General features: G+C 56.5%; 39 protein-coding genes and 4 tRNA genes (2 of these 43 running past the window's edge). 15 read left to right on the forward strand and 28 right to left on the reverse strand.

Annotation, left to right across the window (positions count from 1 at the left end):
* On the forward strand, positions 1-465 hold the 3' portion of the coding sequence (locus tag B5M42_RS20205; RefSeq protein WP_134753524.1) for a glycosyltransferase. 726 nt of this gene lie to the left of the window's left edge; the window shows 465 of its 1,191 coding nt (coding positions 727-1,191); the start codon falls outside the window, past its left edge; it ends in the stop codon at positions 463-465.
* A 77-nt stretch (positions 466-542) separates the two neighbouring features.
* On the forward strand, positions 543-2,018 hold the full coding sequence (locus B5M42_RS20210) for a phosphodiester glycosidase family protein (RefSeq protein WP_167689960.1): 1,476 nt from the start codon (positions 543-545) through the stop codon (positions 2,016-2,018).
* A 64-nt stretch (positions 2,019-2,082) separates the two neighbouring features.
* Here the strand turns inward: B5M42_RS20210 and B5M42_RS20215 are convergent, their stop codons facing one another.
* The 6 genes from B5M42_RS20215 to B5M42_RS20240 form a co-directional block, all read right to left on the reverse strand.
* A complete protein-coding gene (locus tag B5M42_RS20215) occupies positions 2,083-2,721 on the reverse strand; it encodes a hypothetical protein (RefSeq protein WP_134753528.1) in 639 nt (212 codons plus the stop codon).
* Between the two features lie 366 nt (positions 2,722-3,087).
* Positions 3,088-3,158 (reverse strand) — tRNA-Gly (locus tag B5M42_RS20220).
* Positions 3,159-3,177: 19 nt separating this feature from the next.
* Positions 3,178-3,251, reverse strand: a tRNA-Pro gene (locus B5M42_RS20225).
* A 19-nt stretch (positions 3,252-3,270) separates the two neighbouring features.
* A tRNA-Arg gene (locus B5M42_RS20230) sits at positions 3,271-3,347 on the reverse strand.
* Between the two features lie 6 nt (positions 3,348-3,353).
* A tRNA-Gly gene (locus B5M42_RS20235) sits at positions 3,354-3,428 on the reverse strand.
* Between the two features lie 545 nt (positions 3,429-3,973).
* A complete protein-coding gene (locus tag B5M42_RS20240; RefSeq protein WP_134753530.1) occupies positions 3,974-4,570 on the reverse strand; it encodes a DedA family protein in 597 nt (198 codons plus the stop codon).
* 220 nt (positions 4,571-4,790) lie between these two features.
* On the opposite strand from B5M42_RS20240, the gene B5M42_RS20245 reads away from it, so the two are divergent.
* The gene (locus B5M42_RS20245) at positions 4,791-5,309 is read left to right on the forward strand and encodes a C40 family peptidase (RefSeq protein WP_230633050.1); all 519 of its coding nucleotides are present in this window, start codon (positions 4,791-4,793) and stop codon (positions 5,307-5,309) included.
* Positions 5,310-5,597: 288 nt separating this feature from the next.
* Here the strand turns inward: B5M42_RS20245 and B5M42_RS20250 are convergent, their stop codons facing one another.
* Positions 5,598-7,376, reverse strand: coding sequence for a hypothetical protein (locus tag B5M42_RS20250; RefSeq protein ID WP_134753532.1), 1,779 nt, complete (start codon positions 7,374-7,376; stop codon positions 5,598-5,600).
* Positions 7,377-7,688: 312 nt separating this feature from the next.
* Between B5M42_RS20250 and B5M42_RS20255 the strand changes: the two genes are divergently transcribed.
* On the forward strand, positions 7,689-11,540 hold the full coding sequence (locus tag B5M42_RS20255) for a glycosyltransferase family 39 protein (RefSeq protein WP_134753534.1): 3,852 nt from the start codon (positions 7,689-7,691) through the stop codon (positions 11,538-11,540).
* A gap of 186 nt (positions 11,541-11,726) precedes the next feature.
* On the opposite strand, the gene B5M42_RS20260 is transcribed toward B5M42_RS20255, so the two are convergent.
* The 4 genes from B5M42_RS20260 to B5M42_RS20275 form a co-directional block, all read right to left on the reverse strand.
* The gene (locus tag B5M42_RS20260; protein ID WP_134753536.1) at positions 11,727-14,282 is read right to left on the reverse strand and encodes a glycoside hydrolase family 9 protein; all 2,556 of its coding nucleotides are present in this window, start codon (positions 14,280-14,282) and stop codon (positions 11,727-11,729) included.
* A gap of 211 nt (positions 14,283-14,493) precedes the next feature.
* Positions 14,494-16,269 (reverse strand): cellulase family glycosylhydrolase, encoded by a 1,776-nt coding sequence (locus tag B5M42_RS20265; protein WP_230633052.1) that lies wholly within the window; start codon positions 16,267-16,269, stop codon positions 14,494-14,496.
* A gap of 28 nt (positions 16,270-16,297) precedes the next feature.
* Positions 16,298-18,358 carry a glycoside hydrolase family 6 protein gene (locus B5M42_RS20270; protein WP_167689966.1) on the reverse strand — a complete coding sequence of 687 codons (2,061 nt, stop codon included), beginning with the start codon at positions 18,356-18,358 and terminating at the stop codon, positions 16,298-16,300.
* 163 nt (positions 18,359-18,521) lie between these two features.
* Positions 18,522-18,710, reverse strand: coding sequence for a hypothetical protein (locus B5M42_RS20275; RefSeq protein WP_134753540.1), 189 nt, complete (start codon positions 18,708-18,710; stop codon positions 18,522-18,524).
* A gap of 78 nt (positions 18,711-18,788) precedes the next feature.
* Here B5M42_RS20275 and B5M42_RS20280 point away from each other — a divergent pair, with 78 nt between their 5' ends.
* The 5 genes from B5M42_RS20280 (at position 18,789) to pdaA (ending at position 23,318) form a co-directional block, all read left to right on the forward strand.
* Positions 18,789-20,420, forward strand: coding sequence for a helix-turn-helix domain-containing protein (locus B5M42_RS20280; RefSeq protein ID WP_167689962.1), 1,632 nt, complete (start codon positions 18,789-18,791; stop codon positions 20,418-20,420).
* Positions 20,421-20,662: 242 nt separating this feature from the next.
* Positions 20,663-21,070 (forward strand): RrF2 family transcriptional regulator, encoded by a 408-nt coding sequence (locus tag B5M42_RS20285; RefSeq protein ID WP_134753544.1) that lies wholly within the window; start codon positions 20,663-20,665, stop codon positions 21,068-21,070.
* Between the two features lie 120 nt (positions 21,071-21,190).
* A complete protein-coding gene (locus B5M42_RS20290; RefSeq protein ID WP_134753546.1) occupies positions 21,191-22,099 on the forward strand; it encodes an NAD(P)/FAD-dependent oxidoreductase in 909 nt (302 codons plus the stop codon).
* A 112-nt stretch (positions 22,100-22,211) separates the two neighbouring features.
* Positions 22,212-22,331 carry a sporulation protein YjcZ gene (locus B5M42_RS20295; RefSeq protein WP_134753548.1) on the forward strand — a complete coding sequence of 40 codons (120 nt, stop codon included), beginning with the start codon at positions 22,212-22,214 and terminating at the stop codon, positions 22,329-22,331.
* A 192-nt stretch (positions 22,332-22,523) separates the two neighbouring features.
* Entirely contained in the window at positions 22,524-23,318 is a 795-nt protein-coding gene (pdaA, locus tag B5M42_RS20300; RefSeq protein ID WP_230633056.1) for a delta-lactam-biosynthetic de-N-acetylase, read from the forward strand.
* Between the two features lie 100 nt (positions 23,319-23,418).
* On the opposite strand, the gene B5M42_RS20305 is transcribed toward pdaA, so the two are convergent.
* From B5M42_RS20305 to B5M42_RS20325, 5 genes are all read right to left on the reverse strand, one after another.
* A complete protein-coding gene (locus tag B5M42_RS20305; RefSeq protein ID WP_134753552.1) occupies positions 23,419-25,800 on the reverse strand; it encodes a glycoside hydrolase family 6 protein in 2,382 nt (793 codons plus the stop codon).
* 314 nt (positions 25,801-26,114) lie between these two features.
* On the reverse strand, positions 26,115-28,748 hold the full coding sequence (locus B5M42_RS20310; protein WP_134753554.1) for an ATP-binding protein: 2,634 nt from the start codon (positions 28,746-28,748) through the stop codon (positions 26,115-26,117).
* A 79-nt stretch (positions 28,749-28,827) separates the two neighbouring features.
* On the reverse strand, positions 28,828-29,673 hold the full coding sequence (locus B5M42_RS20315) for an Rpn family recombination-promoting nuclease/putative transposase (protein ID WP_134753599.1): 846 nt from the start codon (positions 29,671-29,673) through the stop codon (positions 28,828-28,830).
* A gap of 155 nt (positions 29,674-29,828) precedes the next feature.
* Positions 29,829-30,983 (reverse strand): stalk domain-containing protein, encoded by a 1,155-nt coding sequence (locus tag B5M42_RS20320; protein ID WP_134753556.1) that lies wholly within the window; start codon positions 30,981-30,983, stop codon positions 29,829-29,831.
* Between the two features lie 154 nt (positions 30,984-31,137).
* Positions 31,138-32,709 carry a beta-1,3-glucanase family protein gene (locus B5M42_RS20325; protein WP_230633070.1) on the reverse strand — a complete coding sequence of 524 codons (1,572 nt, stop codon included), beginning with the start codon at positions 32,707-32,709 and terminating at the stop codon, positions 31,138-31,140.
* Positions 32,710-33,336: 627 nt separating this feature from the next.
* Between B5M42_RS20325 and B5M42_RS20330 the strand changes: the two genes are divergently transcribed.
* Positions 33,337-33,660: a hypothetical protein gene (locus B5M42_RS20330; protein ID WP_134753558.1), complete on the forward strand. Its 324-nt coding sequence runs from the start codon at positions 33,337-33,339 to the stop codon at positions 33,658-33,660.
* A gap of 89 nt (positions 33,661-33,749) precedes the next feature.
* On the opposite strand, the gene B5M42_RS20335 is transcribed toward B5M42_RS20330, so the two are convergent.
* Together B5M42_RS20335 and B5M42_RS20340 are read right to left on the reverse strand one after the other, a co-directional pair.
* Positions 33,750-34,298 (reverse strand): hypothetical protein, encoded by a 549-nt coding sequence (locus tag B5M42_RS20335; protein WP_134753560.1) that lies wholly within the window; start codon positions 34,296-34,298, stop codon positions 33,750-33,752.
* Between the two features lie 466 nt (positions 34,299-34,764).
* Positions 34,765-35,622: an ABC transporter ATP-binding protein gene (locus B5M42_RS20340; RefSeq protein ID WP_134753561.1), complete on the reverse strand. Its 858-nt coding sequence runs from the start codon at positions 35,620-35,622 to the stop codon at positions 34,765-34,767.
* Between the two features lie 149 nt (positions 35,623-35,771).
* On the opposite strand from B5M42_RS20340, the gene B5M42_RS20345 reads away from it, so the two are divergent.
* Positions 35,772-36,143 (forward strand): winged helix-turn-helix transcriptional regulator, encoded by a 372-nt coding sequence (locus B5M42_RS20345; RefSeq protein WP_134753563.1) that lies wholly within the window; start codon positions 35,772-35,774, stop codon positions 36,141-36,143.
* 217 nt (positions 36,144-36,360) lie between these two features.
* Here the strand turns inward: B5M42_RS20345 and B5M42_RS20350 are convergent, their stop codons facing one another.
* From B5M42_RS20350 to B5M42_RS20360, 3 genes are all read right to left on the reverse strand, one after another.
* A complete protein-coding gene (locus B5M42_RS20350) occupies positions 36,361-37,227 on the reverse strand; it encodes a carbohydrate ABC transporter permease (protein WP_134753565.1) in 867 nt (288 codons plus the stop codon).
* Between the two features lies 1 nt (position 37,228).
* A complete protein-coding gene (locus tag B5M42_RS20355) occupies positions 37,229-38,113 on the reverse strand; it encodes a carbohydrate ABC transporter permease (RefSeq protein ID WP_134753567.1) in 885 nt (294 codons plus the stop codon).
* Between the two features lie 69 nt (positions 38,114-38,182).
* Positions 38,183-39,562, reverse strand: coding sequence for an ABC transporter substrate-binding protein (locus B5M42_RS20360; RefSeq protein WP_134753569.1), 1,380 nt, complete (start codon positions 39,560-39,562; stop codon positions 38,183-38,185).
* A 301-nt stretch (positions 39,563-39,863) separates the two neighbouring features.
* Here B5M42_RS20360 and B5M42_RS20365 point away from each other — a divergent pair, with 301 nt between their 5' ends.
* Together B5M42_RS20365 and B5M42_RS20370 are read left to right on the forward strand one after the other, a co-directional pair.
* Positions 39,864-41,654, forward strand: a complete 1,791-nt coding sequence (locus B5M42_RS20365; RefSeq protein ID WP_134753571.1) for a sensor histidine kinase — start codon at positions 39,864-39,866, stop codon at positions 41,652-41,654.
* 6 nt (positions 41,655-41,660) lie between these two features.
* Positions 41,661-43,298: a response regulator gene (locus B5M42_RS20370; RefSeq protein WP_134753573.1), complete on the forward strand. Its 1,638-nt coding sequence runs from the start codon at positions 41,661-41,663 to the stop codon at positions 43,296-43,298.
* Positions 43,299-43,560: 262 nt separating this feature from the next.
* On the opposite strand, the gene B5M42_RS20375 is transcribed toward B5M42_RS20370, so the two are convergent.
* The 4 genes from B5M42_RS20375 to B5M42_RS20390 all read right to left on the reverse strand — a co-directional run bounded on the left by B5M42_RS20375 (position 43,561) and on the right by B5M42_RS20390 (position 50,123).
* Positions 43,561-45,888 (reverse strand): carbohydrate-binding protein, encoded by a 2,328-nt coding sequence (locus B5M42_RS20375; protein WP_134753575.1) that lies wholly within the window; start codon positions 45,886-45,888, stop codon positions 43,561-43,563.
* 191 nt (positions 45,889-46,079) lie between these two features.
* Positions 46,080-46,877, reverse strand: a complete 798-nt coding sequence (locus B5M42_RS20380; protein ID WP_134753577.1) for a hypothetical protein — start codon at positions 46,875-46,877, stop codon at positions 46,080-46,082.
* A gap of 200 nt (positions 46,878-47,077) precedes the next feature.
* The gene (locus B5M42_RS20385) at positions 47,078-48,652 is read right to left on the reverse strand and encodes an RICIN domain-containing protein (protein ID WP_230633058.1); all 1,575 of its coding nucleotides are present in this window, start codon (positions 48,650-48,652) and stop codon (positions 47,078-47,080) included.
* Between the two features lie 403 nt (positions 48,653-49,055).
* A complete protein-coding gene (locus B5M42_RS20390; RefSeq protein WP_230633060.1) occupies positions 49,056-50,123 on the reverse strand; it encodes a CotH kinase family protein in 1,068 nt (355 codons plus the stop codon).
* 576 nt (positions 50,124-50,699) lie between these two features.
* Between B5M42_RS20390 and B5M42_RS20395 the strand changes: the two genes are divergently transcribed.
* Positions 50,700-51,332: a hypothetical protein gene (locus tag B5M42_RS20395; RefSeq protein WP_134753579.1), complete on the forward strand. Its 633-nt coding sequence runs from the start codon at positions 50,700-50,702 to the stop codon at positions 51,330-51,332.
* 303 nt (positions 51,333-51,635) lie between these two features.
* On the opposite strand, the gene B5M42_RS20400 is transcribed toward B5M42_RS20395, so the two are convergent.
* Positions 51,636-53,138: a DHA2 family efflux MFS transporter permease subunit gene (locus tag B5M42_RS20400; RefSeq protein ID WP_134753581.1), complete on the reverse strand. Its 1,503-nt coding sequence runs from the start codon at positions 53,136-53,138 to the stop codon at positions 51,636-51,638.
* Between the two features lie 194 nt (positions 53,139-53,332).
* Here B5M42_RS20400 and B5M42_RS20405 point away from each other — a divergent pair, with 194 nt between their 5' ends.
* The gene (locus tag B5M42_RS20405; RefSeq protein ID WP_134753583.1) at positions 53,333-53,983 is read left to right on the forward strand and encodes a TetR/AcrR family transcriptional regulator; all 651 of its coding nucleotides are present in this window, start codon (positions 53,333-53,335) and stop codon (positions 53,981-53,983) included.
* Positions 53,984-54,301: 318 nt separating this feature from the next.
* On the opposite strand, the gene B5M42_RS20410 is transcribed toward B5M42_RS20405, so the two are convergent.
* Both B5M42_RS20410 and B5M42_RS20415 read right to left on the reverse strand, forming a co-directional pair.
* Positions 54,302-57,088 (reverse strand): galactose-binding domain-containing protein, encoded by a 2,787-nt coding sequence (locus B5M42_RS20410; RefSeq protein WP_230633062.1) that lies wholly within the window; start codon positions 57,086-57,088, stop codon positions 54,302-54,304.
* A 528-nt stretch (positions 57,089-57,616) separates the two neighbouring features.
* A protein-coding gene (locus tag B5M42_RS20415; RefSeq protein ID WP_230633063.1) for a discoidin domain-containing protein crosses the window boundary here: on the reverse strand, positions 57,617-57,671 show its final stretch. 4,124 nt of this gene lie beyond the right edge of the window; the window shows 55 of its 4,179 coding nt (coding positions 4,125-4,179); the start codon falls outside the window, past its right edge — the gene reads right to left on this strand; it ends in the stop codon at positions 57,617-57,619.

Here is a 57,671-nt window from a genome sequence, read left to right on the forward strand (position 1 = left end):
GATCTGCAGCTCGGCATCGCCGTCAAGCGATCCGGCTTCCGCCAGCGCGTGCTGGCCGGCAAACGCGTGCTGCAGGTGGAATGGTATCCGACGCTGCGCAACGCTGTAAGCGGGCTCGAAAAAAATCTGTTCGCCGGCTTTGGCTACAGTCTGCTGCAGGTGACCGCAGGCGTGCTGGGCCAGCTGCTGTTTTTTGTCTTCCCTTGGCTCGGGCTGCTGCTCACCGGAGGCTGGCGCGCAGCGGCGTTTGCCGTGGCGGTGATCGTCCAGATTATGCTGTACCGCCGAATTACCCGCGTCATGACCGGGCGTGGCGGCGAAGAAGCCTACCTGCTGCCGGTCGGCGCGGCGCTGCTCGTTTTTGTGATCGTTCGCTCGGTCGGTCTTGCGCTGCGGCGCGGGGGCGTGATGTGGCGCGGCACCTTTTATTCGCTCCGGGAGCTGCGCGGCAAGCCTCCGCGCTAGCGCTTCATTTTCCGGTTCAGAAACCCGATATTCGTTTATAAATGATTAAATCTCTTACGAAAGGCAGGTCCGCTCTTATGCACATTCCTTTCGCTTCGTTCCGCTCCCGGCTCACGGCCGGAGCTGCGCTGCTCGGCTGCCTGCTGGCCGCCTACTCCCTGCTGCCTGCAACAGCGGCTGCCCGCGCCAATTCGGTGCAAAATCTGTCGAAATCGATTTCCTACAACGGCAAAACGTATGCCGTCAAATATGTCGCGGTCGATCTGACCGATCCGTATTTGCGGGTCAAGCCGGTAACGGCAGAGGACGGCATCGGCCACGTTGAGGATTTCTCGTCGATGATGGCCCGCAATCACGCAGTTGCCGGCGTGAACGGCGCTTTTTTCGATTCCTATGAAAAAGACGACAGCCGCCGTTACCCGAACGGTCTGCTGGTCAGCTCCGGCGAGCCGGTCCATTCGGGCATCAACTCGTCTTTCCTCGTGCTGCCGGACAAGACGGCTGCGCTGGCTACGCTCAAAACGTCGCAGGACGTCACCGTGCTCCACAGCGGGGCTTCGCCCTACACGTTTACGGCATGGGGAGTCAATAAATATTACGGCGAATCGGTCATCGATCAGGTCGTCTGGTATACCCGCGATTTTGGCACGCGCGTCGATTTCCCCAATACGACCAAGGTCGTCATCCGCGAGCATCGCATTACCGAAATTACGCAAGCCGGCGTGACCATTCCCGAGGACGGCTACGTCTGCATGGTCGGCAACAGCACCAACAATAAGACGTATATCGTACCGAGTCTGCATATCGGCGATACGATCAATATCAAGCCGACGTATACCGATTCCGATACGGGCGTTTCCGGCCCGCTAGGGGCCATTGACGCCGCTGTTGGCGCAGGTCCGCGCCTGCTCAAAGACGGCGCCGTCGATATCGATTTTGCCCGCGACGGGTTCACCGATCCGAAAATTACGACGCAAGCGAACGGCCGCAGCTTTGTCGGCATCGATGCCTCCGGCCGCATGGTCATCGGCACAATGTCGTCGGCGACGATTCGCGATATGGCGCAGGTGCTGCTCAAGCTCGGCTTGACCGATGCGATGAATCTCGACGGCGGAGCCAGCTCGGCGCTGTATGCGAACGGTTCGGTGCTGACGGCTCCCGGCCGCTTGCTGAGCAATGCCTGGATCGTGGAGAAAAGCGATACACCGCAAATTCAAATTGCAGTTAATGGAAGCTTTGTGCACGAATTCCGGGGTTATCTGCAGCATGAGACGACGATGGTGCCGCTGCGGGGGATTTTGGAGCGGATCGGTGCGGAGTTTGCCTGGAATGGCGATACGCGCACGCTGACCGTGGCCTATAACAGCAATCAGCTGACGCTGCACCCTGGCGACAGCACCATGCTGCACAATGGACGCGGCGTGGCGCTGCCGGAAGCGCCGACGATCGTCGACGGCCATATTTATTTGCCGCTGCGCACGGTCACCGAAGCGCTCGGCGCACAGATCGCTTGGGACCCGGAGCTGTACCGGGCTTCGTTGGCCATTCCGTAGCAGGCTGGACCGGCAGGCGCTGATCCCGGCTCGCTTGCTTGTTGCCGGGTGCGCCCGGCAGTTGTCAATGAATCCGGTTGATACGGAAAATCCGGTAATACAATTCGCCGCTGCCTTGCTGCTCGACATCCAGATAACCCTCAACGTTGACATGATCGCCCTGCATCAGCATCGCGGCGTTAGGCACGTCCTGCGTGGTTAAAAACAGCATGGCTGCTTTCTCATCGCCGATCACAAAGCCGAGCTGCTCGCTGACCCGGAACTTGTCCAGCACATGACCGCGGTGCGAACGGGCGATATGGTGAAACTTCCACGTCTCCCGATCCTTGTGAAGCACATACAAGACGCGGTTTCTGTGCCCATTGCCAAACTCGCGCGTAACGCCCAGCACGGCAACGGCGCTGCCGAGCATAAAAAATTCATCGATTTCGTAGCTTTTCAGCTGCAATCGATGTCGGTTGGTCTCGTCGACATACGCCTCCATCTCCTCGATGGTGCGCAGGTCGGCGGGATCTTTTTTCGTTGCGTAAAACACTTCACGGATATACGTATCGGTCTGCAAGCCTCGCGATGCTTTGAAGCTGCTATAATTCTGAAAATATTGATGGACCACTTGAGCTATATCGGATGGAATCGTCGACTCCACGTTGTCGGTCAACGTATCTGAAGCGCGGACGCTTTTCCTGACTCGTCGAATCCACATCTTCCACACTCCCAGATGCATGGCGATGGATGTTCACCCTTTCTCCCGGAAGAACCTGCTGCACAATCGCTTCGAACGATCGTCCGTTTGTACCTTTTCCATTATAGGCCAAAATCCGAAAAAATTCGAGATAAGAACCGGAAATCGGCGTAAAATAGACAGCGTGTTTCCGCTTTGTTCGACACCGGAAGCAGAGAAATATAAAAAATAATTGTTTTTTTGACGAAAAAACACCTCCGCTGCTGCGGACCCGTTTTCCCTTCGTTCGACCTGCGTTCCGAACTCGACGGCCTCCAATGCGTATGAATAGACAAAATAAAAAATCCTTGCGATCCGCAAGGATTTACGTCCCACTATGCAAGTGTAAGCGGGTGATGGGAATCGAACCCACGCTACCAGCTTGGAAGGCTGGAGTTCTACCATTGAACTACACCCGCAAGGTGAGGTGAAACTGTATCGGGACGACACGATTTGAACATGCGACCCCCTGGTCCCAAACCAGGTGCTCTACCAAGCTGAGCTACGTCCCGACGTATAAAAAGTTATGAATGGCGTGCCCAGAGAGATTCGAACTCCCGACCTTTTGATTCGTAGTCAAACGCTCTATCCGGCTGAGCTATGGGCACATCTTATGGAGCGGAAGACGGGATTCGAACCCGCGACCCTCGCCTTGGCAAGGCGATGCTCTACCTCTGAGCCACTTCCGCATGGGGTGATTTCTCCGTCGCTTTCGGGCTTGTTCCTCCGAGGCGACAAGGAATATCTTATCATGTATTTCAGTAACTTGCAAGCTTTTTTTTAAAATCTTTTTTGGGGGCTTGCGTACCCGCCGACGAGCGGCTGCCCGCTCCCGCCCCGCTCTTGCTTGGTCGCTCAACATCGCAAGAGAAGAACGTTTTTTATAATAGCAGAAAATGTTTGAAGATACAACTGGGATTTTTTAACCGATTGGGCGGTATGCAGCGGACGCCGGAAACGGGCCGGATTCAGCCCGAAACTCCAGCCTTCCAAGCGGGTCGTCCCTTCCCCTCCTCGCGCGAAAAAAATGCAGCGAGACGTTCCGGCAGGCCGTCGACAGCCACCGGCGCGCCCAGGATAACGCCAGGCTTGCGGAATCCACACCGCACGCATCTCGCGGAGCGCAGCACTGGCCGTGCGGCGGCTGTCAGCCCCGCTAACGGCACATCCAGGATGACGCCGAACTTGCGTAAGGTGTGGCTTGGCCCCTTTTCCGCGCAAGCATACAGCCAAATTATGAGAAGCGGCGCCAACGCAGCACGATTTTGACCAGCCAGTACCCGGCAAGCAGCGAAAACGCCGCGAGCAGCCACACCGGCTTGTGCAGCTGATTCAGCAAATGGTGCCACTGATGGCCGAATTTATGGCCGAGCATGACCAGAATCATAATCCAAGCCAAAGCGCCGAAGCAGGATAACCCCGCAAACCTCGGCAGCGGCATCCGGCTCGCGCCGGCAATAAAGGGCGATGCGTGCCGCAGCCCCGCTACATAATAACCGAGCATAAGGATCAGCGAGCCGTAGCGGCTGAATACGTCGCTCCATTTGAGCAGCCGCTCCTTGGGCAGATGCACCCAGCGCGTCACGCGGCTGAGCCGTTCCAGGCCGATCGTCCGGCCCAGCGTGTAGTTGACGAGCATGCCGACGCAGGCGCCAACCCAGGCGCAGCAGATCACGCCCGGCAGGCTGAGGTGGGCCTTGAGCGCCAGAGAGCCCGCCCCCAGCAGCATCAGCTCAATCGGAATCGGCAAACCGACGATGCCGACGAGCACGACGACGAAGAGGCCGGCGTAGCCGTAATGCTGAATCAAATGAAGAACTGTATGGCTCATCGTGGTTCACCGCCTTGTGGGAAAGTTAGCGCCGGCGCAGGACGCAGGCTTGTCAAGGGCTTATCTCTCAGTATATTCTCATGAAATTCTCAGAATGATCGCAAAGCGCGCGTTGCACCGGGCTTTTTTTGCCCGCTGGAAACTTTCAGGGGATTTGCGCTGTGCTACAGTAGTGTCAGGTGGCCGACCTCGAACACACAACCCTAAGGAGGAACCAATCATGAACAACAACAACAACATGAAGAAGAACCGCCTGGGCCGCATGTTCCTGGGCATGACACTGAGCGTATCTTTGATCGCTGCATCCAGTCTGACGCTAGGCGCAAGTTCGGCGCACGCCGCTGCAGCGCCGCAAGCAGCCGCTACGAGCACGTCATCGAAGGCCAGCAGCATTATCGCCACCGGTGAGCGCTACATGGGGGTTCGTTATCAATACGGCTCACAAGCCTACAATACAAGATCTTTTGACTGCTCATCGTTCACGCAATACATTTTTGCGAAAAACGGCATTTCGCTGCCGCGCTCGTCGCAGCAGCAATCCAAGGTGGGTCACTACGTATCCCGCAGCCAGCTGCAGCCGGGCGACCTTGTCTTCTTTTACTCGCCGATTCACCATGTGGCCGTCTATATCGGCAACGGCAAAATTTTGCACACGTACGGCTCTCCCGGCGTGACCATTTCCAGCCTGAATTCCGGCTGGTGGTCGACACACTATGCGACAGCTCGCCGCGTGCTATAGTCCGGATGACGGATGTTGTATCCGGTCGCGACGCATGGACGGCAGGCCGGCCGCCTGCTTTTGATCCGACAATGCTAGTGTTGATGAAAAAAGCCAAGCTTATGCAAGGTCCCCGCCGGTGCGGGGATTTTTTGCCGTTCAGGGAAATTCGCTTATACAATATGACGTATTTCCCGGCCAATTCCCTTCATCCAGGCCCCTCTGCGGCGCGCCGCATGAATTCCCGCCATGCAAACAAGCATCCGCATCTTCCACCGGAGTGAAAGCAACGAATGCTTGGCAGGCCGATTATCCCATCGGCATCGGGATGACGGATACGTGATAATCTCGGACATTGCCCGAGTTTGTCGTTCTTGGGGCCATTTGCGCCAACGCTTGCTTGAGCTGCTGCAGATTGCCGCCGCGCATCGTCTGTCCGGCATTGCGCTGCGTGCCGGCCGGGAACGCGTGGCTTCGCTCCGCCTCCGTCTCCGGGTTGTCGTCGGATTCGTACAAGTCGTACGTGTCGCCGCGCTTCATCATCGTCCATTCATGCGATTTGCCTTGACTGATACATTTGAAAAAAACGTTATCGCCGCTTTGCGCCACCCAATCTCCAAGCGCGTCCGTGCTGGTGAACGGGGTTTCGCCGACGTGCTTGGCCCCGGCCATTGGCGCATTCGGGTATTGAACGCCCAAATAGTTGGAGATCGCTTCGGTCACGCTGGTGCAGCCACCCAGCAAATCCCTGTAATCATCTCGGCCCACGCCGGTGCGAATATGCTCTTTCGCCGATCCATGCAGCGCCTGAACGGCATCGGCGTCGTTCATACCGGCCAACGCGCCCGCCCGGGCCAGTGAAGGAACGCCGATCGGCTCCAGCAGCCGCGCCATCGCCGGCAGCGCGCGCGGCTGCTGCACGGGGAGTTGGCGGCGCAGCGCCGGCTGCTGGACCTCTACGTCCGGCGAGTGGCACAGCTGGATCAGGCCGGTCGGCGCCGCGGACAAGGCCCGCTGCACGCGGGGCTCGCCCGCGGTCAGGACGGCGGACAAGGCCGCCAAGGCGCCGCCGCTGTCCGGCGTCGCCTGCGCGGGGGCAGCCGGCACGGCTGCGGGCGGGAGCGCAGCGCCCAGTGCGGCGGCCGGAGCCGCGGCTAAGGCAGCCGGCATAGCGGCGCTCGGCGCTGGCGCAAGCTCCGCTGCTGCTGGCCCCGCGGCCGAAGCAACCGCTGCTGCGGCAGCTTGTCCGGGCGCAGCGGCGGCCGGTAGCGCGGCCGCGATGGCGTCGGCAGCGGCCGCGACTGGCGCGGCCTGCTCGCTCGGCGTTGCCGAACCCGGCCGCTCCTCCAGGTCGCGCGGCAGCTCCTCGGGCACGCCTTCCAGCGAGCCGGACTGGACGTTCATCTGGAACGCCGTCTTGACCTGACGGCCGACCAGCGCCAGACACGCCTGCCAGTCTGCGGCTCCAGCCGTGTCCGGTGCATACCGGCGAATCGACTGTTCGATATGCCGGGCGTCCTTTCCTTCATAGAAGCCAAACCAATGCGGGATGTACGGGCAATGGGCCGAGGTCTGGCCAAGCGGAGCCAGCACCTCGTCGGCGATCCGGACGATCTCTTCGCGCAGCTTGGCCATAAACTCGCTACGCGGCAGCTGCCCTGCTGTGGCGGGCTCGCCGTCTTCGACGATCCAGACGCCGCTGCCGGACTTGGCCGCCGACGCCGGGGCCGGGGCCGTCGCCGGCGCAGGGGCGTCGCCTTCGGCGGCTCGCTGCACGGAGCTTTCGCCGGACAACGCCGCGCTCCCAAGCGCTGTGCGGTCGCGTTGGCCGGGCTCCGGCTCACGCTGCGCTTCTGCAGCCGCGCCGGCCGTTTCGCGCTGCACGCCCGCTGCCGGGCGGCCGGCGGCTCCGGCGCTGCGCCGCGCCTGCATCAGCTGCCCGACCGCGCGATTGCCGACGGCACGCTGCAGGCTGGCGACGCCAGCCTGATGATCCGGAAGCGCAGCAGTTACCGGCGCCGGACGGGCGGCATTGTCCTTGATGGCGGAGCGTCCGGCCGCCGCAGAGGGATGATGGGGGATCAGCATCGATCAAATGGCTCCTTTTTTACCGTACTTTGAAGAAAACGGGTTATCTCTACCATACTGCGAAAACAGCCGATTGGCTACCGTTTCTTGACAGCACCGCGGCACGGACAGCCCCTGCTCCCGCTTGCTGCCGTTCTATAACGTTTTCGTGAAATTGATCACCGCCTAACGCGATATATGACCTTGCCAAAAGCGCCCCTTATCCTTCATATTAGAACAAGGGGGAATATCGTTGTGCGGGTGCGCGAAGGCTATTGAAGCCGCAAGGCGGACAGCGGACGCAAGCGCGACACAAATTCGGAAGGTGGGAATATGAAGAAATTAATCATTTGGACAATCATGACGCTGCTTGTATTGCTGTTTCCTTGGAAAGCGCTTGCAAGCGAGCCGCTGCTTGTGAACGGCGATTTTGAAACGTTGCAGAGCGGCAGCCCGATCGGCTGGTCGCCCGATGCTTATCAGCAAGGCGAGCAGATCAGCAAGCTGACGCTGCAGGAAGGCGAGGCCCATAGCGGTAGCCATTTCGTACGCGTCGACAACCTGCAAGCCAACGATGCGCGCTGGGTGCAGACGGTGCAGGTGCAGCCGTCCACGGTGTACAAGCTTTCCGCTTGGGTGCGGGCGAAAGGAGCCGGCTCCGGGCAAAGCGGCGCAAATTTGTCCGTTATGGGCGTAATGGCGATGTCGCAGGATCTGAAGGACACCAACGGCGAATGGAAGCAACTCGCCCTTTACGGCAAAACGGGCAGCGAACAAACTGAGCTGCTTATCGCTTTGCGCGTCGGCGCTTACGGCGGCTTGAACACCGGCACGGCCGACTTCGACGACGTGCAGCTGGAGCCGGTTGCCGAAGCTCCGGCAGGCCAGACGGTGCAGTCGTTCTCGCCGGGCGAACAGGCGCAAGCCCAGCCGCAATCCCCGGCGGACAAGCCGCATCCCGGCTTCGCCGCTTTTGCCATCATCGCTGCGCTCGCCTATATCGGCTTTTGCGTCTGGGCCTACTCGTCGTTCCATACCGGCGCAGTCGGCAGCGGACCGCTCGCTAACGCCGCTGCTTCCCGGCGTCTGATCTGGATGCTGCTCGGCGGCGGCTTGCTGATCCGGCTGATCGGCGCGCCTATTCTCGAAGGCCATCCGATCGATGCCACCGACTTCAGCATTTGGGCGAGCCATGCCTTCAACGACGGCTTGTCGCATTTTTATACGAAGGACATGTTTGTCGATTACCCGCCAGGGTATATTTTCGTGTTGTATTTCATCGGCATGTTCAAGCAGGTGTTTGGCATGGACAGCCACTCCGGCCTGTTCCTGATCGTGCTGAAAATGCCGGCGATGCTCGCCGATTTACTCGGGGCGCTTGTAATTTACAAGCTGGCGCTCAAGCGCTGGGACGAACGAATGGCCGCGATATTCGCGCTTGCCTGCATCGTCAATCCGGGCGTTTATCTCAACTCGGCGATCTGGGCGCAGATCGATTCGGTCTTTACGCTGGTCGCCCTGCTGATGGTCATCGCCATTGACGACAAAAAGCTGCGCAAAGCAAGCCTCTTGTATGTCGTGGCGTTCCTGATCAAGCCGCAGACCGTGATTTTCACGCCGCTGCTCATCTATGCCTTCTTCACTCAAAAAAGCTGGAAAACGCTGCTCACCAGCGCCGCTTACGGCATCGGGCTGTTCGTGATCGCCATCATCCCGTTTTCCGTGTATCAGTCGTCGCCGCTATGGATCGTCGATCATTACAAGGAAATGTTCCTCAGCTATCCGATGGCTACGCTGAATGCGGCCAACTGGTTTGGCCTCATCGGCTATAACGGCGTTCAAGCAACGGAGCCGTGGCTGTTCATGTCGATGAGCATGTGGGGCAACGTATTCGTCGTGCTGATCGTGGCATTGAGCGCTTTTCTGTATTTCATAAGCAAACGCGACGACCGCGTCTACTACCTGGCGTTCCTGATCAGCTTGCTTGTGTTCGTCTTCCGCACCAGCATGCATGAGCGTTACGGCTACCCGGCCGTCATTCTCGCTCTGGCCGCCTATGCGGTGATCAAGGACCGGCGCATTTTCTATATGTTTGCTGCGCTGAGCCTGACGATGTTTGCCAACGTCGCCTATGTGTTCAAGTTCAGTTTGAACGAGAACTATTGGATGAACAGTGATGACAACTTTTTCCGCTTCATTTCCTTGCTGAACGTGCTTATTTCGCTGTATGCGGTCTATGTCGGCTGGAGCATTTATGTCAAAAATAAAACGCTCGGCTTTGTGCAACGCGCCGTACAGGACGCTGCGCCGCGCGTAACGCAAGCTGCGCGCAAATCGGGCTGGGGCGGGCTCGCCCAGCTGCGCGCGTTTGTTGAAGCCAAAATGACGCGCAAGGACAAGCTGCTGATGAGCGGGTTAACGCTCGTCTACCTGATCGTCGCACTCGTCAATCTCGGCTCGTTCAAAGCGCCGCAGACGTATTGGAAGCCGCTGCAGGCCGGCCAAAGCTTCTATCTGGACTTCGGCCAAAGCGAAACGTTCCAGCGCATCATGTGGTACGGCGGGATCGGTGACGGTTCGTTCCAGATCGAGCAATCCAGCGACACCACGAGCTGGCAGCCGGTCATGGACATGAAGTTCGACGGCAGCACCGTGTTCCAATGGAAGCAATCGGCCGCTTCGTTCACCGCGCAATACGTCAAGGTGACGGCAACAGCGCCGGGCGCGACCTTCTATGAGCTGGCCTTCTTCCGCGAGCCGTCGGGCGGCCAAGCCGTGCCGGTAACGGCCAAGCTCGTGCCGGTTTCCGGGATGGACGCCGCGGCGATTGCCGATGCGCAAAAGCTGTTCGACGAGCCCGGCACCGCGCCGAAAAGTCCGTCGTACCTGAACAGCATGTACTTCGATGAGATTTACCACGGCCGCACCGCCTACGAGCATTTGCACCATATGGAGCCGTATGAAAATACGCATCCGCCGCTTGGCAAGGTGCTGATGTCGTTTGGCGTCGCGCTGTTCGGGATGACGCCGTTCGGCTGGCGGATCGCCGGCACGCTGTTCGGCGTAGCGATGCTGCCGATCATGTATCTGTTCGGCAAAAAGCTGTTCGGCCGCACCGAATACGCCTTTATCTCCAGCTTCCTGATGGCTGTCGATTTCATGCATTTTACACAGTCGCGGATTGCGACGATCGACGTGTACGGCGTATTTTTCATCATTATGATGTATTACTTCATGTACAAATTCTACGTGCTGTTCGTCAGCGGCGGGGCGTGGAAGCAAACGCTGCTCAATCTGAGTCTGGCCGGCCTGTTCTTCGGCATCGGCGCAGCCTCCAAATGGATCGATATTTATGCAGGCGCGGGCCTCGCCGCGATTCTGCTGTTGACGCTGATCGAACGGTACCGCCAGTATCAAGCGGCGAACCGGCCGTTCCAGAAGCAGCCTAAGCATAAAACAAAGGAACGTGAAGAACGCGAATCGGCCGAAGCGCTGGAGCGCGCCTACGCGCTGAAATTCCCGCGGCAGTTCCTGATCGTCATCGGCGTCTGCCTCGTGATGTTCGTTGCCGTACCGGCCGTCATTTACGTGCTGAGCTACATTCCTTTCATGATGGTTCCCGGCCCGGGACACGGTCTGCCCGAGGTCGTCTCGTATCAGAAATTTATGTTTAACTACCACAGCCATCTCGTCGCCACGCATCCGTTCGCTTCAACCTGGTGGCAGTGGCCGATTATGAGCAAGCCGATGTGGTACTACGGCGGGGCTCCGGCTGATCCGTCGCATATTTCCAGCATTGTTGCGCTGGGCAATCCGGCCGTCTGGTGGGTCGGCACGATAGCGGTGTTCATTGCCGCCGCGCTTACCTTCCGCCGCAAGGACCGGATGATGCTCGTCGTACTGATCGGGCTGGCCGCCGAATATTTGCCGTGGGTCGGCGTACCGCGTCTGACGTTCATTTATCACTTCTTTGCCAGCGTACCGTTCCTGATCTTCTGCATCACCTATGTCATCAAGATCGGCATCGAGCAAGGCGCGTTTACCAAAAAAGCGGTTTACACGTATCTTGGCGCGGCGCTGCTGCTGTTCCTGATGTTCTATCCGGTGTTGTCCGGCATGGAGGTCAGCCGCTCCTACGCGAGCCACTTCCTGCGCTGGTTCTCGGGTTGGATTTTCTTCTCCTGACACGAATAAGCTGTAAAAATGGGCTGCCTGACGCCATCGCATGATGGACAACGGCAGCTCTTTGCTTGTTCGGTCGCGGCGTCGCAACGGACATGAGACCTTTTTAGCCTGCAAAAAAGAACCGGACCGCAGAGTTTCCTCTGCAAGCCCGGCTCTGTATGGTAAGCTGACGTTGCGCTTTTTCCGCTATCTTTGAATAAACATCACATTAGATTGTGTAGACGCCCCAGCCGCGTCCACGGCTGTTATGCGCAAATACGAGTAAGTAGGCGTCATGTCGCTTACGGAGTAGGTGTAGCTACCGTCGGGATTGACGATTACCTTGCTTGGCGTAATGGTCGAGCTCACGCTGAACGAAGAACCGTTCGTGGAGCGTTCCATCTGGTATTTGACAGCGCCTGCCACCGGCTTCCAGGTCAAGACGATCGTTTTGGTCGTGCTGCTGGAGAATTTGTAGCCGGCAAACGGGAAGCCGCCGGACATCGACGTGACCACGATGCGGTTCGGAGAAGCCGAGCCGTAATTGTTTGTTGGCAAAATACGGTAATAATACGTCCCGCCAGCGTTAACGGTCGGGTCCGTATACGTCAGCGTCGAGGCTCCGAGCGTAGCGATGGTGACCCAATTGACGTCGTCGGTCGACTTGACAATCAGGTAGCCGAGCGCGCCCGTTGTGGCCGCCCAAGTCAGCTTCACGCTGCCGCTGTCGCGGACCGTGCGCATATCGAAGCTGGTCGTCAGCGGATAATTTTGCGCGTTCAGATAATCTTTATTCATGTTCAGATAGGCGGCCGTCCAAGCGAGCGGCGCGTTCCAGTTGATCGCATTTTCCTTGGAGCAATAAGCTTTATCGGCCGTGCCGGGCGCAGCATACAGCTTTGCTTGGGCAATCGGCGGCCGCGGCGTCAAGCCGTCGTCGGTCTGGTTCGTGCCGTCGGCATACACGCATGCGCCGGTTGGTCCGCCGGATACCCAGCCTGCCGGGAACGGATTGCCAAGCTGCTTGTAGACGTTCCAGGCCCAGCCGTCATGGGTATCGGATTCGTTATAGTCGCCGTAGCCCGTAATGTAGGAAAGCTTCATCGGATTGACGCCTAACAAATAGTTCATGCCTTTGTTCATCGCTTGCAGGTACGCGTTGTCAACGACCGTCGTGCCGGGCGGATTGACGATATCGTTGGCTATGCCCAGCGCCAGCATATCATTCAGCACGCTGGAGTTCGAGCCCCACGGGTAGGTTGCGGCCGAGCCGTCAACTTTTTTGCCGCTGAGCGGCGTTTGGTAGCCTTCGTAGCTCACGTTGGCGACGAGCTTGCTGGCGTAAGCCTTGAAATTGTTTTTCAACGTAGCCAGGTCAGCAGAGGGCAAGTCGTTGGCTACGCTGAGCAGCGAGATTTGACCGAGGGTTTCCACATTCAGCCAGCTGAATTCATTGACGGTTTTATTGGCGTAAAAGCTGTTGGCTGTCACCAGATTGCGGTAAGCCGTTTTGTTGGCGTCACTGCGCTTGTACGCCGTCAGGTACATTTCGACTTCAGCGGCATACTGGTCGTCGGTAATGCGCTTGTCGTCGTAATCGCCTCCGCCCACAGAATCGACGGTTGGCGTGTAGGTGTGATCGGGTTCTTTTTCCGTGATGTAATATTTGACCGGCAACGTCTGAGCGCGGTTGAAGGCGTCCTGCGCTACGGCCCAATAATCGGCGGCTTTCACGGCGTCGTAAGGCTGAACCGCGCGAGCCAGCTGCGCGTAAACGCGGGCAATCGCATACGTTGCCGCTGTGGAAGGCGGCTGAGCGAACCGGCTTTTGGCGGCCGGCGTAGCGGCGTTTTCCTTGGCCATTGTGTTGTTCTCAAAATTGACGAATTGCGCGTTCGGCACGTTGAAATCGTCCTGCCACCACGGCGAGGTGGTGATGTTGATGCCCCATTTGTCGTTGGTGACCTTGTGGGACGCCAGCAGGCTCGTGTTGGCCGGCAGCATGCCCTTGAGATACGTCGAGCCGTACATCACCTCATCGAGCAGATCGGGGATGCCGTTGCCGTTCTCGGGAATCGTCAGCGAGCCGTCGCCGAGCTGCGTCGGATAGCGCTCGAACAGGTTAAGCAGCGTCCAGGCCGCCATCGCGTGGTTAACCGGATAAATGCCGAAGTCGCCGGCGTCGGCCCACGATTTCTGCACATTCAGCACTTCCCCGCCGCACCAGTCGGTTGCGCTGGTTCCCTTGAAGCAGGACACGGCGTTATCGCCGGGATGCAGCGCCGTCCGGTAATACGGCGTGCCGGTCAGCGACGTCAGATCGGTGCCGAGCCGGTGGAAATAAAAGTAGCCCATCGCATCCTTGGCCAAAGTTGGATACAGATCGTTGGTGATCTCAAAAGGCACGCTGACCACCGCTGAGCTGCCGGTGCTGACGCTGAGCGTATACGTTCCGACGCTGCGGTAAGCGGAGAAATCTGCCTTATGCACATAGTCGCCGGAGGCGGTGTCAAGCCCGTAAACGATGGTTTTGCCGCTCGCGACGGCGGTGTTGTCGGAAACACGGATCAGCGACCAGGTCAGCGCTGTTGTCGAGCTGTTGACCACGGTGGCGATTTTGTCAGCGCCGGTCATGTAGCCGATCTGATTGACGCGGACGACGCTCGTGTCGACGCTGGCAGAAGCCTCAATCGCCAAAAGCGGCAGCAGCAGCAGCAGCGCAGATAGCCAGATGCAGATGCCCATACGTAAAATTTGCTTCAAACTGTATCATCTCCCGGAAAAATGTAAGATACGGCGCGTTTTTTGAGAAAACGCTTTCCCGATCTGGCTTCATTATACGAACAGGCTTGTCTGCGAACTAGGGTGATTTATTCTCCCCCGTCTGCTTCGCGCCTCCACGTCCAACAAGCCGCCCCGTGCGCTTGCGCGCCGGAACGGCTTGTTGATGAACCCTATTCGTTTTTATCCGGATTTAAGGCGTTGTCCCCCATTGCAAGGTGCCGGAAACATAACCCGTCACTTTGCTCCAGTCCACAAATGTCGTGGCGGTGGCATTAAAGGAATAATCGTTGGCCTGATTGTAATTGGACCAGTCGGATTTGTTGACGCGGGCTTGCACCTCCAGCGTCGCCCCCGGAGCCAGCGTTCCGGCACTGCTGGCGAAGCCGATCTCCAGGTAGGTGTCCGTGTTGACGCCCGATGCAGATACAAAGCTGCCGGTCACGCTGCCGGAAGGAAGCCCGGTATAGGCATTGGCGGCCCAATCGACCGTAAACGTCTGCGCTTGCGAGCCGTCCTTCGTGTAGTAGTAACGCAGCTTCAGATTGGCCAGATTGATGCCGCTAGATCCCGTATTGACGACGCGGAAGCGCGGGTACAGCTGGTTGGACGTCGCTGCCGTACTGCCGTTCACCAATTGCACCTTGATCGCGCCGCCGGGAGGCGGGGTTGGCGTTGGCGTTACCGTCGGCGTCGGGGTTGGCGTGACGGTTGGCGTTGGTGTCGGTGTGACCGTCGGTGTCGGGGTTGGTGTCGGTGTCACTGTTGGCGTTGGTGTCGGCGTCACTGTTGGCGTTGGTGTAGGAGTAACAGTTGGCGTTGGCGTCGGGCCAGTTTTGATAATCCGGCTCAGCATTGCCTGTTTGGGCTGATTCCACGTTGTCCAGTCGTCCAACAGCAAGCCGCCGGTATCGCCGCTGTTTGGATTCAAGCACCAGTAGGTCCAATACAAGTCGTTGTCCTTGATGTAGTCGACCAGCTTGTTCTGCCATTTGCCTTCGCTCGAGGTTGTATCCACGCCGCGTCCACCGAACTCGCCGACAAGGATCGGCGCAATGTTCGTCTTGCTGATGTAGCCCCAGTAGGCATCCCAGACAGCGGGCAGGTTGTTCGGAAAGCTGGAATCGCTGAACCAGGTCTGCGCCGCTACGCCCGGACCGTAGTCATGCGGCGAATATACAACCTGGTTGGGTACATTCAGCACGACCGGGTAATTTTTGACCCCTTTGAGGTTGCCGCCCCACCAGTAGCCGCTGGATTCGCCTTGGACGTTCTTTTCGACGCCTTCGACGATGATCAGCCAGTTCGGGTTGACGGCAAGAATGGCGTTGCCTGCCCGCTGGGCCGCCAGACGCCAGTCGGTGCTCAGGTCGCCCGTTCCCCAGCTCGCCGGTCCATGCGGCTCATTGTGCAGATCCGCTCCGATCACTGTGTCATTGCCTTTGTAGCGGTTCGCCAGCATCGTCCAATCGCTGATCCAGCGCGTCTCCGGATAGGCGGAGGTATACCACAGCTCGGATTGGGCATTGCCGTCCGGGCGATGCTGGTCGAGGAAGATTTTGAAGCCTTTGGCTCCCGCTTTTTGAACCAGCTTATCCATGACCTGAATCGGGGTTAGCCCTTGCAGATCGGGATTTTTGCTGAAATCAATGCCCGCGATTTGCGAGCTGGCGTCAAACATCTGATTGCAGTAAGGCAGGCGGATCAGGTTATAGCCGTTCGCCTTCATTTGATCCAGCATGCTGTCCATCGACCGCGACCATAGGCCGTGCGGCGCAAAGTTGGTCGTCTCGAAGCCAAACCAGTTAATGCCGTTAAATACGGCCTGATTGCCGCTCGAATCGACGATTTTATTGCCCGATGTATGATAGTAGTTCGGTGCCGCCTGAGCGCCTGCCGCGGCCAGTCCCAGCGAGGACACGGTCAGCGACAGGGCAGCGAGCACTTGTAGCATCCGTTTTTTGAACAAAGCTGCTCAGCTCCTTTTGGCAAAAAAGTTATGGTGCGGTTCCCCACTTCAAGACGCCGGAAACATAGCCGGTCACCTTGGTCCAATCCACAAACGCAGTGGCGGTAGCGTTAAAAGAATAATCATTAGCCTGGTTATAATTCGACCAATCGGACTTGTTCACACGCGTCTGCACCTCCAGTGTCGCTCCCGGGGCCAAGGTCCCCGCGCTGCTGGTGAAGCCAATCTCCAGATACGTATCCGTGTTCGCGCCCGATGCGGAAACGAAGCTGCCGGTGACGCTGCCTGAAGGTAGTCCCGTGTAGACATTGGCCGCCCAGTCAACGTTAAACGTCTGCGCTTGCGTGCCGTCCTTCGTGTAATAATAACGCAGCTTCAGATCGGTGAGATTCAAGCCGCTTGAACCCGTGTTGGTGACGCGGAAGCGCGGGTACAACTGGTTGGACGTCGCTGCCGTGTTGGCATTCATCGCCTGAACCTTGATGGCGCCCGGGCTTGATGTTGGCGTTGGTGTTGGTGTTACCGTTGGTGTCGGTGTCGGTGTCGGTGTCGGTGTCGGTGTTACCGTCGGTGTTGGTGTTGGTGTTGGTGTTGGCGTTACTGTTGGTGTTGGCGTCGGGGTTACTGTCGGCGTCGGCGTCGGCGTCGGTGTTGGTGTTGGCGTTGGCGTTACTGTTGGTGTTGGCGTCGGTGTCGGTGTTGGCGTCGGCGTCGGCGTCGGCGTATTGTTGCCGATCGGCACCTGCGGATACGCATTTTGAATCAACATGACGAATTGGTTATGGAACCAGTGACCGGCCAGCGGAGCATTCGTCATCGCGCCGGTTTTTACGCCCGCGGACGTCGTATAGGTCGGATCGCAGTTCGGGTCCGCTCCTTTGCCCTCGTCGTTGGCAATTTGCGTGCTGGCGCCGTCGGATTCGCCTGGAGGCTTCACCCACACGAAAGCGTCGAGATGCGAATTCGGGTAGCCGGAAGGCGCTGCTTGCGGAGGAACGCCCAATCCGGCGCCATTCACATTGCACCATAAGCCGCGGTGGTCGCGGCGGTCAATCCGGCCGGAGTTGACATATGCGTTCACTTCGGAGCCGCTCGCTCCGCTGGGACGGTTGGCTCCGCCCCAGCCGTTGCGCGATGTATCGATCAAAAAGCCGATGTTCGTCGGCCAGCCGGCGCTGACGAAATGGCTGTACAAGGAAGCCGAAAAATCGGATTCGTCAAAATTCGGATTCCACTGGTAGTAATTGGACGAGCGTATCGGCTGCCCGCCGACGTTCAGGCTGGAATCGGTCAAATAAGGCTCGGCAACCGGCGTATAGTTGGATGTGTTCGAAATAAAGCCGTCTACGCTGGCCAATCCTGCAGTGGTAGCTTGCACCGTGCTGGTGAACAGCTGAACGACGCCTTGCAGGTTGTTGTCCCAACCGAGCCAGCCGGAATGCCCGATATCCATATACGTATACACGTTGGGAATTGCGTGCAGCTTGTTCAGGGCATACTGGATGCCGGAGACGTAAATGCCAGAGGAATTGGCCTGCGCGCAGGCGTTGACACTCAGATTCGTTACCAGATTCGGCAAGCCGTCGGGCTCGACAACCGCGATAATACGGATATTCTGATATTTCGCTTTGGCAAAAATAGCGGCGATGGCATCAATGTAGCTCGTTTTATACGTCTGCAGGCCCGCTTGGGTTAACGGCAGCTCGCCGTTGGATGCTAAAGCGGCGCAATCGCGTCCCGGCAAATCGTAGATGACGAAGGTTGCCGTAATCGGCGTAGAGCCCGTCTGCTGAGCCAGCGCTGCATCCAGATGGCCCTCCAGACCCAGCCGCCCGCTATTCTGGCCGCCCCCGCCAATCGCTGCAATCCGGTCCAGCCAAATGGCCGTCGGATACGTTTTGATCGTTTGCATTCTGGCCTTGAGCGTACTGTCGCTCGTTTGCGCAATGGACGTGTCGATCAGCGCTGCATAATCGTTATTGATGTAGCTGGTCGCGCCGACAAAGGGATTATCGACATGCGAAGCCGCTTGAACAGCGGGCTCCAGCGGCCCGAACGACAACACGCCGCCCAGCGCCAGCAGACCCATCAGAACAACATTCAAACCTTTCCGTGCACGCGCGCGAAAATTCAATGCATTCACAGCTCCTTTTACCATGATAGGTGCTCTCAGTACTTCTTGCCTCCGCGGCCGGAATCCGCGCCGCCGATTGCTGTTTTCACCATTCACCCCCTTTTCTGCGTTACGTTCATCATAAAACGTTTTCAATTGACCAACAACCGTGATTTATTAACCCACCTTTCACATTTTTTACTTTTTTTTCTTGTTTTTTGAGCTTTGTCAGAATTTTTTCTTTACTATTTTGCCGCAAAATTTGTATATTTGTATTAGAAATATGAAATTTGCCGATAGCCGGAACCGCTGAGATCGCCTTGTGCATGCGCAGCGGCTCCTTCACACCATTTTTGTAAAACGTTTTCCGATCATGCAGAGCATGATCGCAGAAGGAGGAACCCGCATGTTTACAGTCATGGTCGTCGATCACGAGCCGCAAAGCCGCAACGAGCTGGCCTCATTCCTGCAGTCGGACGAGTTCCGCGAATTCAGCTGCGTGGCAGCAGCGGACCGCGAAGCGGCGCGGGAGCTGGCGCACGCTTCTGCTCCCGACATCGCTTTGATCCGGCTCAGTCTGCCGGACGCCGGCGGCATGGAGCTCATCCGCGAATGGAGGGCCTCCGGTCTGCCTACCGTATGTATTTTGCTTACCGCCACCGATGAATGGCGTCCTGAAGACGATCCGTTCGCTCAAGGCGCATTTGACTGCCTCAGTCTGCCGCTTTGCTCGCGCGCAGTGAAGCAAAGCGTCATGGAAGCGGCCCAATTGCTTCTAAATCGTTCCCGCCGCCACGGCAGCCTGCAGCAGCTGCAGCGCCACTGGCGCGAGCATCTGCGCAGCGCCAAAGCCGAGACGCTTCGCCGCTGGGTGACCACCGACCGCAGTCCGCTGGAAAACCGGCGCGACTCGCTCGAAGCGCTGCAGCTGGCGCTCACCTTTTCGCGCGCTCACGTCGGCGTCGTCCGGCTCGATTACGGCTCGATCCACGGCGGCCCGCACAAGGAGCAGGATCTGGAGCTGCTGCGCTATGGCGTGATGAACATTGTGCAGGAAACGCTGTCCCCCGTCTATTCCGGCCTGCTGGAAGCGTTCCGCGACGGCGAGCATATCGTCTGGATCGGCAACTACCGCGGTTGGGTGGCGGGAAGGCTGAAGCTCCATCTGCCGCTGCTGCAGATTAACCTGCGCAAGTATTTGCGCCTGACGGCCAGCATCGGCATCGGTATGCCACAAGAGAACATCAACAGCGCCGCCCTGTCCTACCGTCAGGCCCGCGAAGCAGCGGAAGCGCGATTTTACGCCGGCCGAGGCGGCTGCTACTTCTACGAAGAGGAACGCAGCGCAGCGGGCAGCGCAGCTCTCGATGCCGCCCACGCCGAACGTGAGCTGTACGGGCTGGAAATGGGCATCGTCGACGCAGTTCGCACAGGCAGCCAAGCCAAGGCGCTGAACGGTATCGCGCTGTGGCTGGAGCACTGTCGCAGCAAGGCGCAATATTCACGCAGCGAGCTGATTCTGCGGGCGGCAGCCCTGATCGGCGAGCTGCGCCGCCAGCTTTTTCAAAGCGCGGGCAGCCCTTGGCCGGGCGAAGCGCAGCTGGAGGAAGCCGTTGCCAAGCTGGCCCAATGGGAGACATTCGACGAGCTTGCCGCTTCCTTATCCGAGATGGTCGGTGCGTTAGCCGGCCACCTGCAGCGCAGCAAGCCGCTTCATCGCGTCATTCAGGAGGTGCTGGAGCTGATCAGCGGCAAATACGATACCGCGCTCACCCTGGAAAGCGCCGCCAAAAGCGTCTACGTATCTCCGGTCTACCTAAGCCGGCTGTTCAAAAAAGAAATGGGCGTCAATTTCCTCACCTACCTGCATCATTACCGGATCGCCCAGGCCAAAAAGCTGCTTGAGGAGCAGCGCATGAAAATTGTCAGCGTCGCCAAAACGGTCGGCTACCAAAACGAATGCCATTTCAGCATCACCTTCAAAAAATGGACCGGCCTTACGCCCAGCGAATATCAAAAGCAGCACCGGCGCGCATAGCGGTGGGCCGAGGCTGCGCCCCCGAGCTGCCGCTGAACGAACAGCCGAACAACCGCGCCGATCATTCGGCGCGGTTATCTTGACGCGGTTCAGCAGGTCGCAAAATCCGCGCCCGCCGCGCAGAAACATCCTCTAGCCGCCGCATCCTTGACCGCCCGCCAATTGACGAGGGGCGGCATCAATTTTATAATGGACATTGCCGATTCTGTAAGTCTCTTATCGAAACAAAAGGACGTGAATCCTTGAAATATTCCAAAGCAACCAACTACGCGCTGCACGCGATGATGCACCTGATGGCCAGCGCTTCCAGTAAGCCTGTCGGCGTACAGCAGCTTGCGAAAACGTTACACGTTTCCCCGACGTATTTGTCCAAAATTTTAACCAGCCTCGTCAAAGCGCGGATTATCGAGTCCGCTTCCGGCGTCAACGGCGGCTATCGGCTGCTTGCGACCCGCGAGGACGTGTCGTTTTTCGACATCATTCAAGCTATTGAAGGCTCAGGCTCGCTATTCGACTGCAATCTCGGCCATCCGCCGGATACGTGCCTGATTCAACGCGTCATGACCGAGGCCGAGCAAGCGATGGAACAGATGCTCAAGCAAAAAAAACTGATCGACCTGTGTGCCGAATTTTCAAGCGTGCCGATGTAGAGTCGGACGCCAGACGCTGGCACGGTGAAAATCGGCTTGTCCGCTGGCATAAGCTCCCCCGCCTTCGTATATGTATGCGGTAAATCGCTTTGATTTGACCTGTAAGGAGTGGACTCTGCGATGCTGCATGATTGCATCATTATTGGCGGCGGGCCGGCCGGACTGAACGCCGCGCTGCTGCTTGGACGCGCCCGGCGCTCGGTGCTGGTGCTCGACGGAGATGCGCCGCGCAACGCCGTGACGCGCCAATCACACGGCTTTCTCACCCGCGATGGCGTGACGCCCGGACAGTTCCGCGACATCGCGCGGGCCGAGGTCGCCCGCTACCCGTCGGTCGAGCAGCGCAAGGCCGAGGTGACGAACGTGCGACCCACGGGAGCAGCCGGCTTTGTCGTCATCACGGCCGACGGCAGCCGCTTCGAAGCGCGCAAGGTGCTGCTGGCGACCGGGCTGAAGGAAAGCCTGCCGGCGATTCCCGGCCTGCGCGAGCATTACGGCAGCAGTCTGTTCAATTGCCCGTATTGCGACGGCTGGGAGCTGCGCGACCTGCCGCTCGTGATCGTCTCGGCCGGCGAGCAGTTGTTCCATATGGCGAAGCTCGTCTACAACTGGAGCCGCGATCTGCTCGTCTGCGCCAACGGCACGCCCGGCTTGACGGCCGAGCAGCGCAGCGCGCTGGAGCGCAAGGGCATCGCCGTACAGCTCCAGCCGATCCAGGCCTTCGCGGGCGCGGAGGGACAGCTGCAGCGGGTCGTCTTTGCCGACGGCACGCACAGCGAGCGGCGCGGCGGCTTCGTTACCCCGCTGTGGCTGCCCGCTTCGCCCTTCGGCCGCGAGCTTGGCTGCGAGCTTGACGTGATGGGCGGCATCGTCACCGACGGCTTCGGGCGCACGAGTGTGCCGGGCGTCTTCGCAGCCGGCGACGCTTCCGTATTCGCCCCCTCCCAGCTCGTCATTGCCGCTGCCGCAGGTGGCCGCGCCGCGATCGGCATCAACGGGCAGCTGACGGAGGAAAGCTTTTTTGCCTAGCTTTGTGCGCTTTTTTGCAATTCTGTACATTCACCCAATCATTTTGTCCCCTGACGTCATATGCTGTTTTCGTAAGTCCTTAACAAACTTTAAAACTTGGAGGCTGATAAGCATGGGTGTTGTAGGTGCAGGCGTTGGTTGTGGAGTAGGCTACGGTGTAGGTACGAGCGCAGCTGCAATTCTGGTTCTGTTCATTCTGCTGGTTATCATCACTCGCTCGTTCGCCATCTGATCGAACGACATGAAGCGACCGCCCGGGCTGCCGGACGGTCGTTTTTTTTGTGCGGCGTCGGGACGTCGCGCTATAGCCCTTTTCCAGCATTCCCCTTGCCCGCCGTCAGCCGCTGTACACATAAAAGCCCGCCCGGACGTGGAAATTAAGTAGCAGTTTCCCATCATCATGCTGGAAGGAGCTTTACGCCTTATGAACCGACTGCTGCCCGTCTTTGCTTTGGTCCTGACGCTGCTGTGGACGACTACGGCCGCGGCCACGGCTGGGGAATCGGCTGCGCAAGCCGGAGGCCCGTACCATTTTGGCTTTCAAAAAAGCAAAAACGGCTCGCTGCCGTCCATCGATCAGGAAGGCTTCAAGCCGCTGCTGCAAAAATACGGGGCCGTTTTCACCGGCGACACCGCGCAAAAGGAACTGTATCTCACCTTTGATAACGGCTATGAGAACGGGTTCACCGCGCGAATTCTCGACATTCTGAAGGAAAAGCAAGTGCCTGCGATCTTTTTCGTCACCGGCCATTATATTGAAAGCGAGCCGGCGCTGCTGCAGCGCATTGTGAACGAAGGTCATCTGCTGGGCAACCATTCGTGGTCCCACCCTGACGTCAGCCAAATTTCCGCCGACAAGCTGGAAAACGAGCTGAACCGAGTCAAAACCGAAGCGCTAACCCGCACGGGGCAAAAAGAAATGCGCTACCTGCGCACACCGCGCGGCATCTTCAACGAGCGCAGTCTGGCCGTCAGCCGGCAGCTCGGCTACACGAACGTGTTCTGGTCTGTCGCCTACAAGGACTGGGACGTCAAGCATCAAAGAGGCCGGCAATTCGCCTACGACAGCGTGATGGCCCAGCTTCATCCCGGCGCGGTCATTTTGCTGCACAGCGTGTCCAAGGACAACACCGAAGCACTGGCGCAAATCATCGACGATGCCCGCAAGCAAGGCTATACGTTCAAAAGCCTCGACCAGATGACGGTGAAGGGGCCGTAAAGCGTCGACAGCGCTGCCGGACGGCTAACAAATTCGCCCATAAAAAAACCAGCCCGCGGCTTCAGCGAGCTGGTTTTCCCCTATTTTCGTCTCTTATGCTTTACGGGTATTGCAGCAACGTCCATTTTTGAGCTGCGCTGGCATTGGCATCCTGAACGACCATCTGCGTGCCGTCGGCCGTCCCGTTGTTGCTCGCCGTCAGCAGCTTGTTGCTGTTCGGGTTCAGCAGCGATAACGTTCCGTCGCTATTGGGCGTCACCCGCCACACCTGTGAAATTCCGCCGTTAGGCGTCCATAGATGCACAGCCGTACCGTTGGCCGTGCCGGCATACATCACGTCCAGTGTCTTGCCGCTGGATACGTGAACGAGCGTGTAATCGGTGTCGGTGATGCGTTTAAACTGCCATTTCTGGGCATCGGAATTATTTTGCGTCCAGAGCTGAATTTTGGTTCCGTCGGCCGTACCGTTGTTATTCACATCCAGCATCTTCCGGCTGTTCATCTCGCGCAGCAAATAGACGGCCTTGGTGTTCACAACCATTTGTGCAGCCGAGCAGGAATCAGTGAAATTACGATCGGGTCCGGCAGCGCAAACCCTGTAATAATAAATTTTTCCCGGCTCGAAGGTCGTATCGGTAAAGCCGACGGCCGGATCGGCATAGTTATTGGCCGGATTGATCCACGTAGATTTGTCTGTAGAACGCTCTACCACATAATACGAAGCTCCATAGACCGGACTCCACGCAATCATCGGAAAATACGGATAGTTGCCGCCATAGGAAGCCGACATGCGGAAATCCAGCGGCGTGATCGTGGCCCAAGCCGATTTGGAAATAACGGCGCCCGAGCTGTTTTTGACCGTGATCTGAAACTGCGCTTTGGAGATCGTAAATATTTGGGGGATTTCTACGACTGCGCTGGACCCGGTAAGATTCGTTGGCATACCTGGCACCGTCACCGTCGTAGTTAGCAGCTTTGTTTTCGCCGTAATGTCGTACGTATACCCGGTGCCCAGATTGGACCATGTCAGCTCGGCTTTGCTGCCGGGCAACTGGCGTGCCGATAAGCGAGGCGTCGGCGTCACAGCCGGATAAGCATTATTGATCAGCATCTTAAACTGATCATAGAACCAGAGGCCCGCCAGTGGAGCGTTCGGCATCGCCCCGGACAAAATCGCCGGATTGGAGCCGGAGGCCGCTTGAAAGACATAGCTCGGATTGCAGTTCGGATCCGGCTTTTTCCCGTCGCTATTCGGAATGTTGACGCTGGAGCCGTCGGACTGGCCGGGAGGCTTGTTCCAGACAAAGGCATCGAGATGCGAAGCGGCAAAATCGGCCGGAGCCGCTTGCGGCGCATAGCCAAGTCCCGCTCCGTTCAGATTGCACCACAGGCCGCGGTGCGCGCGTCTGTCGATTTTGCTGTTAGTCACGTAAGCGGCTGCCGTGCTGCCGCTGGCTCCCGCCGGACGATTCACTCCGCCCCAGCCATTGCGCGACGTATCGATCAGAAAGCCGATCGTGGATGGCCACCCGGCCTGCGTGAACTTGGTATAAAGCGCTGCCGTATAGTCGGACTCGTCAAAGTTCGGATTCCAGCTATAAAAGTTAACCGTCTTCACCTGACTACCGCCGACGGATTGATTCGGATTGGTCAAAAACGGCTCGGCGACCGGCGTGTAATTGGACGTATTGGTCACAAAGCCGTCTACGCTGGCGAAGCCCTTCTTCGTTCCCTGCACCGTCGTCGTAAACAGCGACACGACGCCGCTCAGATTGGCATCCCAGCCAAGCCAACCGGAATGCCCGATATCCATATACGTGTAGACGTTCGGAATCGCCGAAAGCTTGTCCAGCGCATATTGCACGCCCTGCACATAAATACCGGAATCCGACGCCTGCTTGCATTCGGGATCGCTCAGATTCGTCGTCAGGTTCGGCAAGCCGTCCGGTTCAACCATTGTCACAATCCGGATATCCTGATATTTGGGATTGCTGAAAATACCCGCTATCACGTCGATGTATTCCGATTTGTAACGGGCCAGCCCTGCCGCACTCAGCGGCAGCTCGCCGCCAGAAGCCAAAGCCGCGCAATCGCGTCCGGGCAAATTATAGATCACAAAAGAGGCGGTAATCGCTCCCCCTATCGGCTTCTGGGCCAACGCTTGGTCCAGATGATCGACGAGGCTGCGCCCGCCCGATGGATTAATTGCAGCAATGCGATCCAGCCATACCGCAGTCGGGTAGGATTTGATGGTTTCCATTCTGGCTTGCAGCAGCGGGTCGGACGTCATCGTGATCGATTGTTCAACCTCGCTGGAATAATCGGGGTTTACATAAGCAGTCGCCCCGGCAAACGGATTGTCCACGTGGGACTCCAAAGCAGCGGCCGGCGCTTCAATGGCCAGCAAGCCGCCAAGCATGACGAGGGCCATAAGCGCAGCCAGCAAACTGTGCCGCAAATTTCGTTTCATACGTACTTTCATTCATTCTGCACTCCTTCGTAAAATGTAGAAATCAGCCGTCCGTTCGTAAAACGTTTTCCGAATCCTCCTCGCCTTGTCCGCATTCAGGCTGAACGGCAATCCTGCAGCCCGTAGCCGAAGCATAGCGGAACCGAACGGCTGACGGACAGACCTAATTTGCCTGTAGGCGTCGTTCCGGGCAGACCCATGAGCGTTATAGGTCTGGACAACGGACAGGCCCGATTGCTTTTTGCACGAAAAAAAATCCCTTCTTCGCCTGCAAGAATCGCTTCCTGCCCGCTTCCGAGGGACTTCGTCTGCGGCAACGCCGCCGCTTACAACCAATGCTTTTTCTTGGCGATTCGGGCCGCTTCGGCCATGCTGGTTGCCGGGATTTTTTTCAAAATATGATTAATGTGGTTAGCCATCGTTTTTTCCGTAATCGGAAATTCCTTCTCGCGGTTCAGCAGCTCCGTCATTTCCCGGCGACCCAGTTCAGGATAGTTGTAATAATACGTCAAAATCACCTTCTCCGCCTTGGTGATTTTGGACTTCGTTTTGGCTGCCACGCTCAGTTGCAAACGCGCTTCGATCCGCGCCAGCAGCTCTTGTTTGGAAAAGGGCTTCGTCACATAATCGCTGGCCCCGGCCGCAAAGCCCTGCGCGATATCCCCGGCCGTCTGCTTGGCCGTCAGCATGATCACCGGCAGCTCCTGCGACTCATAATCGCAGCGAACGGCGCGGCATATCTCATAGCCGGACATATCCGGCAGCATCACGTCAAGCAGTATCACATCAAACAAGCTTTCGCGCAGCTTATCCAGCGCCTCCGTACCTGTACGGCAGACCTGCACGCCCCATCCCTGCGCGCTCAAATACCGCAGCAGCACACGGACATTCACCGGATCGTCTTCGACGACCAGAATGCGCGCGGTCCCGTTATCCTGTAACTCGGGCACAAGCGCCTCCGGGTCGGCCGCAGCCGCGACCTCAGGCAGAGCCGACCACAACGGCTTTGCAGCGGCAAGCTCTGCAGAAACGAAATCTTCGCTCTCCTCCTGAGCCAGCTGCGCCAGCGGCAGCGTCACAATGAAGCATGCCCCCTGTTCCTGCGCGGACTCGACGCGAAGCGTACCGCCGTGCAGCTCAACCAATTGGCGGGTGATCGCCAGTCCAAGCCCGACGCCGCGCTGAAGGACGCCCGATTCCTGAGCGGGCCCCTGCTCGAACGGCTCAAAAATCAGCTCGCGACGGTCCTCCGGTATGCCGTCCCCCGTGTCGGTCACGCGAATTTCTGCAACTGGACCGCAGATGGCCGCATGCAAATCGATCGCACCTTCACGCGTAAATTTGATGGCGTTGCCAAGCAGGTTGTACAAAATCTGCTCAAGCCGCGCCGCATCCGCTTCTACATAGATCGGAGTCCGCGCATGATTGCTCAATGTGACGGCACCGCCCTGCAGGAGAGGTCGCAAGGAGCCGATAACGTTTTCCGAAATGAGCGCCAAGTCGACCTTTTCCCGCTTCAGCACGATCTCCGCACGCTTGAGCACGGAAAAATCGAGCAGGTCGTCAATCAATCGGCTCAATCGTTCGCCGCTGCTCATCATCAAGCGCAAATCGTCGCGCATCGTATGGCTCATGGCCCCGTCACTCCCGTCGCTTCCGTCGACCAGCGCCTGCGCCAACCCTAACATCGCGTGCAGCGGCGTCCGCAGCTCGTGCGAGGTATTGGCAAGCAGTTGGTCCTTGACTCGCGCCATTCGCTCCAGCTCCTGATTTTGCAAGACCAGCTTTTGGGCATAATGATTCAGCTCCTTGGAATAGAGCTGCAGATGACGATGATCGCGCTCCGCTCGCCGCAGCTGCAAATAAAACAGGCAAAGCACGAACAGCAGCAGGCCGTATTGCGAGACGTAATACGTTCCAGGCCTGACCATGACCTGCACGAAATCGTACAAGCTTAACGCCAGAAATATGCCAAAGCCTGCAGCGGCGAGCCGCAGTTCCCGATCCCGAAGGGCCAGCCGAAGCAGCACATAGCCGGTAAAGACAATCGTGGCAATTTGCAGCCCATTAAACCCGTCAACGGCCCACAGCTTGTCATAGGGCTGAAACCCGACAAAGCAAACGGCCACCACGGCCTGCAGCATCGCGAGCCACCGAAAGAAACGACGGTGTGAAGCAGCCAGACGTTCCATGAACAAACAAAGTGCGATTGGTGCCAAACTGGTGCATGCTGCCAGACATTGGTTCCAGAAATACGGATTGTCGTATATAAAGACGCGAATATACAGGTTGTTGACGTAGCAAGCGCTCACCAGCACTAAAAATAGCGCCAGATACGGCAAATGCCTGTCCCTTGGCCTGCGCCAATACAGCAGGATAAAATAAACGGCCAGCAGCATAAACGCCGTAATAAACGGAAGCCGCTGCACCATATCCCGCTTCCACAGTTGATTGACAATCTGAAATCGGGAATCGATAAGGACCGGCCCGGAAAGGCCGATGAAGCGGCCGTCCGAGGTCAAGCGGATATGTAGCGTTTTGCCCGCCGGATCGGGACCCAGCCCAAACATATTCAGCCCGTAGCGCGGAAACTTCATGCCCGCTCCATCGGTATTTTGAAAGACCCGTTTCCCGTCCACAAACGCCTCGTAATTTTGCATAAGACCATAGGCGTAAAAGGCGCAATCGTCGCTGCAAGCCAGACGCTCGGGTACATGGAATTGCAGCCAGAGCGCGCGCCCGTTTTTAACGGACAGCTCCGGACCGTCGGCAGCATGCAGCCAATCGGTTCCGGGAGAGCCGTGCAGCCAGGCGTAATCGTCACCGGCCGCCGGCGAATCGCCCCAACGGTATTCAAAGGCTAGCGGTGGACCTTCATTCCATTCGGCCAGCCGCAGCCAGCCAACAAATCCAAGTATGACTGCCGCTGCCGCGAGCAGGCCGACCCACAGCTTTTTCACAAGTTGTCACACCTCCAATGGCAGGCCTGCCTGCGATCGTCTACAAAAAAAGCCGTTCGGAAGAACGACTTTACGTGAATTAATGAGCCTGTGATTCTTGTAACTGCCGGATCTCGTCTTCCGAAAGCCCGGTCGCCTGCGCAATCTTGGCGATTTCCAGCCCCATAGCAAGCAGGTTGCTCGCCACTTCCATTTCCTTTTCGCGCTTGCCCTCTTCCTTGGCGCCGTGAATCATCGATGCTTCGTCATGCAGCGCTTTTTGACGCATTTCGTAAAGCCTGCGGGCTTCCTCATTTTGACTCAAAAACTCAAGCGTATCCATCGCTTTTTGCAGCGCCGGCTCATTCATCGCAATAACCTCCCATAGTTCAGGTTTATCTACGCCTTTCAGAAACAATAGCCATTTGACCAGCTTGTCGGATAAACTGGCCTGCCGTTCTTGCAGCTTGGGCAATTCCATGAAATGAATTTCGATATGATCCGTTAAGACGATCCCTGTATGCTCTTCCCGCAAGTGAAACAAGTTATAGTAACGTTCATTGGGAATAAAATTAAAGTTCAAAATGTTGATCGTGATTGTTTTTTTCAAATTTTTGTAGATTTGACCTTCTTCCAATTGAGCAGCATACATCTTACTCCAATAATACAATGTACGCCTTTCAATATCGTAGCGGTTGAACAGTTGAATTTCAATGTTCACCTGCTTGCCATCGGAGGTTCGGGCATGTATATCCAGAATGGATTGTTTATCGTGCAGCGCATTTTTATCCAAGTAGGGATTTAAAATTTGAATATCCGTAATGGGACGCGGCTCGCTTTCCCTTAACGTAACATTCAGAAAATCCAGCAGGATATCCTTGTTTTCTTCAACGCCAAAAATCCGCTTAAATACAAAATCCACCTTCGGATCAAGTCTGTCGAACAACAGCACCACCCCATTCCTCTTCCCTTACAGTATACCATGAGGCTGTCGGTTCGGGCAGCCGTTGAGCGCAAAAAGGGACGAAAAACAAAACCAGCTCGACCGTTGGATCGAGCGCTGCTGGAGCCGCTGTCGGTGCCGGTGAATCTTGGCTTGTCTCAATTCGTGGTTGTTCCTGTTGTGCGGATGGACACAGTCCGCGTAACCCCATCCCACTTCACTTCGGCACCCAGCGCTTCGCTGACAAACCGCACCGGCACCATCGTGTAGTCTCCGACCAGCTGCGGCTCCACTTCCAGCTTAACCTCAGTCCCGTTCACACTGGCCTTGCGGCTACCGATCTGCAGCTTGATCTGCGAGCTCCCCTTAACGGCCATAACGGAACGATCCGCCTGATTCCAGTCGACCTTCGCACCCAGCGCTTCAAAAATACTCCGCAAAGGCACAAAAGTGTTGCCGTCTATCAACAATGGCACTTGGCCGTCAATCGCCAACCATTCACCATCAATTTCTACTGAAATACCCGGCGCAGGCTGATCGTCGAATTTCACTTCCACACCTTGCTCCTGCAAGGAACGCAGCGCAACAAGGCTGTATTCGTCCAGCGGGTTGCCGTCGGCATACACGGTATTCAAGTGGTTCGAAGTAAGGACCGGCAATAAATCGGCAATGCTGTTGTCGGACACATACACATACCCCAGCGAATCGCCATTCAGCCATAATGGGGAAAGATCGTTGATCCGGTTGCCGGAAAGCTCCAGCCAAACGAACCGCATGGAAGCCAGCGGGGTCACATCTTCAATCTGGTTGTTGGCAAGGAACAGCTCATTCATACGGGTAAGGCCGGCCAGTGGCCGCAAATCGGAAATGTTTGCATGGCTTGCACTCAAATGCCGCAGTTGAGTCAAATTTTTGAGCGGCGAAAGATCGGCAACCTGCGTGTTTGAAATATCAATGAAATTGATTTTCGTCAGTTCGGCAATTTCAGCCAAACTATCAAGCGGTTGGCCGCTGACAATTAGCATGGTTAAATTTTTAGCATATTCCAATCCCTTTAAGCTTGTAATGCCTTCATTTTGAAAAGCGTAAATTTCCTTCAGCTTCAACAAATCGTCTGGCGTCAATTCGCCGGAGGATTTATGAATAGAAGAACGAACAACTTTTTCCAGTGCCGGGTCGGCAATTAATTTCGATTCCGCCTGCGCCGCGGGGATGAACAAAGCCAGCAGCAGGATCAAGCCGAGCAGCCATGCAGCAGCTCTTTTTCCAGTTTGGCTCACGACTTGTTTGGTGTCATTGCGATGTTGTGTCAATCCAATACGCTCCCTTTTTATTTCATATAGTTAAATGAATAATAAGGAAAATTATAACCGCACAACGATAGACACGCTACAGAAAAAAAGCACCCTCCGGCACATAAATGCCGAAGGATGCTTGCAGTTGTTTAGCAGGTTGGCAACAGCCGGATTACCAGCCGACGCGCAGGATCAAGCCTTTCGGGCTGCCGATCTCCAAGTAAGCGGCTTGCGTATTGACGTCGTCGTAAGCAAAGCCGTAGGCGAGACCGCCGATGCTGTGGTCATGCCAGAATTTGGCGTAATAGTTGGCCGGAGCCGCTTTGTAATAGTTGCTGACGATGTTCCAGTTACTGTCGTTCAGCACGTGGCGGTTGATGGCGGCGCAGGTTTGCGCATTCGTCAGCGCGCCGTCGCAGCGCAGGATGTCCTGCGTCGAGTAGGACGAGTAGCCGGCGAAGTAGTTAGCGTTGGCGCCGCCCGCAGCAAAGGAGCCGTGGATCGGCGCAACGATCCGGTAAGGCGCTTGCACCGTGCCCAGCGATTTGAATGCTGTAGGCACTTCATTGGAATATTTCGTAAACAGGCCGGAACGCGTTTCGGATTCGAACTCACCCACGGTTTGGTCGAAGCCACCGTTGCTGACCAGACGATGCTGCAGCGGGAAGCCGAACATGTCGACGCGCGTAGTGTTGCCGTGGTAGCCGTCGTTGTCGACGGTAAATTCGATAAAGTCAAAGTATACGTTCAGGTTCGGGTCGCTCGGATTGTTGATGTCCGGACCGGCGAAGCCTGTGTCGTATGTTTTGATGTAGCAAGGTGAGCCTACGCAAATGAACATGCGGCCGGAGGTGACTTTCGGCATGCTGGCCCAGCCGGCGTCACTGATTTTGTGATAGATGTTGGCATAGTTTTGACCGTTTTTCGTCAGATGGCCCGAAGCGTCGTTCAAGGCATTGGAGATGGGCAGCAGGTTGCCGCTCAGGTCCAGATAGCTCCATTTGCCGTTAGCCGGGTTGATGCCGAGCACACCCCAATAAATTTGGCTATCCGGATAAGCGCCGTTCGTGCCGTTCATTACTTTCACCGACATCACGCCGCTGCCGACCGGAGCCGGAATCGAGGAGGCCGCGATCGAGTTGATGCTGGATGCGCCGCTGGAGATCGTAAACGATGCGCTGGCAACGGCCGAGTTGGTCATGCCGGATTTGATCGCAATCGCTTTCAGCGTTTTGGACGAGGAAATGTTCACAGGTCCGGAATATACGGTCGAAGAGCCGGTTGGCGTGCTGCCGTCCGTCGTGTAACGGATCGTCGCGCCGCTGGTCGACGTCGTGATCGTTACGTTCTGGGCCGTCGTATACGTGCCGCCGCCAGGGCTGAACGATGGCGTTGCGACCGTTGTCGTGCCGCCCGTGCTGCCTACTGTGTAGGAGAACCAGCCTGTGTCGTAAGCCGGGGAACCGTTATTGTACGTAAAGGAATAGCTGATGACGTTGCCGGAAGCGACGCCCGTCACATTTTGCTCATAGCGGGTTTTACCGCTGTTGTAGGTCATGCGGAGATTTTGCTGGGCGCCGGAGTTCACTGTGTAATGAACATCTACCCAAGTGGTGCTGACATTCGATTTGAACCAGATTGTCGCCGTCGTGCCCGATACATCAACGCCATTCGTATAATCGGCCGCTGCAACGTTCACGATAAACAACGGCATGCTGGCAAAAATCAGCAGTGCGCAAAGCATAAAAAATTTCTTCAACGAATTCGCCTCCATTTGATTTTGAGTTTGGATATTACGGTTAATGATCCCGCCTTCCACGGACAAATTGAGCTGCGCGGCGTCAGGACAACGCCTGTGGGACGTCTGTCCGCGAACGAGCCTGCGCTTTATAGTAAGCGCTTACTTTTATCAATGTCCCTCCTTCGGCCTTTCTCCTGCCCGGGCGTTACGATAGGCTCGAAATTGTTAACGCTTTCAGGTACATGAAACCAGATAATCGGCAGGGATTTATAACCAATATAATTCGAAATTTTCGAGTAGTCAATCGGTTTTATCCGAAAATTTAACGAAAATATTCGATTTGGAGCACGTTGGTTTGGTTTTTTTGTAAATTTATCCTTGGTTATCGGTATTTTCTTCATGAACTTTTGCTTTTTATGGTTTTTTGCACATATAAATTACTTTCGTTCATTTTCGTAAATATCCTAAAATTTTCGAATGCTTCAGGCGATGCGGCTCGCTGCTTATCGGCTTGTAGAAAGTCACAATAGTGCTCATTTCAGATACAACTTTTGCAGAATTTTCCGGTTTTTCCGCTGTACAATAAAATGGGCTGCTGGAACAGCCATTACTCAGAATCAAGGAGGCAAGATGATGAAGCTGCTGCAAAAAACAAGCGTTGCGCTTACCGCGCTAACGTTGCTCTTTTCGACCGCCACGGTGGACGCCGCGACGAATCTACGCGCGATCTACAAAGGGCCGAATTTTGTCGCACTGCTGTGGGATTACTCCCCCGGCGAAAACAACAACACGGTTTACAATCTGTACCGGGACGGGGCGCTGATCTACACGGGCGCCAGCTACGGCTACACCGACTACACGCTGACGGCCTGCACGAACTATACCTTTACTGTTGCGCCGAAATACGGCGGCGCAAGTCCCGTGTCGCTTACGGTCAAAACGAATTGCTTATAGGCTCATCTCCCCCCTTGAGTCGAGCCGGATAAAAAAAGACCTCATCCTCCGAAGCTTCGAAGATGAGGTCTTTTTCCATGTACGCCTAGTCACAAAAATGCATGAATGAGAAACAATATCGCAAAGGCCAGCCCCAGGCGCAGATGCCATTTGCGGTCCAGCCGTTTGTAGCGCAGCAGCCCGGATACGGGGACCGGAAGCAAAACCAGCAGCGCGAGCAAGCCGCTGATATTGTTAAAATCCCAGACAAAGCCGTGCAAAAAAACGGCAACCGCGTGCAAAATGATCAGCGCGATCGCGAGGATCGCCGCTGGCGTATGCCAGGTGCGGACAAAGCGCAGCAGGATCGCCAGCCATTTTTTTACCTGCGTATAGCCGCTCAGCTGCCGCAGCTTGATGATGCGCTGCAGCACGTAATAGGCCAGCACGAAAAACAGCAGCAGCCGGGCGTTCGAGCCGAAATTTTTGAACGTATGCTCAAATTGTCGGCTGTGCCATGTTTGCGCCGGCATATGCGCCAAGCTCCACAGCTGCCACACGAGCAGCACCAGCGCAGCTGCGGCGGCGATGGTGACGCCAAATCTCTCTTTCCGCGGAATCCACGCCGTTTGGCGAACTGCCGCTTCCCGTTCTCTCATCCTAACTCCCCCTCATTGACGCTGCTCTATACGTTCAGATTGCCCTGAAATTCGGTTGTACAATACCGTCTTCCTCATTCGTCAGGCTTCCAGAATATCCCTGCCTTCAGCGCTCCAGCGCCTCCGGCTTCGGCCCCTGCAGCCCTCGCTGTCCGATTGCTTGCAGTATAGCAGCGATAGCTGAAACGCGCCTGAATGCAAGCTGAAGGTTTGCTGAAGGCGGGAGCCGGCGGGCCGGTTCCCGGCAGCGCAGCTTCCGTCGCGCGTCACGGGCAGCGGGCCGCTCGCCGCTGGCGGTCGGCAGCCGCACGGTGACCGCGGCTACATCGCGCGGTAGCGACGGCCGCCGGCGACGTTGCGCAGACGCAGCGACGGCCGCTGCCGCGCAAAAAGACCTTGGGCTTCCGCAGTCATGTCAGGCGGAAGCCCAAGGTCTTGCCATCCGTCGCCCGACGCGGGGCGACGTTTAACGCGCGGCTGCCGCTTCCAGCGGCCGCGCATCCGTGCCTGCGGCGGCAGGCGCAAGCGCCGCAGCGGCTTCGCCGACGAGCCCGTACGGCAGGCACAGCGGCATGCCTGTGCGCGGGTCGGGCACTACGTCGGCTTCAATCGCAAACACCTCGCGCAGCATGTCGCAGGTGACGACCTCGGCCGGGCAACCTTCGTACAGCACCCGGCCCTGCTTGATCGCGACAATATGGTCTGCATATTGCGCGGCATGGTTCAAATCGTGCACCACCATCACGATCGTCCGGTTTTCTTCGCGGTTCATGCGCAGCAGCAGCTTGAGTACCTCCAGCTGATGGGCCATATCGAGAAACGTCGTCGGCTCGTCAAGGAACAAAATATCCGTGCCCTGCGCCAGTGCCATCGCAATCCAGGCCCGCTGCCGCTGACCGCCCGACATCTGCTCGACGGCCCGGTCGGCCAGGTCGGCCAAGCCGGTTACGTCCAGCGCCCAAGCCACCATCTCGCGGTCCTCGCGACTCATCGAGCCAAAGCCGCGCTGATGCGGAAACCGCCCGTAAGAGACGAGCTCGTGCACGGTCAAGCCCTCCGGAGAGACCGGATTTTGCGGCAGAATCGCCAACTGCTTGGCCAGCTCCTTCGTGGGCATATGGTGGATCGAAGCGCCGTCCAAAAACACGCCGCCGCCAGACGGCCGGAGAATCCGCGCCATCGCTTTGAGCATCGTCGACTTGCCCGAGCCGTTCGCTCCAACCAGCGCCGTAATCTTTCCCGTCGGGATCTGCAGGTTGAGCTCCTCTACAATCGTCCGGCTGCCATACGCAATCTGCAGCCGCTCCGCCACCAATCCGGTCATGCACACTCGCTCCTTCATCTTCGGGTTTATATATAGAGATTGATAATCGTTCTCACTATTTACAATGATAATCGTTCTCACTTTCGCTGTCAAATGATTTGCAGCACAAAATGCGCTATAATAAAGCTACATAATTCGAGGTGATGATCATGAATCAACAGCTATGTCCCCGATTTGAAAAAGCGATTGAAATTTTGAGCAAGCGCTGGACGGCGCTGATCGTCTTTCAATTGCTGGCCGGCCCTCAACGATTTGTGCACATTGAGAACGGACTGCCCAATCTCAGCGGCAAGGTGCTTTCCGAGCGGCTCAAGGAGCTGGAGCAGGAAGGCATCGTCAGACGCGAGGTGTTCCCGGAAAGTCCCGTCCGTATCGAATATTCGTTAACCGATAAAGGTCGTGCGCTTGCGCCGATTTTCGGCGAAATCGGCCGCTGGTCGAGCGACTGGGTGGAGCTGCCCGGCGAAGCGTCCGCTTGCTGCCCCGATATCGCCGCAGCCAAGCCGCAGCCCGAGTCATAAACAGCCCTGCAACGGGTGATGCCGACTTCAAGCAGGCGGCGGCCTCCCTTTCCGCAGCTCGCGCGACTACCGGAGCACGTTGCCTGCCATAAGGAGGCTGTTTGCCCCCCCAACCTTCACCCCTATGCCATAAAAATGACCCCACTCTCCACTTGACTGTGGATTTTGGGGTCATTTTTGGATTTCGGACCGTTCCTTTGTCGTTTGCAGCCTTCGCCTAGCCCTTGACGGAGCCGGCGGTAATGCCGCGGGTAATCTGATCGGTGAACAAGAGGTAAATCAGAATCGACGGAATCGCGATGATTGACAATACCGCAAATTGCGCGCCGTAGTTCGAGGAGTATTGCCCCATGAAGTAGACGACGGCAAACGGCAGCGTGCGCAGCGAATCTTTGTCGATGTACGTGACCGCCATGATGAATTCGTTCCAGCAAGCGAGGAACGCGATAACGGCAACGGCAGCGAGCGCCGGCCGCAGAATCGGTAGAACTACGCGGAAGATCAGGCCCGGTACGCTCAAGCCGTCGATGACGGCGGCTTCCTCCAGCGCCCGCGGGATCGTCTCCATAAAACCGGAGATCAGGAACATGCTGATCGGGATCTGGAACGCCGCATACGGCAGAATCAGCGAGAAATAGCTGTTGAGAATGCCCGCTTCCTTGAACAAAATAAAGTTCGGCAGCAGCGTAGCGTAAATCGGAATGATCATGCCGACCATGATCAGCGCGAACACCGGCTTCTTCAGCTTCCATTCCATGCGTGTAAACGCGTAGCCCATCGACACGGAGAACACGACGATGATCAGAATCGAGACTAGCGTGACGAGCAGGCTGTTAGCGAACAGCAGCGGGATGTGGGCGTTTTTGAACGCGTCCGTGTAGTTTTTCCACATCGGCGGATTCGGCCACTTGAGCAGGGACGAGCCGTAGAAATCACCGCTTTTCAGCAGGGAGAAATCCAGAAGCCAAATGAGCGGGAACAGCTCCAGCACGACCAGCACGACCATGAACACAACGAACAAAATGCGAAGCAAGCCTTTATTGCCGCCGACGGTGACGATATGTTCTTGTACTTTGTTTTTCATATTAAAATTCACCTACTTCCCGTTTCATCACGCGGTTAAGCCCGACGGTGACAACGAGGCAAATAACCACAAACAGGATGGCGATAGCGTTGCCGTATCCATAGAGACCTTCTCGAAACGCTTTGGAATACAAATACGTGGACAGGAATTGCGTGCTGTTGGCCGGCCCGCCGCTCGTGAGCAAAAAGACGGTTTCCATTTGCTTGAAGGCCGAGACGACTGCCAGAACGATATTGACCCGCAAAATCGGGCCGAGCAATGGCAATACGATTTTCAAATTAAGCTGGGTTTGCGTCGCTCCATCGAGCATCGCCGCTTCGTACAAGTCGCGCGGCACCCCTTTGACACCTGCGTAGTAAAGCAAAAACGCGTAACCAAAGCCTTGCCACATGCAGACGAAAATGATACAGGCAATCGCCAGCTCCGGCTTGCCTAGCCAATCCTGCTTCCAGCTGGAGAGGCCGATCTCTTCGAGCACATGGTTTAACAAACCGAACTGCGTGTTAAAAATGCTGACCCAAAGCTTGGTCGATACGAACGTGGAAATGATTGACGGGATAAAAATACATATCCTCAGCAGCTTCTCCCACCGGCCGCAGTATTGCACCAGCATGGCGATAAAAATCGCAAACGGATGCTGGAGGAACACCAGGGCGAGTCCGAGCCAGATGGAATTCATGAGCGCCTTCCAGAACACGCTGTCGTGGCGCATAATTTCCCAATAGTTATCGAACCCGATCATTTGGTAGCCTGCGACGCCGTCCCAATTCGTCAAGCTGTAGTACAAGCTGACGACAAGCGGAACAAAGATCATTCCGGCAAACAGCACAAGGCCGGGGAAAACGAGCAGGAAAATGGTTTTTTTATCGCTAATGATTTTATGCATTCGGCCCTCATCCTATCCTATAGATAAGGGGCCACGTGAAAGACCGCAGCCCCTATCCGGTTATGGAATTTACTTCGCTGTAGCTTTGCTGGATTTGTCAGCCGTGTCGTCAATCGAATTCGAGAAGTCTTGCGGATTGATTTTGTCGGATTCCAGCTTTTGAATCGTATCGTAGTAGGTTTTGAGTGTGTCTGGCGTGAATTTATCCTGGTTCACAGTACCGCTGTAGGATTTAGCTGTGTTGAAGATCGTTGTCAGATCTTTTTGAACCGGCGTTTCTTTGCCTGTTTGGAATTGATCGTATTTTTGAGCCGGGAACGTCACGCCTGCTTGCCATACGGATTTCGCCCAGCCGTCCGGACGGAACATCCAAGTCAGGAAGTCGATCGCTTCTTTTTTGTGCTTGGAGTTGTTCGATACGGAGTAGCCGCCGCCGAACCAAGCTGTCAGATCGTCGGTTGTGCCTTTGCCGCCGTCAATCGTCGGGAACGAGAATGCGCCGATGTTGTTTTTCACTTCATCCGGGAAGTTGGCGTCTGTAGCGATACCCATTTCCCACTCGCCCATCATGTACATCGCCGCTTTGCCTTGGCCGAACATGTTGCGCGCTGCGCCGTAATCGTTGTTCAGGAAGCCGTCGCCAAACGCGCCTGCTTTGATCCAGTTTTGCATTTCAGTCGCTGCGGTTACAACAGCCGGATCTTTGAAGGAGCCGGAACGATCCATCGCTTTGTGGGAAACGTCCCACGTGCCGGAAGCGCGTTGTACGAGCGTATCGAACCAGATACCCGATGGCCAAGGATCTTGACCGTCCATTGCGATCGGTACGATTTTGTTCGCTTTCAGCTTGTCGATCGCTGCTTTCAGATCAGCTGTTGTTTTGGGAACCTGAATGCCGTTGTCAGCGAAAATTTTCTTGTTGTAGTAGAGCACGAAGAAGTCGGAGTTTCTTGGGAAGCCGTACAGCTTGCCGTTAGCGCTGAAGCCGTCAAGCGCCGCCGGGATGAAGCCTGCGTCCTTGAGCGAGTCGCGGTCGATTTCGGCCAGCGAGTTGTTCGAGAGCAGCGGTCCAAGGAAGCTGCTGTTGCCCCAGGAGCTGATGATGTCCGGCAGGTTGTTGGAAGCGTTATATACTTTAATTTTATCCTGATATTGCGGATCTGGCGAGAGGGTTTCGACTTTAATTTCAACATTTGGATGTTCTTTGGTGTATTGATCGATCAATTCCTGCTCGATTTTGCCTTGGCCGGCCGTGCGGTCGGAGTTGTTCGTAAAGAACGTCAGCGTTACTTTTTCTGCCGGCTTGTCTGTTGCGGCTGCTGTTGCTGCCGCCGTCGAAGTGGCGCTGCTGCCGGTATCTGTGCTGTTGCCGCCGCAAGCGGTCAATGCTGCTACCGTCGACAAAATTGTTAAACCGATCGCCGCTTTTTTCATATTGAGCGTTTTCATGTTTACCCACCTTTTCGAGAATGTTTTTTTGTGTTTCTCTACACTTTTTATTATAGGAGGGGTAAACGGAAATTATTAGATAGCGTTTTTCAGTATCTTTTGTATGATTCCAAACGTTTTGTCGGATGCCCTTGTACAAAGCGGCCGATTTTCAACCCGGTGGCGGGTCCTTTTGTACACATTTCAGAAGTTTTTGTATATTTCTTATATGTAAGCGTTTTCCTTGTTGCCTTTTTCGCATTTCTATTGAATAGTTGATTTATCCTATATACAAAACTTATGTACAAAGAAGGGCTGGAACATGAAGCCATTAGCCGCCTGGTATTACAATCTGCCGCTCTTGCGCAAGCTGCTGCTTTGGTTCGTCCCGCTGCTGATCGGCACGATCATGACGACGGGTTTTTTCGCTTATACGACCGCAGTCAATGAAATTATGACGAAAACCGGGCTGGAGCAGGAAGGCATCGCCACCCAAGCTGTCGATCATCTCGATTATATAGCTCAGGATGCGCTGAATATTACGGACTACATCTTCCTGACGCCGGAAATTCAACAGCTGCTCAATTCCGATTCGCAGACGTATGTGTCGAGCCGCGAGGTCGTCGATTCGATCAACCGGCTGATGGTGACGCGCCCGTATTTTCAATTTCTGACGATGTATTCGGCGCATTTTCAAACGATGCAGTTTAATAACAAGGGGCTGTCGTCGGCGATTCCGTTTGAGGAATATAGTGAAAGGTTTCATTATGACGGCATTTTGGCCAATCCGAAAATCGCCAATTGGAGCATTGAGCTGCCCAATCGCAGCAACAGCATTTTTCACGGCGACAACATGAACAAGCTGCTGCTGACCAAGGTGCTCAAAAGCTACACCAATATGAAGCCCGAAGGCGTGCTGATTCTCGGCATCGATGAACGCGATATTCGCGCATCGTATTCGCCGTTTCTCGGCCAGACGGAAATCGTCGTGTTCCAAGACGACGGCACGGTGCTGTCGGACAGCGGCGGGCGTTGGATCGGGCATTCGATAACGGAGCTGCCGTACTGGGTCGCGGGCCACAAGCCCGGCGAAGCGGTCGAAAGCGCAGTAGACGCCGACAAATGGCTGTATACCCATATCGAATCGACGGTGACGGGCTGGCATGTGCTGGTCGTGCAGCCGCGGGCCGCACTCGTGGAGCAGCTGAACCGGATCAAGTGGATTACCTCGCTGATTGTCATTCTGACGCTGCTGCTCAGCGTGATCGTCTCGTGGATTGTCGCCAGCGTCATTACCAAGCCGATGAAGCACATCGTCATTTCGATGAAAAAATTCCAGAAGGGCGATTTCACCCAGCAGGTGCCGGTGAACAGCCGCGACGAGATTGGCCAGCTCGCCAGCGGTTACAATATTATGGTCAAGCGCATCCACGAGCTGATCGAGAACGTGTTTGAGTCGGAAATCCGCCAAAAGCAATCGGAGCTGAAGGTGCTGCAATCGCAAATCAATCCTCATTTTTTGTATAATACCTTAAATACGATCGCGTGGTCGGCGGAAAAAAACAAGGACCCGCTCGTCGCCGAAATGATCTATTCGCTCTCCGGGATGTTCAAGATCAGCTTGAGCGCCGGGCGCGACGTCATTCCGCTGGATCAGGAGCTGAAGCTGGCTGAACATTATTTATTTTTGCAAAAGATGCGTTTTCCGGACAAGCTGACGTACGAAATTGAAGTGACGACCGATATCCGCGACTTCAGCGTGCCCAAGCTGCTTGTGCAGCCGTTGGTGGAAAATGCCGTCGTGCACGGGATCGAGCCGCTGAGCGGCGATGTCGGCCACATCCATGTGGCTGTCGTCGTACCCGAGGAAGGCGGCGTCCTGCATCTGGAGATCACCGACAACGGCGTCGGCATCGCCGAAGAGGCGCTGGAAAAGCTGCGCGAAAAGCTGCGCTCCGGCGAACCGGCCAGCTCCACCGAGCAAAGCTACGCCCTGCTCAATATCCGCAACCGGCTGCGCCTGTATTACGGCGAGGAGGCCGCAATGGAGATCGACAGCGTGGGCGGCTCCGGCACCCGCATTCGCTTGATTCTGCCCAATACGTGGAGGTAACCGACCATGCTCAATTTACTCATCGTAGAAGATGAACGCACCGTGCGCGAGGGCTTGCTGACCATGATCGACTGGTCCGCTCTCGGCATTCATATTTACGGCCAAGCCGAAAACGGGCTGGAAGCGCTGCGCCTGCTTGAATCGGGCGACGTTGACCTCCTGCTCACCGACATCCGCATGCCGATTATCGACGGGCTGCAGCTGATCGCCGAGGTGCAAAGCCGCAAGCTCGACATTGCCTGCGTGCTGCTGTCCGGCTTCAGCGATTTCGAATATGCGCAAAAGGCGCTGCGCCTCGGCGTCGTCGATTATTTGATCAAGCCGTGCTCGCCGCGCGACATCCGCACCACGTTCCAGTCGGTCGTCCAGCGGGTGCAAGACAAAATGCGCGTCGCCGCCGACTTGACCGGCCTGCAATTCGAGCTGCGGATGAACCGCAAGCTGGCGACCTCGCAGTTGCTGCTGCAATGGATGCAAGCGCCCAAGCTGCAAAATGAAGACCGCAAGGCGCTGATGAATCAGGCGCAAATGTCGATTGCCGCGCAGCACGTGCTCGTGATCGCGATCCATCCCGACGGCAAATCGCTGCGCGAGCTGAAGCTGCCGCCGCGCGATATGGAGCTGATCAAGTATGCCATCGGCAACATCGCTCAAGAGACGTTAGAGCACGCGCTGCTGCAGCCGATTGAAGTCGCGATCAAGGAGCAGGAGGTGCTGGCGGTGTGCAACGGCACCTACGAGCTGACGCTGGACAAGCTCAACAAGGGGCTGGAGCGGCTGCAAAACAATCTGAACCAGTATTTGAAGGTGTCGGCGACGATCGGCGTCAGCGACTCCAAAGAAAGCATCGATCTGCTGAGCGAGGCGTACCGTGAGGCGCATGAAGCGGTACAGATGCGGTTCTACAAGGGCGCGGGCAACTGCTTTTTTTACCGCAACGTGCCTTCGCCCGCAGCGCCGGCAGCGGAGCCGGGCAGCGACACCGATCTGGTCAAGCTGGAGCAATCGATTGTCGATCAGCTGCGCGCCGGGCTGTACGCCGAAGCGCTGAACGATACCGAGCTGTGGCTGACGGGGTTCCACGATCCGAACCTGTATGACCGCTCGACGATCAATATGCACACCTATTCCCTGGTCGTGCGGTTGCTGCATCTGGCCGAAGAGCTGGGCGTCGCCGAACGCTTGTCTACGGAAACGTTCAAAAGCCTGCCCGCACAAATCGACGTGCTGGAAACGTATGAGGAATTGGCCGGCCTGGTGTCCAAAGCGATCCAGCAACTGGTCGAAGCGCTCAACTCCAACAAGACGCCGCGGCGCAAAATCCAGCAGGCGCTCGACTACATCGCCCGGCACTACAACTCGCCCGGCATTTCGCTGGCCGGAGTGGCCAAGGAGCTGTTTGTGTCCAGCACGTATTTGTCCACCCTGTTCAAGCAGGAGCTGGGCATCAACTTTCTCGACTACGTCCACCAGTACCGGATCGAAAAAGCGAAAGCGATGCTGCAGTCCGGCGACCATAAAATTCAATCCATCGCCAAAGAGGTCGGCTACTTCGACGAAGCGCATTTTACGAAGACGTTCAAAAAATGGGCCGGCATCCTGCCCTCGCAATACAAGAAAAACATTATGGATATGAAAAAATAAAGCGGCGGCGGGGGTGCAAGCCCGGACCTGCGCGCAAACAAAAGCCTGAGCGGGCTTCGTTATTCCCGCTCAGGCTTTGTTGTTGGATGGCGCTGGTTGCAGCGGCGGCAGCCCTAGATTCGCGATCGGCGATATCTGTTCGCTACACCCGCTTCGCGATTCGCAGGCATCCGCTTGCCACGCCGCTGCGCGATTCGCGCGCATCCGTTCGCCACGCAGCTTCGCGGCAGCGGCGAGCCTGATTGCCGCTCCTCTCACCTTCCTAGTTCGTCTTGAACAGGCTGAAGCTGTCGAACGCCGACCAGTTATTGGCATTGGCGTCCGACCAGATGCCCAGCTCGACCTGACCGTTGGTCACCTGAATATTGCTGATCGTATATTGCGTCCAGTTGGCGACGGCTGCCGAGCCGACCTCGGCCGTTTTCTCGGCGCCGCCGTAATTTTTCGCAAACAGCCGCAGCGCGTTCTGACCGCCGCCGGAGCGCACCCAGACGCTGGCTTGATATGTGCCGTTCGGCACAGCGACAAGCTGGCTCGTCAGCTGCTGATAGGCCACATTGGCCCAATGCGTCAGCTTGTAGCTGCCGGACTGCGGATTGTCCGTGTCGACCTTTTGCGCCAAGGCACCCGCATGCCATTCGCCGGTCCAGCCGCTCAGCGTGCCGGATTCCAGCCCCGGATTGGCGAGCAAATTCGTTTGCGGGTTCGTGCCCGAGCCCGTGCGGTTCCAGATGTACGTGCCAACCGTTTGGGCCGGAATCGTCGCCAGCAGCTCCTTGCCTTCAGCGACGAGCTTGAACGTCTTGCTGCTCGCATTCTGGTTGATCACGACACTGACGATGGTATTGTCCGGATTGAGGAATGAAACGTTCGTCACCGCGCCGGTCGAGCCGTAATCGCTGGCGATTCTTTTCGCGCCTGCCTTGACGAATTTGGAGTATTGGGCTTCCATGTTATATTCCGGCAGCGCCCAATACGTGTTCGGGTTGGACGCACTTTGAATCAGGAACGTCGGATCGGGTACGCCGGTCCACTGCTCAGGCGAAATGTTCGTGTCGAGCATGGTCACCCAAGCGACGTAGCCGGTCGCCCAGTTGCGGAAATATTGCGCAATCCGGTCGGCTCCGGCCGTTCCCCACACCGAGCGCTCGGTGACCAGCACATTTTTGCCCGGATACGCATTGTGTACATCGGTCATGGTCGTCGGACTGCCGCCGTAGTCGTGGAAAGCGGTGCTGTCGATGGCGGCGTTCGCCGAAGCGTTGGCCAGCAGCTGCGTCGCGTATGAGGCGTCGGAGAAGTTGTGGTCGAACGCCCAGATTTTCGTTGAAATGCCGTTGGCGTCAAACTCGGATTTCAGCGCGACAATCAGCTGGCGCTCCTGATCGACGGTCAAGCCCATGCTCGGGTAGTCCGGCGCGAGGTACAACGGCTCGTTTTGCGGCGTCAGCGCGTAAATCGGAATCCCTTGCGCCTGATACGCCTGAATCGCTTTGCGATAATAGGTCGCCAGATTCGGGATATATTGCGTCAGCATATGGCCGCCAATCAGGCTGTTGTTATCCTTCATCCAGTTCGGCGCTGTCCAGGAGGACGCAAACACCTTGATGTTCGGATTGATCGCTAGCGCTTTTTTCACCGTAGCGATGATGTTGTAATCGATGTCTTTTTGAATCGAAAATCGGGTCAGATTCGGGTCGGCCGTCCCGTCGTCGTAGGTATAGAACGTACGCTCCGTAAAATCCGATGTGCCAAAGGCGATCCGGATCAGGTTCATGCCCGCTCCGTTCACCGGGTCGACCAGCTTGCGCAGCACCTCATCCTGCTTGGCCGCCGACATGCGCGAAATGTTGTAGACCGTTGACTCCTCCAGCGAAGTGCCAATACCGAGCATCGTCTGATACTGGATCGACGGATCAACGTTAATCGTGGCTGCGGCACTGGCGCCTGTCGGTGCGGTCAACGTTACATCGCCTTGCTTGCTTAATTGATAGGGCACGCCCGCCATACCGCCTGCTGTATTGGAATACCAGGAGCCGCTTTTTGGCGCGATCGTTGTTGATTCCGAACTCAAATACACCTGCGCTGTCGCCGTACCGTCGGACGATTGAATATCCAGCCAATTCACATTCCAGCCTCCTGCCGCTGCCGCCAGACGAAGCGTTTGCGTTCCGGCCGCGAGCGTTACCGTTTGGGTCACTGTAGTCCACGTCTGCCAGCCGCCGGTCGCTGGCACGTCATAGGTGGCCAGCACGGTGGTTCCGTTCTTCAATAACGCGCCGCCGGCCGCGCCGCTTGGGCTGGCTACCCGCAAGCTGACCGTATAGGTGCCTGCGGCCGGAATGACAACCGCGTAATCGAGCCAATCGCCGGCGTCGATCCAGCCGACATCAAGGCCTCCGCCCGCGTCGGTTGTCGCTTCGGTCTGAATGCCGTTCATTGCGGCATAGCTTTCCGCTTCGATCTTGCCGGGGCCGGCGGCGGATATCGCTGCCGGCAGCAGGCCGATGCCGAGCGCAGCCGTCAGCGCCGTCGGCAGGAGTACGCGCAGCGTTTTGGCCAAACGGTTGCGGTTATGGGATTGCTTCATGAATGATTGTCCCCCCCTGAAATGGATGATCGGATTTTGTAAACGTTTTCTGTAATCGATTTCATTTTACATGTTTCAGGCGGAAATTTTTAGGGGGCTTTTTTAAGTAAAATTTGTATGGATTTCAGGTGGGTGCTGTACAAAATAAAAAATCGTCATCTCTTTTCAGAATGACGACTCTCTATCAGACTCTAGTAGATAACTTCGATCCTGCCCTGCTTCAGTTCATTTAAAAAAAGCGAATTGTTGAACGAACTTTCTGTGATCGTAGATGCCGTAATTCCATGACTGATCTCTTTATACAAAACTTTTCTGTTTTCATCTCTATATGCATCAACGAGGGCATCGATCGGTTCGCCTCTTCTTAACAGAGCTTGCAGCATCGAGTCATCGCTTAATATTTGCACGTTGTGGCGGCTCCTGATCTCTGAACCCAGATCGTGATAGCGAAAATAAGTGTTATCGACAAGATGATACAAATCTCGATCCAGTCCAATGAACGTAATGGAAAGGTTGGGGAAAATTTCCCTCAGCATGACGGATAACCAGAGCAACGAATATTCACCTTTGTTTTTTCCCTCTGCAAAGTAGGTGAGGTACAAATCAAAGGCTTTCTTCTCGATATCCCCGGGCTCGGTTTGCCGCAGCGAATGCGCCAAATCTTGAATCGTTTGGAATGAACGGATTGTACAATTTTTATAATGATTTTGCGCTCGTTGCTTGGGGGTATAGAGTTCATAAAAATAACGAATAATAGAACGTTCGTCAATGACGATAATGCGGGGAAACTGCCGAAGAAACTCACGATATCGCCCTGTGTCTTCATTAAATTTCAATTCGTCCAAAATCGTTTGCGATACAATAATAACATCGTCTCCGGTAAAAGCTTGCGGCATTCTATAACCGTGGCGAAAAAATGCCAATTCATGTCGCGATTTCGCTACGGTATCATAGAGAAACGCTCTTGGGGATGCGTCCAGAATGTCCATGATCGCCTCAAAATCCGTAAGAAAAATTTTATTTTTAGGATTGTCTGAATTTCCTTGTATTATGCAAAAGCGAAGTATCCAATGGAAAATGCCAAACGACCGTCCTCCCTGTTATCGGAGAACGGTCGCGGTTTACGTCCCGTAAGAGTGCTTGAAGTTATCCCTGCGTTCGGTTGCTCATTGCTGACATGACGCCTCCATCAAGGATAACAAGCCAAATGCGTGCCTGCCGATACGCCGAGAATCGACGTGAAGCTGTTGTAGTAGTTGATCCGCGCTTGCATTTGCGCCTGGTTGCTGCCGTTGCACTCCAGTGCGCCGTTGATCGTGCGGATCGTTTCGCCGAAGCCGGCGGAATTGACCATCGCGTTATGCGCAGTCATGGTGCCTGCGCCGGTTTGCGTGTTCCAGAACCAGAGCGCCGTTTTCCAGGCAACCGATGAATCCTGGGCCACGAGATCGGGGTTGGACAGCAGCGGCAGTCCGAGCGCCGCCCCGGCTGCGCCGTAGTTATAGTTCCAGCTCAGCTGCAGCGGTCCGCGGCCGTAGTATTGCTTGCCCGACGCGCACGGATATTGGCTGCTCGATGCGCAGTAATAGGGATAGTTGGCTGTATTCAGCTCGACGATATACTGCAAACTGCCGGTTTCATGGGCAACGTTGGCGAGGAAGGCGGCGGCTTCCTGTTTTTGAATCGTGGTGCTGCCGGTTGTGGTAAAGCCGGGATAAGCGCCCAGCGCAGCCAGCAGGCCGGAATAGGTATAGAAAGAATTGCGGCTCGGGAACATCTGATTAAATTGCGCTTCACTGACAATAAAGCCGCTTGGAGGCGACGTTACGCTCACTTGCACGAGCTGCCATTTGCGGGCCGTGGTGGCGGTATTGCCCCAAATTTGCACATTCGTACCGTCGGCTGTACCGGCGCTGACGACATCGAGCGCTTTGCCGGCGTTTTGATTGAGCAGCAGGTAGGTGCCGTCGCCGTTGCTGTTAATCGACCATTTCTGCGCGCCGGTCCCGTTGCTCGTATAAATTTGCACGTTGGAGCCGTCGGCTGTGCCGGCTGCGGCCACATCCAGCGCTTTGCCGCTGCCTGCGTTGATCAGCGTATATGTGCCGTCGCTGTTGCGATTCGTCTGCCATTGCTGAGCCGCCGAGCCGTTATCAGTCCAAATCTGCACGTTCGTGCCGTCCGCTGTCCCCCCGCCGGCCACGTCCAGCGCTTTGCCGCTGTTCGGATTGATCAGCTTGTAGGTGCCCCCGGATACGATTGAGCCGGACTGCGAGCTGAAGCTCAGCCAGTTCAAGTTCAAGCCGGTCGTCACCGCGTAGACGCGCAGCGTTTGCGTGCCGGCACTTAAAGAAACGTTGACGCTGACTGTCGACCAGCTTTGCCAGCCGCCCGTATTCGGCACATTGGCCGTACCGAGCACCGTGCCGCTGCTGTTGCGCAATTGCAGCTGCTGTCCGCTGTTGGGCGATGCCACGCGCAAATCGGCTTTATACGTTCCGGCCGCCGTTACATTCACGGAATAGTCCATCCAGTCTCCGGCGTCGATCCAGCCGACGTTCGAGCCGCCGCCGGTATCGCTGGTCGCTTCCGTCTGCACGCCGCTCATGGCCGACCACTCCTCGGCTTCCACCTTGCCCGGCAGGCTAACCGTGCCGGCTGCTGTTACCGCGGCAGGCAGCAAGGCCAACGGCGCCAGCAGCAGCGCTACAGCGAGCAGCCATAAGAAAAACGCATTTCCTGTCGATAATCGAACTTGTTTCATCCTCATAAACCTCCAATAGATTGAAATGCGGGAGCGATGTCCCGAAATGGTAACGCTATCATTTTGTTGGATTCATGCTGTTTAACCGCCCGATCAAGCCGTCTTCATTTTCCCACCTCTCTTTTGAAATCGATTACATTTTATGAAAAAGGCATGCGATCAGCTCAGCTTCGCCTGCAAACGCCAATCTGATCTGCCTTTTACCATCATAACCCATTTTTCGAATTCTGGGTATAGGGATGCCTGCCAAAACTCCGCAGGATTCCGCATCACGCGCGACTCCCGGAGCGCGGTCCGGCTGTACGCGGCTTTCAAACCCATCCCCCTCCCTGGTGCGAAGAAAATCGCCGCCTTTCTCCGGATTTTTGCATGCTGAAAACGCCGCGGCGTCGGCTGCTTCCCGCTAAAGCGTGGTCAGCTTTTCCAGCAAGTAGGCTCTGCGTTCGCGTATATACCGCAAAAAAACCTCCTTGTCGCCGGCGACGACAAATGGCGAATGCTTCCTCGTCTCGTCTGCCGACAGCTCCGGAAGCAGCGCGGCATGAAGCCTGCTGATCAACGGCTCCAGCTCGCGCAGCGTAAAGCTGTGGTTCAGCGTATGCGTCAGCACGCGGCGGTACTCGCGCCGAATAACGGGAAACGCCAGCAGCTTTTCCGTCAAGCCGTTATAGCCGGTAATCCGCACGATATCACTGCCGTCAAGCTCGCCGTAGCAGTTGCGGCCCCACGTCCCCTCATAATCCCACGGGCTGATGTGGTATCTCAAGCTGCCTGCGGTCCGGTACAGCGCATAGTTCTGATCGAAGCCGTCGTAATTCCCGGTGCAGACCGCTCCGGCCAGCCAGCGCAAATATTGGGGAATATTCAAATGGGACTTCAAATAAGCCAGCAACGCCGATTGCTTGAGGGTGTGCACGCTGCGCACGAACCGGGCAATCTGGGTCAGCTCTTTGGATGTGCCGATCACCACCTCGTAGCCGGAAGAAAGCATACGCTTGGCTTCGCCGTCGTTGTCGTAAAGGCGGAAGTTGGCTTTGTTGCTCACTGCATACAGCAGCGATCTGGCCTGCACGCGGCGTTTGGAAAAAAACGAGCGGTCCACGCCTTCGATTTCGACATAAAGCCCCAACGGCACGCCGTTGAGGACCAGCCGCACATGCCGCGTGCGGGGACTGGGCACGCCCAGCTTTTCGAAAAATTGAAAGCTCAGCGCATTGCGCAGCATCGAAGGATCGTCGTACTCGGCATTGTAATGGATCGTGCGGTTGCCGATGCGGATTTCATACGATTTCTTGGGATAGTAGCGGGTATGTCCGCCCCGATAGCCCATGACAATGTGCTGCTTGATGGCTCCGGCCGTCAGCGTCGCTTTGACAAATTGATCCTGCGACCTGCGGCCGCTGCTGCTCAAACGCTCCGCTTCGGAGCGCTCCATTTGAATCACCCTGGTGGGCACCTTCAACTCGTTCACTCTCCCGCCTGTACGGCTCCGCCTTATCCCCGCACGGCGGCCGGTCGGAGATGGAGCCTTATGCTCTAGCGTATGCAGACAGCTTTTACAAAGATCACTTCGCCTCGGCGCGTACTGCCGCGAATATAGAGGCGTCCAACGGGCGCGTTCCTGGAAGTGCAGTGAACAAGTGGCCGGAGAGTCGATAGCGAGTTGGAACAGCGTCAGCGGTCGCCTTTGAAGACGGATTTTCACCCCAAACGAGGTCATTCCATCGAAAAATCCGGCTACAACAGCGAGTGGAAACCGCTATCGACCGGAGGACACTGATTTTTCACCGGACTTCTAGCGACTTGTAGATGAAATCTGGTATAAACATGGAATTTGCCGCACATATCGATAGATGGCTAGGACAACGTGTTTCCGCGACGCATAAGATGCTACGTAACTTGTATACAAGCAGCTTTACGAGAAAAGAAACGATCGCGCAAGTGAGAGAAACCGCCTGCAGCGGCGGAGCAGTTCGCGGCGCATCGCTTCGTTCCTTAGCTGCCGAATTTTATTTTCACGGGAAGGGGAAATGAGGGGATGGCATTTATGGGTTATCCTTCGTCGCTAGGCCAATTCGATTGCTTTCGGGGGAAAATGGTACGGATTCACCTCGACAATGCAGAGGTCGTAGAAGGACATCTTTATTTCGTCGCATCGGACTATTTGGTCGTCCTGAACCATCACGGCATTGTGTATGTGCCGACTGTTCATATTCAGAGCATCACCGTCATCGTGCGGCGGACCTCTGGACACGCCTCGCGGGGCAGCCGCGGCATGGGCTCGCAAGGCGGAGGCATCGGCTCGCAGGGGCGGCGGCCGATTCCGCTCGCACCATGCTTTCACGATTTGCTCGTGCTGCTGCGCGGACGGCAGGTCCACATTCATCGCGGTGGCACCGCCTACGTCAACGGCGTAATCACCGAGGTGACGCCAACGACGGTGGTCGTGCACACGAACGGCTCGCATGTCGACATTCCGATTGCCGAAATTCGCAGTGTCACGCTGCCTTGGCACAGCGGAAGCGGCGGACACCGGACGAGCGGCCATCGGCACAGCGGCAAGGAGTGCCCGCGCAAAAGCAACTCCTGCCACCATCGCACAACCGGCAGCCGACGTTCGGGGACGTTGAACGCTGCCAAGCCAAGCGGCGGCTGGGACCCGTTCCCGCGCCGCCGATAGCCCGTCTAGGATCGTGCGCAGCGGTTTGCTCGCTCGGCAGAAGGGCCGGAGGGTGTCGTCACGCAGCGATAAGCCCGCACGCCGGGAACGAATCGCAGCTCGGAATGGATAGGGCTGTCCGAAAAGGGGCATTCGGATAAGTCAGTCCCACAAACAGAACGAAAAAACCTCCAAAACCACGATGTAAGTGGGGTTGGAGGTTTTAGCTTTGCTTGAAAACCGGACTTCAGTGGGGGATGAAAAGTCACAAAATGGCTTTGGGACAGCCCCAATAAACGAACCGGATTGCAGCGACTTGTTCCTTTAATGCAGCGCTTCGAGACCCATTTCCTTGCTGCCGGCTGCGCCTTCAACCTCCTGCTTGCTACCGCGACGGAGGAATAAGCCCAGTACGGCCCCGGTCAACGAAACAAATAACATGACGCCAAACGTATAGCCAAACGCCTGAGGCGCGACGGCAAGCATCGCTTTAGGCAGATCGGCCTGACTTTTCACCGGAATATTACCTTCTGCTACCAGCGTGGTAATACGCGAGGACAAAATCGTGACCATCGTCGCCACAGCAAACGAGTTGATGACCTGCTGCATAGCGCTGGTCAGCGAAGTCACGCGGCTGACGAGGTCCTGCGGCGCTTTCTTGATCAGATGCGAGTTGAGCGGCATCATCATCAGGCCCATACCTGCGCCGGCCATAATGAGCGGCAGCAACAAATCATGGCTTTCGGTTGTAGCGCTGACGTGCGAATATTGGAAAATCGCGCCCGAGACGAGGCTGAGCCCGATCACAACGAGCCAGCGTACGCCGATTTTGTCAAATAAATAGCCGCCAATCGGCATAATCGCCGCCGAAGCAAGCGCCTGCGGGAATAAGGTCATCCCGGTGTCAAAAGCGCCGAAGCCGCGAGCCTGCTGAAGAAACTGCGGCAGCAGGAAAATCGCGCCGAACAGCGAGAACTGTACGACCCACTGCACCACGATGGCGAACGAGAAGTCGACGGAACGGAATACACGCAGCTCCAGCAGTGGAATTTTCGCTTTCAATTCGACGATAATAAAGGCGATGAGCGCAATCGCGCCAATGACGATGCCGCCGATCGTTTTGCCTGTGCCCCAGCCCTCGGCGCCCTGCGTAATGCCGTACGACAGCGCAGCAAATGCCAGCGGCCCGAGCAGCATGCCGGGCAGGTCAAAGCCTGCGACTTGCTTGCGGCCGACCTTGGGCAGCTTCCATAGCCCGAACAACAGGGAGAAAATGCCGACCGGCAGGTTGATCAGGAAGATCCAATGCCACGAGTGATACTCCACAAGCCAGCCGGAAAGCACCGGACCAATGGCCGGAGCGAACAAAATCGGCACGCCGAGCATGCCCATGACCTGACCGATCTTGTGCGGCGGGCTTAAACGGAACACATACGCCATCGCAACCGGCATCACGAAGCCGCCGCCGAGACCTTGGAGGACGCGGAACGTGATGAGCATTTCCGTACCGGTCGAGATGCCGCACAGTAAGGACGCTATCGTAAACAAAACGACGGAGGTTAAAAAGACGTTCTTCGCGCCAAAGCGGTCGGACAACCAACCGGCCAGCGGAATGACCGCTGCCGTTGCCAGCATGTAGCCTGTCACGGTCCATTGCAGCGTCGGCAGTGCCGTATTGAAGTCGACAACCAGCTTCGATAACGCGACGTTCATCGCCGTCGAATCGAGAATAACCATGAAAACGCCGGAAATAATGGCGATCAGCGGCACCATGATACTGGAAATGCGGAAAGGCTGTTCGCTTCCGCCTGCTGCTGCTTGATTCATTGCTGTTTTCCCCCTCACTTCTGATCCGAACATGCCTGCGCCCGTTTTTTTCTACACAAGACGAGCAAAAGCGTCCGGAACATGGTATACTGTAATCGGACAATTGTCCGTAAACTCATATTACGGACAATTGTCCGCAATGTCAATCGTTTCTTTTGTCAATCCTAACCACTGCTTGCCAAGGAGGACTTACCATGAACCGCCCGACGCCCCCTTCCGACTCTTTGCAGCCGCCCGTTGATCAGGATACGCCCTGCAGCCGGCGCGAGGAGCGTGATTGGCAGTACCGCCGGTGCATTCTCGATACGGCGCTTCGCTTGTTCGCCGAGCATGGCATTGAAAACGTAAATATGTATCAGATTGCCCAAGAAGCCGGCGTCGGTCAAGGAACGCTCTATCGCCGATATGCGCATATCGGCGAGGTGTGCTCGGATTTGCTGCGCACCACATCGGAGCAATTTATGGCTTCGCTCGAAGCCGCATTGGCGGAAGAAGCCCCGCACGCGCCGGCGATCGAACGACTGGCCAATCTGATTGTACGCATCGTAGCGTTCATCGACGACAAAGCGCCGCTTTTGTCCGCGATCTACAGCCAATATAACGGGAAGAAAAAAATGCATTTGCACGACAAGCCGATTTTTGTCAAGCTGCACCATTTCGCGGCGACGCTGATGAACGAAGCGATTGCTGCAGGCGACATCCGGCCTGTTGATGTGAAGCTGACGGTCAATACGCTGCTGGCGGCGCTTAGCCCCGAGCAATATATGTATCACCGCGAGGTGCTCGGCTATGATAAAGAGCGCTTCGCCGAAGGCATTTGCCGGCTGTTCGTGCGCGGGCTGTAGCAGCTTGCTGCGAAGCCGCAAGCCGGCACGGCTGTATGAAGCCGGTCAAAAGACTGCGGGCAGCGCCGCGCACGATTCCCGGAGCGCGGTGCCGGCCGTACTGCGCAGCAATCCAGCGTCTGCGGCTACCCCACAGCCGCACGATAAAGCGCCGCCAAGTAGCGCTGCTCGGGAACGGCCCGACGATGCCGCGCAGCTTGAAGCCGGTTCTGCTGTTTGGCGTATGCCAAAGCGATGCAGGATGCCGCAAAAAAAAGAGAGCCCGCGGCATGGCCGCAGGCTCTCCTTTTTTTGAAACAAAATAATGATTGCACTGTTCTATTGATTCGGGATTGGCACCGTCAGCGTCAATGGCGCTTGGCCCTTGAGCATTTGATTAGCCGCACCGGCAAGACGGAGATAGAAGTCGGACGACAGATGTACGCCGTCAGCGTCGAGCGTGAGGAAGTATTGATTCGTTGGAATCATCGAGCTGTCCTCAGCGGCTTTGGCAATGGCCGTACCTTCATCGTACTCGTCGAACATCGCGATATACATGTTGGAGATGCCCGAGCTTTTCACGTTGTATACCTGTCTCCAGAAGAATTTGCCCTGGTTCCGCGGAATCATGTTGCGGTCGCCGCCGTTCCAGTTCGACCAAGCAAAGCCCGGGAATACGACCGGCTGATAATCAATGCCGTTGGCGTTACAGAAATTGAGGTCCGGGATCAGGTAGTTCGTTTTGAAGTTGTCGACTTCGACGTCGTATTTGAAGCGTCCTACACTCCACGGCGAGATCATGTTCAAGCTTTTGTAAACGTCGATGAAGCCTTGTTGCGAGTCGTTCGTGCCGCTAAGCCAGTTGGTTGGCAAGCCGCCAATGACGTAGTAGCCTTGGTTTTTGAACCAGTTGATCAGCGTCAGCCACTCTTGCGGCGTACCCGGCTTGTTGCCTGTGAAGCCAATACCCCAGATGCAGACGACCTTTTTGCCGTCCTGTGTCGCATAGTTCGGCGAAGAAGTCAGGTGCAGCGAGCCGACGATCGTATTGGTCCAGTCATTTTGGATGACGGAAACGAAGTTCGAGCCCATGCCGGAAACGTCGTACATCGTGTAGAAGATACGGCCGTTTGCTTCAGCGGCGTTTTTGACGTTCAAGGCAACGGCGTCGCGCAGCGCTTTGGAGTTCGCGTCTTGGATATCGGTACCGAAGCGTTGTACGGCCGCGCCGTCGATGTTGTAGTCTTTCATCCATTTGAAATGCGTGTTGACGGTTTGTGCATTGTACGAGGAGAACAGCTTCGACGGCTGGCCGTTGCCGAGGTTGGCAAAGCCGGTTTGGTAAGTCGTTGTATATTCTCTTGTATCCGGGTAGAGCTCAAAGGAAATGTGGCCTGGGGACGGCGTTACGCCCGGACTCCAGTGTACCCAGCGGTTGACCGGAGAGCCGTCGCCTTGAGCGGCGAACCAGCCTTGGTAGCCGGCGATGGTTTTGCCTTTAATGTTCGTGTCGAGCGTACCCGGTGTCGGCGTTGGTGTCGCGCTTGGCGTTGGCGTCGGGGTCGGGGTAGCAACCGCGCTGCCATATACCTCCAGCTCCGATACCTGACCGCCGGTAGCGCCGCTGTTTGCGGTAAAGTTAATTTTTACATAGCGGGCATTCGCTGCGGCAAACGTAATCGTCACGGTGTTGGCGCTCGGATTAAACGTGTAGGCCGCTGCGTTGACCAGCGTCGTATAGCTGGCGTCGTCTGTGCTGCCCTGGACAGACAGCGTTTGCGTCCGCGAGCCCCAGCCTGTCGGCAGCTTCAGCACAACCTTGCTGACACTGCTTGTGCCGCCAAGGTCGACGCGAATCCAGTTCGGATAGGCGTTAGCAACGCCCTCCCAATAAGTACCCTGGTTGCCGTCCGTAACATTGGCCGCTACGTAGATTTGCGTATGGCCGTTTTCCGTTACCGATTTATTCAGCGCCAGATTGGTGGTGCCCGGTGTCGACGTTGGCGTCGAGGTTGGGGTTGGCGTTGGTGTTGGCGTCGCCGTTGGTGTTGGTGTTGGCGTTGGCGTTGGTGTTGGCGTCGACGTTGGTGTCGGGGTTGGCGTAGGGGTCGGGGTCGCCGTTGGTGTTGGTGTGGCCGTTTGTTTCGTAAAATTCAGCCAGTTAACGTTGAAGCCCGTCGTCACCGCCGCCACGCGCAGCGTTTGCGCCCCTGCGCTCAGGTTTACCGTAACGCTGGCTGTCGCCCAGCTTTGCCAGCCGCCCGTGTTCGGCACGTTCACGGTCGCCAGCACGGTACCGCCGCCGGTTTTCAATTGCAGCTGCTGACCGCCGTTCGGCGAAGCGACGCGGAAATCAACCGTGTACGCGCCGGCCGTTTGTACATTCACGCCATAATCCATCCAGTCGCCGCTATCGATCCAGCCTACGTTCAAACCGCCGCCGGTGTCAGACGTCGTCTCGGTCTGCACGCCGCTCATCGCTGTCCACGCTTCGGCTTCGATTTTACCCGGAATGACGCCCGTTGGGCCCGAGCTTGGCGTTGGCGTTGGTGTGGCTGTTGGTGTCGGAGTCGGCGTTGGCGTTGGTGTTGGTGTAGGCGTTGGGCTTGAAGTGCCGTACACCTCCAGCTCCGACAATTGGCCCGCCGGCCAGCCTGTGTTGGCGGTCACATTGATTTTCACATAACGCACGCTGGCTGCGGTGAAATTGATCGTCACCGTGTTGCCGTTCGCCGGGTCAAACGTATATCCGGCCGAGCCTGCCAGCGTTGTGTACGTGGAATCGTTGGTGCTGCCTTGCACCGACAGCGTTTGCGTTCTCGTGCCCCAGCCGCTCGGCAGCTTCAGCACCACTTGATTAACGCTGCTCGCGCTGCCCAAGTCCACGCGCGCCCATTGCGGGAATGCGTTGTTCACACTTTCCCAATACGTCCCGGTGTTGCCGTCGGTCATGTTGCCTTCGCCGTAAACGTCGGCATGGCCGCTGGCTGTCATCGGCTTACCCAGCGCCAGATTCGTCGCTGCGCTGGCCGTGTCCGGCGTCCAAGCGAACTGTCCTACCAACATAACTAACGCCAGCAAGCAGATCAAAAGCGGATTTTTTTTCATCATTACTGCTCGTGCCATTCTATGAACCTCCCATATTTGGTTTATTTTTTAAATCCGATTACCTGTCGCCGCATCCGCTCCTTCCCGCTGTCGGCTCGACGCCGCTCAACCGCTTTGCCTTGTCTCGCTTCACCTCCTTTGCCTGATCTCAAAATGAAATCGATTACCAAACAATGTGCCATGAAGCGCGGAAGCGTCCCGCCCGTTTCTTTCGTGGCATGTTGTAAAAAAGCCGCCTGTTGATGGTTCCATCAATCAGACGGCTTCTGCCTGCCGCACGAACTGCCGGGCAGCTGCTTCGCCATGCTGGGCCAAGCGGCTACAGCGTTTCCCTCTTCCTGTGCTACATTATAATGGAAACGCTATCATGCTTCGATGTTCGATATTATTTCATTCATGTGCAAAATTAAGCAATTGGCGGAACGCAATGGAAGCAGGACTATGTGAACCCACTGCGCATACAAGCGGAAAGATACAAAAAAAGACCGGAGCTGATCGCTCCGGCCCTTGCTATGCAGATAAGCATGCTGCCGATTCTTTTGGTTTTTAGTTATACACGTTAAATTCGTTGATCGACCACCAGCTCGAAGCGGTGCCGGTT

It is taken from the genome of Paenibacillus athensensis (genome assembly GCF_004514475.2).
GTDB classification, from domain to species: Bacteria; Bacillota; Bacilli; order Paenibacillales; family NBRC-103111; genus Paenibacillus_AL; species Paenibacillus_AL athensensis.

Coding starts and splice junctions, on each gene's coding strand:
- B5M42_RS20210 (WP_167689960.1), top strand. CDS start 543: ATGCACATTCCTTTCGCTTCGTTCCGCTCCCGGCTCACGGCCGGAGCT.
- B5M42_RS20215 (WP_134753528.1), bottom strand. CDS start 2,721: ATGTGGATTCGACGAGTCAGGAAAAGCGTCCGCGCTTCAGATACGTTG.
- B5M42_RS20240 (WP_134753530.1), bottom strand. CDS start 4,570: ATGAGCCATACAGTTCTTCATTTGATTCAGCATTACGGCTACGCCGGC.
- B5M42_RS20245 (WP_230633050.1), top strand. CDS start 4,791: ATGAACAACAACAACAACATGAAGAAGAACCGCCTGGGCCGCATGTTC.
- B5M42_RS20250 (WP_134753532.1), bottom strand. CDS start 7,376: ATGCTGATCCCCCATCATCCCTCTGCGGCGGCCGGACGCTCCGCCATC.
- B5M42_RS20255 (WP_134753534.1), top strand. CDS start 7,689: ATGAAGAAATTAATCATTTGGACAATCATGACGCTGCTTGTATTGCTG.
- B5M42_RS20270 (WP_167689966.1), bottom strand. CDS start 18,358: ATGGGTCTGCTGGCGCTGGGCGGCGTGTTGTCGTTCGGGCCGCTGGAG.
- B5M42_RS20275 (WP_134753540.1), bottom strand. CDS start 18,710: ATGCACAAGGCGATCTCAGCGGTTCCGGCTATCGGCAAATTTCATATT.
- B5M42_RS20280 (WP_167689962.1), top strand. CDS start 18,789: ATGTTTACAGTCATGGTCGTCGATCACGAGCCGCAAAGCCGCAACGAG.
- B5M42_RS20290 (WP_134753546.1), top strand. CDS start 21,191: ATGCTGCATGATTGCATCATTATTGGCGGCGGGCCGGCCGGACTGAAC.
- B5M42_RS20295 (WP_134753548.1), top strand. CDS start 22,212: ATGGGTGTTGTAGGTGCAGGCGTTGGTTGTGGAGTAGGCTACGGTGTA.
- pdaA (WP_230633056.1), top strand. CDS start 22,524: ATGAACCGACTGCTGCCCGTCTTTGCTTTGGTCCTGACGCTGCTGTGG.
- B5M42_RS20305 (WP_134753552.1), bottom strand. CDS start 25,800: ATGAAAGTACGTATGAAACGAAATTTGCGGCACAGTTTGCTGGCTGCG.
- B5M42_RS20325 (WP_230633070.1), bottom strand. CDS start 32,709: ATGCTTTGCGCACTGCTGATTTTTGCCAGCATGCCGTTGTTTATCGTG.
- B5M42_RS20330 (WP_134753558.1), top strand. CDS start 33,337: ATGATGAAGCTGCTGCAAAAAACAAGCGTTGCGCTTACCGCGCTAACG.
- B5M42_RS20335 (WP_134753560.1), bottom strand. CDS start 34,298: ATGAGAGAACGGGAAGCGGCAGTTCGCCAAACGGCGTGGATTCCGCGG.
- B5M42_RS20340 (WP_134753561.1), bottom strand. CDS start 35,622: ATGACCGGATTGGTGGCGGAGCGGCTGCAGATTGCGTATGGCAGCCGG.
- B5M42_RS20345 (WP_134753563.1), top strand. CDS start 35,772: ATGAATCAACAGCTATGTCCCCGATTTGAAAAAGCGATTGAAATTTTG.
- B5M42_RS20350 (WP_134753565.1), bottom strand. CDS start 37,227: ATGAAAAACAAAGTACAAGAACATATCGTCACCGTCGGCGGCAATAAA.
- B5M42_RS20355 (WP_134753567.1), bottom strand. CDS start 38,113: ATGCATAAAATCATTAGCGATAAAAAAACCATTTTCCTGCTCGTTTTC.
- B5M42_RS20360 (WP_134753569.1), bottom strand. CDS start 39,562: ATGAAAACGCTCAATATGAAAAAAGCGGCGATCGGTTTAACAATTTTG.
- B5M42_RS20365 (WP_134753571.1), top strand. CDS start 39,864: ATGAAGCCATTAGCCGCCTGGTATTACAATCTGCCGCTCTTGCGCAAG.
- B5M42_RS20370 (WP_134753573.1), top strand. CDS start 41,661: ATGCTCAATTTACTCATCGTAGAAGATGAACGCACCGTGCGCGAGGGC.
- B5M42_RS20375 (WP_134753575.1), bottom strand. CDS start 45,888: ATGAAGCAATCCCATAACCGCAACCGTTTGGCCAAAACGCTGCGCGTA.
- B5M42_RS20380 (WP_134753577.1), bottom strand. CDS start 46,877: ATGGACATTCTGGACGCATCCCCAAGAGCGTTTCTCTATGATACCGTA.
- B5M42_RS20385 (WP_230633058.1), bottom strand. CDS start 48,652: ATGAAACAAGTTCGATTATCGACAGGAAATGCGTTTTTCTTATGGCTG.
- B5M42_RS20395 (WP_134753579.1), top strand. CDS start 50,700: ATGGGTTATCCTTCGTCGCTAGGCCAATTCGATTGCTTTCGGGGGAAA.
- B5M42_RS20400 (WP_134753581.1), bottom strand. CDS start 53,138: ATGAATCAAGCAGCAGCAGGCGGAAGCGAACAGCCTTTCCGCATTTCC.
- B5M42_RS20405 (WP_134753583.1), top strand. CDS start 53,333: ATGAACCGCCCGACGCCCCCTTCCGACTCTTTGCAGCCGCCCGTTGAT.
- B5M42_RS20410 (WP_230633062.1), bottom strand. CDS start 57,088: ATGGCACGAGCAGTAATGATGAAAAAAAATCCGCTTTTGATCTGCTTG.